The following is a 57,671-nucleotide window of genomic DNA, read 5'->3' as shown; positions in this document are numbered from 1 at the left end:
TCACCCCGCCCGCGGCCCGTCACCCCGCCCCGGCTCGCTCAGTACGCGAGCCGGCTGCCGCCGTCCGGTGCTCCGTTGCTCGCCGCCACCAGCGCGTCCACGACCGCCTCGACATCCGGCAGCCAGGGCGCGGCCGAACCGTTGAGCGGCGCGCGCTCCCACCGCACCTGCCCGGTCCCCGTCTCGGAGGGCGGCAGCACCAGATAGCCGCCCTCACCGTGGAACCGCAGCGAGCTGGGCACCCAGTCCTTGGCGTACAGCAGCTCCCCGAGCCGCTCCAGGGAGTACGGAGCGACCAGCAGCGACCACCGTGTCGGAGACGCGACGACCGGGCCCAGGCGCATCCCCATGCCGTCGAGCGCCGTCAGCGCCACGGCGCCGGCGAGTGCGGGGAGGCTGAGCGCGCACGGTGCGGCGCCGCCGGTGGCGAGCATGACGGGAGCCGTCGGACGGTTGGTCCACCACCAGCGGATCATGCGTTCGTCGGTGGTGGCCGCCAGGATGCCCGGGTCGAAGGGGTGCGCGCCGGGAACCACGCATTCGGGATCGGGACAGGCACACGCCTGTCCGGGGCCGCCGCGGCCGCCCGACGGGGCGAGCCCCACACCGGGGAGGACGGGCCACTGCCACTCGGTGGCGCAGGTCAGCGCCGCGCCGAGTTGGGCAGACCCCTCACCTCGCCGGAACCGGAGCCTGCGTCGCCTTCCGGGGATCTCGCGCATGAGCGCTCGTTCCTTTCCGTTGAACGCCGAGGTCCATATCACACGATGTGTGCATATCTTCACTGAGCGTGCACGTCACGTACTGGCTGCGTACTGGTGGTGCGTCGCCGCATATTCAGCCTGCGGCACGGGCAGCCCGTCGGAGCCGGGCGTGAAACGTAGCGGAGGGTGGCGCACACGTGGCGCTGTACTGATCCGTAGGAGATCGGTAGTAGTCCGTAGTCGCTGTGCCGCTACTCGGGGATGGGACGCGGCCCACGGCGATTGAGACGCCCAGGTCCGCCGTCAGGTTCCGGGGCGGTCCCAACTGCCCCTGGCCATCACCGATTAGGTACCCATCACGGTTGATATGACGCGCTGTCGAACGCCCTCAGTCGACCGCAAATTATTGCTGTGTGTGGCAATTTTAGGCCAAGTTGGCTACCCCACAGACACCAAGAGTCCCACGTTGACAATGCTGGACATCCCCTTACTTGTGCGTGTACATGTGGATGCATTGATAGCGGCGCAGAATGACATGGGGGTTTGCGATGCTATTGAGCAAAACGCACCAGCTGAAAAGCCCGCGATCATGAGCGCCCCGCACGTGCCGAAAGTGGCTGGAATCGATCCAGTCGTTCCGCCACCCACGCACACTGTCGCGCCTCATCCGTCGACCCCTGCCCCACCCGCCGCCGCCGGAGCGGTCCTTCAGGACCGGCTCGCCGGATGGGTGTCCGACCTCACGACCCTCCACGAACTCACCGAACGCCTGGTCCGCACCCGTTCGGTCGACGGCGCCCTGCACGAACTGCTGCGCGCCGGCGCCGCTCTCGTAGGTGCCCGCCGGGGCCTCGTCGTCCTCGAACCCGCGTCCGGCCTCGGCCAGGCCACCACCGTCGGCCTCGGTCTCGCCCACGCCGACCTCGGCCACATCGAGACCGTGCCGCGCGGTTCCACGTCGTACGGACGGCTCCTCGACGGCCTCCCGGGCAGCCCTCGCCCCAGCGAGATCGCCCACCCCGACCTCCTCGGCGAGGCGGAACTCGACCCGCGCCACCGCGAAGTCGCGGCCCGCCTCGGATACGCCGCCAGTTACGCCCTGCCTCTGGCCACCGAAGCGGCCGGGCGTCTCGGGGCCGCCGTCTGGCTGTACGACGAACCGGCCGAACCCTCGGAGCGCCGGCGCCACCTCGCGGGCCTCTACACGCGCTACGCCGCCGAACACCTCGCCCGCCTGCTGGAACTGGAGCACGCCCGCGCACAAGTGGCCGCCGTCGCCGAGGAACTGCTGCCCAGCAGGCTGCCCCGCGTCCCCGGCGTACGCCTCGCCGCCCGCCACCGCACAGGACCGCACGGCGGCGGCGACTGGTACGACGCCCTGCCGCTGCCCGAGGGCGCCCTCGGACTCGCCGTCGGATCGGTCTCCGGATCGGGGCCCGGCGCGGTCGCCGCGATGGGCCGGCTGCGGGCCAGCCTGCGGGCGTACGCCGTGATGGAGGGCGAGGACCCCGTCGCCGTACTGTCCGACCTGGAGCTCCTCCTGCGGCTCACCGAACCGGCCAGGTCCGCCACCGCCCTCTTCGCGTACTGCGAACCCGACCGGCGCAAGATCGTGCTGGCCGGCGCCGGACACAGCCCGCCGCTGATCGTCGGCGACCGGCGCACCGAGTACGTGGAGACCTCCCTCTCCGCGCCGCTCGGCATGCTGTCCTGCTGGGAGGCGCCCAGCGTGGAGCTCACGCCCGCACCCGGCGAAACGGTGCTTCTCTACACGGACGGTCTTCTCCAGCGCACCGGCGACCCCATGGACCGTGCCTTCGCGCGCCTGCACGCCGCCGCCGCGAGCGCGCCCAGAGCCATCAGGGACGACCCCGCGGCGATCGCCGACCACGTCCTGCGCGCCCTGCTGCCGGACGGCGCCGACACGGCGGACTCGGCGGACGACATCGTGCTGCTCGCCGCACGTTTCGACTGATTCCTCACAGTTGTCCGCAGCGCCCCTGGCCGTGTCGCCGTCGCACATACGATGGAGGACGGTCCAGTGTCGTATCGAGGAGACAGCGTGTCGGAAGAGCTCATGCCGGAGACCCCGGAAGAGACCGAAGAGCCGATCAAGCAGCGGAAGAACGGCCTGTACCCGGGCGTTTCCGACGAGCTCGCCGAGAACATGAAGACCGGCTGGGCCGACACCGAACTGCGCGGCCTGGAGCCCATCGCCCAGGCGGGCCACACCGCAGAGCGCCGCGCCGCGCTCTCCGCCCGCTTCCCTGGCGAGCGGCTCGTCGTCCCCGCGGGCAACCTCAAGACCCGCTCCAACGACACCGAGTACGCGTTCCGCGCCTCCACCGAGTACGCGTACCTCACGGGTGACCAGACGCAGGACGGCGTCCTCGTACTGGAGCCCCGTCCGGAAGCCGACGGCGGCCACGACGCGACGGTCTACCTGCTGCCCCGCTCCGACCGCGAGAACGGCGAGTTCTGGCTCGACGGCCAGGGCGAGCTGTGGGTCGGCCGCCGCCACTCCCTCACCGAGGCCGAGCAGCTCCTCGGCATCCCCGCGAAGGACGTCCGCGAGCTGACCGCCGCGCTCGGGGAAGCCACCGGGCCCGTCCGCTGCGTCCGGTGGCACGACGCCGCCGTCGAGGCGGCGCTGACCGACAAGGTCACCGCCGAACGCGACGAGGAACTGCGCGTCTACCTCTCCGAGGCCCGCGCCGTGAAGGACGACTTCGAGATCGGCGAGCTCCAGAAGGCCGTCGACTCGACCGTCCGCGGCTTCGAGGACGTCGTCAAGATCCTCGACAAGGCCGAGGCCACCAGCGAGCGCTACATCGAGGGCACCTTCTTCCTGCGCGCCCGCGTCGAGGGCAACGACATCGGCTACGGCTCCATCTGCGCCGCCGGCCCGCACGCCACCACCCTGCACTGGGTGCGCAACGACGGCGACGTACGCTCCGGCGACCTGCTGCTGCTCGACGCCGGCGTGGAGACCCACACCCTCTACACCGCCGACATCACCCGCACCCTGCCGATCAACGGCGCCTTCACCGACCTCCAGCGCAAGATCTACGACGCGGTGTACGAGGCCCAGGAGGCCGGCATCGCCGCCGTGCGGCCCGGCGCGAAGTACCGCGACTTCCACGACGCCTCGCAGCGCGTGCTCGCCGAGAAGCTCGTCGAGTGGGGTCTCGTCGAAGGCCCGGTCGAAAAGGTCCTGGAGCTCGGCCTCCAGCGCCGCTGGACCCTGCACGGCACCGGCCACATGCTCGGCATGGACGTCCACGACTGCGCCGCCGCCCGGCGCGAGGCGTACGCCGACGGAACACTGGAGCCCGGCATGTGCCTGACCGTCGAGCCCGGTCTGTACTTCCAGGCCGACGACCTGACCGTGCCCGAGGAGTACCGCGGCATCGGCGTACGCATCGAGGACGACATCCTCGTCACCGAGGACGGCAACCTGAACCTGTCGGCGGCGCTCCCGCGCCGCTCCGACGAGGTCGAGGACTGGATGGCGCGGGTCAAGCAGGACTGACAGTGATGATTGCTGTGGCTCCGCCCGGGGGTCTGACTCCAGGACTGACTGACGCTTCGGCTGTCCTTGGTTGGATTTGTCGGCCGTTCGGGCGGAGCCACGGCGCGCGTGGCCGGTCGGGCATCTGTGACTTCATAGGAGTCAGCCGTTCACCTGCGGATGACGCCTCGCGGGCGTGAAAATCGGTACGGGGGCTGTCCGCCGACGCCGATCGATGTCTGGGCTGTGAGCCCGCATAGGAGTCAGCCGTTCACCTGCGGATGACGCCTCGCGGGCGTGAAAATCGGTACGGGGGCTGTCCGCCGACGCCGATCGATGTCTGGGCTGTGAGCCCGCATAGGAGTCTGGTGAGGGAGCCGTCCGAGGGGCCGCACACTGTCGTCTCGAGCACGCCGTTCAGCTTCTCCGTCTCCCCTCAGGCTCCCCGGGCAGCCCCCGCCCGCACCAATGCCCAAGGGGAGGAAGACGATGGAGGAGTCCAAAGACGACCACGACGACGGAAGTGTTGCCCGGGTCGCGGCGATCGACATCGCCAAGGCAACCGGGATGGTGTGCCTGCGCATCCCGCACGACACCATCGAAGGCCGGCGCGTCCAGCAGGTCTGGACGGTCGCGTCCACCACGAACGCGATCCTCGAACTCGGCGACCGGCTGGTCTGCCAGGGGGTCCAGCGGGTGGTGATGGAGGCGACGGGCAGCTACTGGCGGCCCTTCTTCTACCTCCTGGAGGCCCGCGGCCTGGAATGCTGGCTGGTCAACGCACGTGATGTGAAGAACGTCCCCGGCCGGCCGAAGACCGACAAGCTCGACGCGGTCTGGCTGGCCAAGCTCGCCGAACGCGGCATGGTCCGCGCTTCGTTCGTACCGCCCAAGCCAGTCCGGCAGCTACGAGACCTCACCCGCACCCGCACAGTGTTCATCCAGGAACGCACCCGGCACAAGCACCGGGTGGACAAGGCCCTGCAGGACGCGCAGATCAAGCTGTCCGACGTTGTCTCCGACCTCTTCGGTCTGTCCGGCAGGGCCATGCTCGATGCCCTGGCCGCCGGTGAACGCAACCCCGAGCTTTGGCGGATCTCGCCAGAGGGAGCCTGGTGAAGAAGAAGCCGGCCCTGGCCGAGGCACTCACCGGGCAGTTCGAAGAACATCACGGCCGCCTGCTGGGCGTGCTGCTGGGCACCGTCGACCACCTCACCACGCAGGTCCAGGAACTCGACCGGCTGATCGCCGACCTCATGAAACAGACCACGGCTCCATACGACACCGGCGGGCCGTCGGACGGGGACGACACCGGCGGGCCGTCTGTCCGCGACGGTGTGACCGCGCAGGAACTGGCCGAGCGTCTCGATGCGGTCCCCGGCATCGGTCCCGCCACCGCCCAGATCGTCCTCGCCGAGATCGGCCTGGACATGAGCCGCTTCCCCACCCCCGAACACCTCGTCTCGTGGGCGAAGCTGTGCCCCCGCACGATTCAGTCCGGAGCGAAGAACACCGCCGGCCCGGCGGGCAAGGGCAACCCATGGCTCAAGGGCGCCCTCGGCGAAGCCGCCAACGCCGCTGCCCGCACCGACACCTTCCTCGGCGCTCGCTACCGCAGAATCGTCAAACGCCGCGGCCACGCCAAAGCCCTCGTCGCCGTCGCCCGCTCCATCCTCGTCATCACCTGGCACCTGATCAACGACCCCGACGCCCGATACCAGGAACTCGGCACCGACTGGCACCAGCGCCATCTCAATCCCGCCCGCAAGACCCGCGACCTCGTCCGCCAGCTCCAGGCCCTCGGCCACCACGTCACCCTCGCACCCACTATCGTGGCCTGACCTCAGTCACCCCCACCCACAGAGAAACCGTCCGGCTCCGCCGTACGGCGCTCCCGCCTGCCCGGAGAAACGGGGATTTTCCGTTCAGCTTCCCACCACGCCGGCCCCACGCGAGGGCGTGCCGCTCAGGACACCTTGAGCAGCGCGCCCTCGCGCCATTTGAGGATCTTGTCGAAACTGACCACGGCGCCGTGCCCCGGCCTGTTCCTGAAATGGACGTGATCGGCGAGCTGCTCGATCAGACACATACCTCTGCCGCTCTCCGCCGAAGTGGGCGCGGGAGACGGTGCGGCGCGATGTCCACGCCGCGAAGGGGGAAAGCCCGGCCCGGAGTCGGCGACCTCGATACGGCATTTCTCGCCGTCAAGATAAGCGGTCACCCGGTATTCCGCGGAAGGCGTTCCGGAATGCTCGTCCCCACCGTGCTCGACCGCGTTCGCACACGCCTCGCTGAGCGCGACCGACAGGTCGTAGGAGATGTCCGGATCCACCCCCGCCGTCTCCATGGTGCCGAGCAGAAGGCGGCGGGCGAGCGGGACGCTCGCGGCTTCGCGCCGCAAGTGGAGAGACCACCAGATGCTCATGCTCCAGCCTCCTGGCTGCGGCTCGACATACGGATACGTATTGCCGCAAGCAACCCTTCATAAGCGTGGAGTGAACGTGATTGCCCTCATTCGGCCGACGCGCACACTCCTAGTGCCGGTGTATACGCTCCTGGACCTGCCGTAGGAATGCCGTGGGCGCAGTGCGATGATGTCGAGGCCATGTCTACGTCCGTCGCACGCACCGCAGTCCGAATGCGGCTGCTGAGGACCGCGGTGTTCACCGCGGTCTGCGTCGTGCTGGCCGCGACCGGACACGTCATGGCCTCCTGCGCCGCCGTTCCCTGGTGGACGCTGGCCCTCGGCGCCGCCGCCGTGTCCGGCCTGGTCGCACCGCTCGCCGGGCGCGCGCGCTCGATGCCCGCCATCGCCGCCGCGCTCACCTGCGGACAACTCGCCCTGCACACCCTCTTCGGCCTGGGCCAGCACAGCCCCGCCCTGGAGAGCGCCGCCACCGACACCTCGCTGCGCACCTTCGCGGCGAAACTCGTGTGCGGCGCCGGAGCGCTGCCGCTCAGCACCGCCGAAGCGCGCCGCATCATCACCGAAGCGGGCATCGACCCCGCGTCCGTACAAGCGGCGCAGCAGCACCTCGCGCACACCGCACACGCGGCGCACCGGACGGGCGCGGCGGAACCGGCCGCCGGGCTGCTGCCCAGCCTCCCCATGTTCCTCGGCCACCTGCTCGCCGCCGTCGCGACCGGATGGCTGCTGCGGCGCGGGGACATCGCGCTGTCCCGGCTGCTCCTGCTGTCGGCCCACGGCGTCGCCGAAGGCGCGCTCGTACGGTCGCTGCGCGCCGCCCTGGCACTCGTACGGTCGCTGAACGCCGGCCCGCTCCCGGGAACGCCCGTACGCGGGCCAGGCACCCCCCGTACGCCCTTCGTCACCTCGCTGCGACCGGCAGGGGAAGCCCTCCAGCACACGGTGATCAGGCGCGGACCGCCCGGCGCGGTGCTCGTACTCGCAGCCTGACGCGGCGCACTCTCCGGCGTAACACACACACGACCACGGGAGCGGCGCCGCGATGCCGGTGCGCACCCGCGCCCCGGAACACCGTCACCTCTGCCCAGTGGAGTGTTCCCGCATGAACGTCACCCGTCTGTCCGCTGCCTCCGTCGCCGCCGTCGCCGCTTCCACCGTCCTGCTGCTCTCGGGAACGGCCTTCGCGCACGTCGGCGTACAGCCCGTCGGGCCCGCCGAAAAGGGCGGCTACGCCACCGTCAACGTCAAGGTCCCCAACGAGCGGGACAACGCCTCCACCATCAAGCTCGAAGTCTCCTTCCCCACCGACCACCCGCTGTCGTCCGTCATGCCCCAGCCCGTGCCCGGCTGGACGACCAAGGTGACCAAGACCGAGCTCGACAAGCCGCTCAAGGTCCACGGCAAGGAGATCAACGAGGCCGTCTCCAAGGTCACCTGGACCGGCGGGAAGATCGGCCCCGGCGAGTTCCAGCAGTTCCCGCTCTCCCTCGGGCAGCTGCCCGAGGACGCCGACCGGCTCGTCCTCAAGGCCGTCCAGACGTACGACAACAAGGAGGTCGTCCGCTGGATCGAGGAGCCCAAGGAGGGCGAGGAGGAGCCGCAGTCGCCCGCTCCCGTCCTTCAGCTGTCCGAGCCCGCGGGTGACGACCACCACGGCGCGTCCGGCGACGAAGCCAAGAGCGACGGCAAGGAAGCCGCCAAGGTGGACGACGCCGCTCACGAGAGCGGCGAGACCGCGTCCGCCAGCGACGCCGGCAGCAGTGACACGACCGCCCGCGTCCTGGCCGTCGTCGGCATCCTCGTCGGTGCCGCGGGTGTGGCCTTCGGCGTGCTCGCCGGCCGCCGCCGCACCTCCTGACGCCTCATCCCCCACCGAAACACCGGGACCCCACTCCATGCGCAAGAAGAACGCGACGGCCGTCGCGGCGCTCGTCGCCACGGCCGCACTCACCCTGTCCGCGTGCGGCGGCGACAAGGCGGACAGCGGCTCCAAGCCCGTCGCCGACGTCTCCGTCGGCGTGAACGACAAGGCCGCGACCGTGCTCGACCGGCCGTTCAAGAAGCCGGACCTCGTCCTCACGGACACCCACGGCAAGAAGTACGACCTGCGTGAGCGGACCAAGGGCAAGCCGACTCTCATCTACTTCGGCTACACCAAGTGCCCCGACGTGTGCCCGCTGACGATGAGCAACATCGCCATCGCGTACAAGAAGCTCCCCCAGGCGGACCGGGACAAGCTCCAGGTCGTCTTCGTCACCACCGACCCCGAACGCGACACCCCCGAAGTGCTCGGCAAGTGGCTCAAGGGCGCGGGCGACCCCACGTTCACCGGCCTCACCGGCGACTTCCCGACCATTCAGGCCGGGGCCCGCCAGATGGGCATCGGAATCGACCCGCCGAAGAAGGAGAAGGACGGCACGGTCGTCTCCATGCACGGCGCGCAGGTCATCGCGTTCTCCCCGAAGACCGACGCCGGATACGTCCTCTACAGCGAGGGCACCTCGGCCGACGACTACATCGAGGACCTTCCCGAGCTCGTCAAGGGGGAGAACCCGTGACCCGCCGCCGCACCGCCCTCGTGACGGCCGTGGCCGTGGCAGCCGGCCTCGCGCTGGCGGGCTGCTCGTCCTCCACGGGCTCCACCGGCTCCACCGGCTCCACGGTCGACGGCAAGCCTGATCTGAAGGTCAGCGGGGCGTTCATGCCGGAGCCCGTCATGGACGACATGGCCGCCGGCTTCCTCACCATCACGAACGACAGCGACGTCGCGGACAGACTCACCTCCGTCACCAGCGACATCGCCGGCGAGGTGCAGATCCACGAGACCAAGAACCAGAAGATGCGGGAAGTCACGTCCTTCGACATCCCCGCGGACGGCGCTCTGGATCTGGAGCGCGGCGGGAACCACATGATGTTCCTGAAGCTCAAGAAGAAGCCCCACAGGGGCGAGAACGTGTCCGTGGAGCTGCACTTCGAGAAGGCCGGCCCGATCAAGGCCGAGCTTCCCGTGAAGGAGCCCACCCACAACCCCGAGAAGCATTGAGGGACTGACACACCATGCCGGCAACCGCCCCGCGCTTCGGAGCAGCCGTAGTGATCAGACTGCTGCTCATCACCACGGCCCTCCTCGGCACACTGCTCGCAGGAGCCACTCCCGCGTCCGCCCACGCGGCGCTCACGGGAAGCGACCCGAAGGACGGGGCGGTCGTCGCCACCGCGCCCAAGCACGTCACCCTCACGTTCTCCGAAAAGATCGCTCTCGGGAACGACTCGATCCGCGTCCTGGAACCGAGCGGAAAACGCTCCGACACCGGTGACGTACGCGACATGAGCAGCGGCGGCGTCGTCAAGTACGGCGTCCCTCTGCACCCCGGACTGCCCGACGGCACGTACACCGTCGCCTGGCAGGCCGTGTCCGCCGACAGCCACCCCATCTCCGGAGCCTTCACCTTCTCCATCGGCGCCCCCTCCAAGACCACCGTCGCCCTGCCCGACCAGACCGCCGGCGGCGGCCTGGTCGGCGCGCTCTACGGCATCGCCCGTTACACCGCGTACGCCGGCTACATCCTGCTCGTCGGCGGCGGCGCCTTCGTGCTGGCCTGCTGGCAGCGCGGCGCGGGCGAGCGGCCACTGCAACGCCTCGTCGTACAGGGCTGGATCACCCTCACTGCGTCGACCCTGGTGATGCTGCTGCTGCGCGCCCCGTACACCGGGTCGGGCAAGCTCGCCGACGCCTTCGACCTGAGCGGGCTCAAGGCCGTACTGGAGACCAAGACCGGCGCCTCGCTCGTCTCACGGCTGCTCCTGCTCGGCGCGGCCGCGCTCTTCGTCGCCGTACTGTTCGGCGCGTACGCGAAGAAGGACGCGCCCCTCGACGAGGAGCAGGCGAACGAGAAGAAGGACCTCACCTTCGGGCTCGCCCTCGGCGGCGGCGTGCTGGCCGCCGGGATCGCCGCGACCTGGGCGCTCTCCGAGCACGCGTCGACCGGGCTCCAGCCCGGCATCGCGATGCCCGTCGACGTCCTGCACATGCTGGCCGTCGCCACCTGGCTCGGCGGCCTCGCCGCGCTGCTGGTCGCGCTCTACCGGGTGCCGGGAATCGAACGCAGCGTCGTACGGAGCTTCTCCCGCGTGGCCTTCGCGAGCGTCGCCGTGGTGGCCGCCACCGGGATCTACCAGTCCTGGCGGCAGGTCGGTTCCTGGTCGGCGCTGACCGGGACGGCGTACGGACAGCTCCTCCTCGTCAAAATCGGGCTGGTCGCCGTCCTCGTCGGCATCGCGTGGATATCGCGGCGCTGGACCGGGCGGCTGGCCGAGACGGCGACCGGGCGGGCGCAGGAGACACCGGACGAAGCCCGGGCGCAGGAAGAAGAAGAAAGGGAAGCCGGGACGGCCACGACCGCCGACACCGCCGCGACTCCCGCCGCGAGCGCCGCGACCACCGACGCCGACACCACTGTGGCCGAGGAGCCCCGACCCGTCACCGTCCCGGCGGACCCCGCGCGGGCCGCGCAGCTCGCCCGGCAGAAGGCCGCCGTCGCCACCGCTCGCGTGAAGCGGGTACGGGACGCCGACCCCCAGCGGCTGGGCCTGCGGCGGTCCGTGCTGACCGAGGCCGCCGTCGCCGTGGTGCTGCTGGCCGTCACGACCGTACTCACCAGCACCGAACCCGGGCGCACCGAGGAGAAGGAAGCCGGGCGGGGCGGGGCGGCCGCCGCGCCCGCCGGGCCGGTCGACGTCCGCATCCCCTTCGACACCGGCGGCGAGGACGGCAAGGGCACCGCCAGGGTCGAACTCGACCCGGGACGCTCCGGCGGCAACACCCTTCACCTGTGGCTGGAGCGGCCGAACGGGCGCGCCATGGACGCCCCCGAGGTGAAGGTCGCCTTCACCGACAACGCCAACGAGATCGGCCCGCTGCCCGCCGTCCCCGACCGCATCGCCACCGGCCACTGGACCGCGAACGGGGTGCAGATCCCCATGCCGGGGACATGGGAGGTCGAAGTGACCGTCCGCACCTCCGACATCGACCAAGTGACCGTCAAGAAGAACGTGAAGATCGGCTGACCGGCGTGAGCGACAACGACGTGAGCGACAACGACATCTCCAGGCGGCGGCTCCTCGGCACCGCGGGCGCGGCCGGCGCCGCGGGCCTCGTGCTCGGCGCCGGCGCCGGCGCCGGCGTGTACGCCGCCGCCGGCTCCGAGTCGTCCTCCGGCGCCGGGGCGCTGACATCCGTCGGCTCGACCGCCGTCCCCTTCCACGGCACGCACCAGGCCGGCATCACCACCCCCCTCCAGGCCCGCGGCCACCTCGTCGCCTTCGACCTCGCGCCCGGCGCCGGACGCAAGGAGGCGGCGGCCCTGCTGAGGCGCTGGTCGGCCGCCGCCCGGACGATGACGGCGGGCAAGCCCTCCGGTGACGGCGACACCGGCGTCGCGCTGGACGCCGGGCCGTCCTCGCTGACCGTCACGTTCGGCTTCGGCCGCACGTTCTTCGGCCGTACGGGACTGAACGCGCGGCGCCCGGCCGCCCTCGACCCGCTGCCCGACTTCTCCTCCGACCACCTCGACCCCCGGCGCAGCAACGGCGACCTGTGGGTGCAGATCGGCTCCGACGACGCCCTGGTCGCCTTTCACGCCCTGCGCGCGATCCAGCGGGAAGCCGGCGAAGCCGCCGGGGTGCGGTGGCAGATGAACGGTTTCAACCGTTCCCCGGGTGCGACCGTGCGGCCCATGACCGCCCGCAACCTGATGGGACAGATCGACGGCACGGGCAACCCGAAACCGTCCGAGCCCGACTTCGACCGGCGGATCTTCGTACCGGCGGACGGCGGCGAGGGACCCGAATGGATGGCGGGCGGCTCGTACGCGGTCGTACGCCGCATCCGGATGCTCCTCGACGACTGGGAGAAGCTGGCGCGCGGCGAGCAGGAGAAGGTCATCGGCCGGAGGAAGAGCGACGGAGCGCCGCTGACGGGCGGCACCGAGACCACCGAGCCCGACCTGGACAGGACGGGGCCCGACGGCAAGCTCGTCATCCCGTCCAACGCCCACGCCCGCATCTCGGCCCCGGAACAGAACGGTGGAGCGGCGATGCTGCGCCGGCCCTTCTCGTACCACGACGGGATCGGCGCGGACGGCACCCCGGACGCCGGACTGCTGTTCATCTGCTGGCAGGCGGATCCGCTGCGCGGCTTCGTGCCGGTGCAGCGCAAGCTCGACCGGGGGGACGCGCTGTCGCCGTTCGTGCGGCACGAGGCGAGCGGGCTGTTCGCGGTGCCGGGCGGGGCACGGGACGGCGAGTACGTCGGACAGCGGCTGCTGGAGTCCTGAGGCCGGTTCCCGCGTGCCGTACGGCCCTCCCGTACGGCGCATTAAACGGCCCTCCCGTACGGCGCATTAAGGTGACCGTATGTCGGCAACGCGCTATGCCTATCTCGGTCCCGAGGGCACCTTCACCGAGGTCGCCCTCCGCACGCTCCCGGAGGCCGCAACGCGGGAACTCGTCCCGATGGTGTCCGTACCGGCCGCTCTCGACGCCGTACGCGGCGGTGAGGCGGCGGCGGCGCTCGTACCGATCGAGAACTCCGTCGAGGGCGGTATCACGGCGACCATCGACGAGCTGGCGTCCGGCGAACCGCTGATGATCTACCGCGAGGTGCTGCTGTCGATCAGCTTCGCGCTGCTGGTGCGCCCCGGCACGAAGCTCTCCGACATCAAGACGGTCACCGCGCACCCCGCCGCCCAGCCGCAGGTGCGCAACTGGATGGCGACGCACCTGACCGACGCGCTGTGGGAGTCGGCGGCGTCGAACGCGGACGGCGCGCGACTGGTGCAGGAGGGCCGGTACGACGCGGCCTTCGCGGGGGGGTTCGCCGCGGCGAAGTACGGTCTGGAGCCGCTCGTCACCGAGATCCACGACGCGGTGAACGCGCAGACGCGCTTCGTGCTGGTGGGGCGGCCCGCCCGGCCGGCGGCGCCGACCGGGGCGGACAAGACGTCGGTGGTCCTGTGGCTGGGCGACGACCACCCGGGCGCGCTGCTCGAACTGCTCCAGGAATTCGCGGTGCGCGGCGTCAACCTGATGCTGATCCAGTCGCGGCCGACGGGCGCGGGAATCGGCAATTACTGCTTCGCCGTGGACGCCGAGGGACACATCTCGGACCGGCGGGTGGGCGAAGCGCTGATGGGGCTGAAGCGGATCTGTCCGAACGTGCGGTTCCTCGGTTCGTACCCGCGGGCCGGTGTGGCGGCCGAGGACGTGCGGGCGCTGCGGCCGGGGACCTCGGACGCGGAGTTCGTGGCGGCCGCCGACTGGCTGGCGCGGAGCCAGGACGGGCGGGCCTGACGGTCCCCGTCCACCGGAGGTGGCTGCTGCCGGTGCTGGCGCTACCTGCACATTTGCGTTATCCACAGAAGTTGTCCACAGGTGCGGTTCTCGACCTGGGGACAAGTCGACAACGTATGCCGACATCGTCGACAAATCTGCTCAGAGGGCTCCCTTCCGTCCACAGGTCGGCAGGTCGGTCACTGTCACCTCAATTCCATTGATCAACTCTTTAGAGCGAGCAATTCCCACCCGAATGAGTGTGTGGCAAGGGTTTGAACCGGGAATCCTTCGCCCTTCACGCACCTTCCGGAACGACCCCTTCCGGCATCCACAGATCTTTCGCACAGCCTGTGGATAAGTTTCGGAACCCACCCATTCCTGTGGACAACCCGGTCGCCAACTCCCGCCCCGGGCAAGGAAAAAGCGTCAAGGAAAGGCCCGACACATGCCCTGTTTCGGGGAATAGCGCCTGTTTTATTGACGCGCTCCACAGGCGGTCCGGTGCCCGCTCTCCACCTTTCCCATTTTGGGCAATACGGGCAAAGCGCCACGCAATGCGATATCAAGTCGATCGCCGCAAGCGGTCGCGGGTAGCCTGGTGGGGTGATTGACCTTCGCCTGCTCCGTGAGGACCCCGACCGTGTTCGCGCCTCCCAGCGCGCCCGTGGAGAGGACGTCGCCCTCGTCGACGCCCTGCTCTCCGCCGACGAGCGGCGCAGGTCGTCCAGCGTCCGCTTCGACGAACTGCGCTCCGAGCAGAAAGCGCTCGGCAAGCTCATCCCCAAGGCCGCCGGTGACGAGAAGGCCGAGCTGCTGAGGAAGGCCGGCGAGCTCTCCGCCGCCGTCAAGGCGGCCGACGCCGAACAGGACGAGGCGGCCGAGGAGTCCAAGCGGCTGCTGCTCCAGCTCGGCAACATCGTGCACCCCGACGTCCCCGTCGGCGGCGAGGAGGACTTCGTCGTACGGGAGACGGTCGGCGCCCCGCGCGACTTCGCGGCCGAGGGCTTCGAGCCCAAGGACCACCTCGAACTCGGCGAGTCGCTCGGAGCGATCGACGTCGAGCGCGGCGCGAAGGTGTCCGGCTCGCGCTTCTACTACCTGACCGGCATCGGCGCGCTCCTGGAACTCGCCCTCGTCAACGCGGCGATCGCGCAGGCCACCGAGGCCGGACTGATTCCCATGCTGACCCCCGCGCTGGTCCGCCCGCGCGCCATGGAGGGCACGGGCTTCCTCGGCCAGGCCGCGGAGAACGTGTACCACCTGGAGAAGGACGACTACTACCTGGTCGGCACCTCCGAGGTCCCCCTCGCCGCGTACCACATGGACGAGATCATCGACGCGGACAAGCTGCCGCTGCGGTACGCCGGATTCTCGCCCTGCTTCCGGCGCGAGGCCGGCACGTACGGGAAGGACACCCGGGGCATCTTCCGGGTGCACCAGTTCGACAAGGTCGAGATGTTCTCGTACGTCGACCCGGCGGACGCCGAGGCGGAGCTGGACCGGCTGCTGGCGTGGGAGAAGCAGTGGCTGTCGTCGCTGGAGCTGCCGTTCCAGGTGATCGACGTGGCGAGCGGCGACCTCGGTGCCTCGGCCTCGCGCAAGTACGACTGCGAGGCGTGGATTCCGACGCAGGGCAAGTACCGCGAGCTGACGTCCGCGTCCAACTGCCTGGACTTCCAGTCGCGCCGGCTGTCGATCCGCATGCGTGACGGCAAGAAGGTGCAGCCGCTGGCGACGCTGAACGGCACGCTGTGCGCCGTTCCGCGCACGATCGTGGCGATCCTGGAGAACCACCAGCAGGCCGACGGTTCGGTGCGCGTGCCCGAAATCCTGCGTCCGTACCTCGGAGGACGAGAGATCTTGGAGCCCATCTCCAAGTGAGCACCGCCTCCCGTCCGTTCCCGTACAAGCTCGTCGCGACCGACCTCGACGGGACGCTGCTGCGCTCCGACGACACGGTCTCGGTCCGTACGCGCGACGCGCTCGCCGCGGCCACCGCGGCGGGCGCGGCCCACATCGTCGTCACCGGGCGCTCGGTGCCGTGGACCCGGCACATCCTGGACGATCTCGGCTACGAGGGCCTCGCGGTCTGCGGCCAGGGCGCGCAGGTCTACCACGCGGGCGAACACCGGCTGCTGACCTCGGTGACGCTGGACCGGCAGCTGGCCGGCCTCGCCCTCTCCAAGATCGAGGCGGAGACCGGCCCGCTGGCGCTCGCCGCGAGCCGCGACGGGCTGGACGGCGAGGTGCTGGTCGGGGCGGGCTACCGGGTGCAGGAAGGCCCGCTGCCGTACGTGCACTTCGAGGACCCGTCCGATCTGTGGTCGGCGCCGCTGAACAAGGTCTACATCCAGCATCCCGAGCTGGACGACGACGAGCTGGCGCGGGTCGCCCGGCAGACGGTGGGCAGCCTGGTCGACGTGGTCATGGCGGGCGCGGGCGTGGTGGAGCTGCTGCCGCTGGGCTTGAGCAAGGCGACGGGCCTGTCACTGGCGGCGCGGCGACTGGGGCTCAAGGCCGCGGACACGATCGCCTTCGGCGACATGCCGAACGACATCCCGATGTTCGGCTGGGCGGCGCACGGCGTGGCCATGGCCAACGCGCACGACGAGCTGAAGGCCGTGGCGCACGAGATCACGGCGTCCAACGACCACGACGGCATCGCGGTGGTGCTGGAACAGCTGCTGAGCGGCTGACCGGCTGACCGGCTGCGGCTCTGTGGGCCGTGGCTGTGGGGCTGTGGCTGTGGGTCTGTGGCCGTGCCTGTGGGGTTGCGGCCGTGGGGCTGTCGCCGGTTTCCGGCGGCCCTGGGCGGCGTCGGGGCAGTGGCGAGTGTTGGCCGGGTCGGGTACGTCACCGGCCAACACCCCTCCCCCGTGAGTGGTGCGTCACCCAGTGTGCCGACCCTCGCCGACCACGTCACCTTATTTTTTTCCTGCGGCCGGTCCGGCCCTGACGCCGGGCGTGCTGCGCCCGGCGACGGGGTGACGGCGTCCCTGGTCGTGGGCCCGTTCGCGGCGCGTCACCGGAAGGTGTAGCAGGCTGGTGCCGTGACCAGACCCGATGTGAGAGTGCGCAGGGTGTACGAGCCGCCGTCCCCGGACGACGGTACGCGCGTCCTGGTCGACCGCCTGTGGCCGCGCGGCCTGAGCAAGGAGACGGCGGAGGTCGACGAATGGCCCAAGGCTCTCACCCCGTCGGCCGAACTGCGCCGCTGGTACCACGGGCCTTCCGGCGACTTCGACGAGTTCGCCCGCCGTTACGAGTCCGAACTCGCCGCACCGGAGGCGGCCGCCGCCCTGGACGGCGTACGTACGCTCGCGAGGGCCGGCCGGATCACGCTGCTCACCGCCGCCAAGGAACCCGAACACAGCCACACCGCCGTACTGCTGCGCCTGCTGCTGGGCTGAGGTCCTCGGCGGCGGCGGGGCATCAGCGGCGCTTGCGCCGCTTTCCGCCCTGACCGCGCTCCAGGGCGGTCAGCCGGTGGGAGACGTCGTCGAGCCGGCGGTCGATCCGGTCCTACATGTGGCGCATGTGGTCGGAGAGATCACAGAGCCGGTTGCTCATGGCACCGATCACCTGGTTGGTGGTGTCGAGCCGCCGGTCGAGCCGGTCGAGCCGTACCGAGATCCCGTTGATGACCGGGCCCAGCTCCTGGAGCGCGCGCCCCACGGTGTCGAGATGGGACTCGGCCGCGGTGACGCGCTGGTCGAGCGAGGCGTACCCCGCGCGCCAGCCGTTCTCCTCGGCGTCGAGGAGGTGCGTACGGACGCATCGGGCGATGTCGCTGTCGCGAAGAAGCATCGCCACGTTGAGGACGGTGCGGCGGGTGTAGAGGGTGAGTTGAGTGGCTGCTTGTGGATAACTTGTCCCCAGGTCGTCGTTCCATAGGGACAAGATGTCCCTATGGAAGACCCGCAGGTCATCGCCTCGCAGTACTTGCAACCCGTTCTCGTCCAGTTCGGCGCGGTGGCGCTGGACGACCTTCTTGAGGACCTCTGTGGATACCTCGAAGTACCGGGCCACGTCCTCTGTGCGAACGTGAATTCCGCCCGGGAGCATGACAAGCGCCTTGACCTTGTCGAGGACATCGACGCGCACCAGATGCTCGTCGCGCATGGTGCGCGATTCGAGCAGGGTGACTTCTGACGGCATGAGCATGCCTTCCGTTCGTTGCAGCCGGTGATGGACAGCCCTGTCCCCGGGCTTCTGGGGGCGGAGGACGCTCAAGGTGGCTACTCGCTCTGGTGACCGGCCCGGATCCGTTCCGGCACCGGCAATCCCCGACTTCACGAACGCTCGACGTATCAGATTCCGGTTGCCTCCACGCAGAGGGAACAACGAGCCGATAAACGTACAGTTACGCGGAAACGCGTCAACCCCCGTCCACAGGACGGGGGTTGACGGAGCTGAGCGTTCCGGTTACTCGGTCACTCCTCGCCCGCGAGCTTCAGCGTGCGGAGCTTCTGGCCCGCGTACCAGGTCGCCGCCACCGTCACCGCCGCCAGCAGGACCACCGCCGTCGGCAGGGCGACGTCCGAGGTGATCGTGCCGTTCGCGCCGATGCGTTCCGCCAGGGACAGCGCCCACTGCTGGACGCTGAGCGTGCGCGCGCCGGGGACCAGACTGCCGAAGAGCGTCTCCCAGACCAGGGCGTAGACGAGGCCGAAGACCACCGCGTGGCGGCTGACCGTACCGAGCAGCAGGAAGATCGCGCTGTACGCGATCGACGCGACCAGTGCGGCGACCGTGTACGCGATGGCGATCTGCCCGCCGTTGCCGTTCAGGATCAGCCCCGCGACGAAGGTCGGGATCGCGGAGAAGGCCATCGTCACGGCGATGGCGACGATCAGCTTGGTGAAGATGATCGTGGGCCGCTTCACCGGCTTGGCGAGCAGATACACGATCGAGCCGTCGTCGATCTCCGGTCCGATCGCGCCGGTGCCCGCGATCACGCCGATCAGCGGGATCATCGTGGCGATCGCGAAGCCGCCCAGGACGTCGGACGCGATCTGATCGTCCGCGCCCGCGAGCAGCCGTACCGAGACCGCGATGACGATCAGCAGCGCCGGCAGGACGAAGAGGATGGCGGCCCGGCGGCGGCCGAGGAGGGCCCGGTAGGTGAGCCGGGCGACTGTGGGTTCGTAGATCATCGCTGCAAGCTCCTTTCAGGCCGCTACGAGGTAGGAGAAGACCGATTCGAGCGACTCGTCGGAGGGCGAGACCGTCATCAGCCGGATGCCGTGCGCACGGGCCACCCGCGGAAGCAGGGCCGTGAACCGGCCGAAGTCGACGGCCTGGATGCGCAGCGCGCCTTCCGCCAGGTCCACTTCGATGCCGGCCGTCGACGGGTCCGCGATCAGGGCGGCGGCGAGCGCGCGGTCGTCGCTGGACCGTACGAGATAGCGGTGCGGACGGTCCGTCATCAGGCGGCGGATCTTGCGGAAGTCGCCGGAGGCGGCGTGCCGTCCGGCCACGATGACCTCGATGTGCGAGGCGAGCTGTTCGACCTCCTCCAGGATGTGGGAGGAGAACAGGACCGTACGGCCTTCGGCGCCCATCCGCCGCAGCAGGTCCATGAGCTGCATGCGCTGGCGCGGGTCCATGCCGTTGAACGGTTCGTCCAGGAGCAGCACCGACGGGTTGTGCACGAGCGCCGACGCCATCTTCACGCGCTGGCGCATGCCCTTGCTGTACGTCGCGATCTTGCGGTCCTGCGCGTACTCCATCTCGACGGTCGCGAGCGCCTGCTGCGCCGCCCCGGCGGTCAGGCCGTGCAGTTCGGCGTTGGCGACGACGAATTCGCGTCCGGTGAGGAAGTCGTACATCGCCTCCCGCTCGGGGACGATTCCGATCTCCTTGTAGACGGACTCGTTGCGCCAGATCGGCTTGCCGTCGAGGGTGACGGTGCCGGTCGAGGGTGCGAGGAAGCCGCCCATCATGTTGATGAGGGTGGACTTCCCGGCGCCGTTGGGGCCGAGCAGTCCGGTCACGCCCGGCCCGACGCGCATGGTGATGTCGTTGACGGCCACCACGTTGCCGAACCAGCGGGAGGTGTGGTCGATGTCGATGGTGGTCACAGGCCGGCCTTCCGGTAGCGGCGCATCAAGGCGGCGTACGAGCCGAGGACGAGCGCGAGGACGGCGAGCAGGTAGACCACGCCACTGCCGGCCGAGGGACCTTCCCCGCCGGGGAAGGCCGAGGTGGCGCCGAGGAAGGCGGTCTGTACGCCGTCGATGAGTGTGACGGGCGAGAAGAGCCCGAGCCACTCGACCGCCCCGGTGGAGCCCTGCTCCCAGGCGATCGCCTGGACGGTGGACACCGCGCCGTACGAGATCGTCAGTACGGCGATGACGGCGGCCACGCCGAAGCCGCGGCGCGGCGTGAGGGCGGCCATGACGAGGCCGAGCCCGGCAAACAGGACGGACAGCAGTGCCACGGAGACCAGCCCCTGTGCGAACGCCTTTGTCTGGTCGGCGAAGTCGAACTCGGCGAGCAGCGCGCCGGCGTAGAGGATCACCAGCGGCGTCGCCGTGAGGATGAAGAGGGCGGACGCCATCGCGGCGTACTTGGCGAGGACGTAGTCGACGCGCTCGATGGGGCGCGAGAAGTACAGCGGAACGGTTTTGAAGCGCAGGTCGCGGGACACGGACTGCGGGGCCTGGGAGGCCAGGTAGAGGCCGATGACGGCCTGCATGACGATGGCGTACCGGGTGTACTTCAGCGGCAGGTCGGTCATGCCGGGGGTGGCCACGGCGACCGCGACGATGATGGCCGCGACGAGGCACATCACCGCGAAGAGGATCATCGGCAGGACTTTGGACTTGGCGCTGCGGCCGAGTCCGTACGCGCCGCGCAGGGACTGCGAGAAGAGCGAACGGCGTGCGTACGCGCGGCCCAGGCGGGGTCCGTCGTACGACCGGTAGCCGATGTTGTGGATACGGGTCGGGTCGGTGCCCGGCGGTGGTGTCGTGAGATCAGCTGGCATCGCGGCCGTCTCCCTTCTGCTGTGCGGCGGCGACGGGCTCACGGGCGGCCTCGGCGTCCGCTGCCGTGTGCTCGTTCGTGCGGAAGACCTCCGCGATGTGGTGCCGGCGCTGTTCCATCCGTACGAGTCCGATCCCGAGGTCGGCCACGGCGTCCCGCACCAGGTCGTACGTCTCCTCGCCGGTCGCTTCGACGAGCAGGATGTGCCCGGCGCCCGGCAGACCGTCCTCCACGCGCGCGTGGAGCGTCGCTCCGGCGGCGGTCAGGGCCTCGCGCAGGGCGCGCGTGCCGTCCGGGTGCGCGTCGCTGTCGGTGACTTCGACGGCGAGGGTGGCCGTGGTCTGGGTGAAGTCGCTGGTGGAACTGGAGCGCAGCAGCTTGCCGCCGTCGACGACGACGACGTGGTCGCAGGTGCGCTCCAGCTCGCCGAGGAGGTGTGAGGTGACCAGGACCGAAATGCCGAAGTCGGTGTAGATGCGGCGGATGAGGCCGAGCATCTCGTCGCGGCCGACCGGGTCGAGGCCGTTGGTCGGCTCGTCCAGGAGGACCAGCTTCGGGTCGTGCACCAGGGCCTGGGCCAGCTTCACCCGCTGCTTCATGCCGGTCGAGTAGCCGCCGATGGGACGGTAGCGCTCCTCGTACAGCCCGACATGGCGGAGGGTGTCGGCGGTGCGTTCGCGGGCGGCGGTCGGCGGGAGTCCCGACATACGCGCCATGTGGACGACGAACTCGGTGGCCGAGACGTCCGGTGGCAGCGTGTCGTGCTCGGGCATGTAGCCGACCTGCTCGCGGATGGCACCGCCACTGGTGGCGACGTCCAGGCCGAGTACGGCGGCCGTGCCCTCCGTGGCCGGGGACAGACCCAGCAGGATCTTGATCAACGTGGACTTGCCGGCTCCGTTGGCGCCCACCAGCCCGGTCACACCGGGTCCGATGTCCAACGAGAGCCGGTCAAGAGCGGTCACCCTCGGGAACCGCTTGCTCAGGCTTTCGGTCGCGATCACAGTCACGTTTTCGAAGGTAGTGGCGCAGACCACAGCCCGCGTCAGACCAGGCGGCTGGATCCGTGTCCGACTCAAGGCGTACGGGCCCGTAGGGGCCGCCGGCTCCGGGCCGGCTTCCGGCTCGGCTTCCGCATCGGGTTTCCACAGGTAACACCCGGGCCCTTGACGTCGACGCCGGGCATTGTCACATTCATCAGTGTCAAGTTACGACCGCGTACCGCAACACGGGACGGACAGGTGGCATGGCTTCAGCAGCAGTCTCAGCACTCTCCGCGTCAGGATCCGCGTCAGGATCCGCGTCAGGATCCGCGTCAGGATCCGCGCCGCACGGCGAACTCACCGCCGAGTTGCGGGGGTTCCGGGAGGTGCAGCGCCTCGCGTACGCCTGCGCGGAAGCCGTCGCGGCCCAGCTCAAGCCGGGGGTGACCGAGCGCGAGGCGGCCCGGATGCAGCGGGCCTGGCTGCGCGAGCGCGGGGTGAACGACTGGTTCCACCTGCCCTTCGCCTGGTTCGGGGACCGTACGGCCTTCGTGAACTTCCGGGTGCCGCTTCAGTTCTTCCCCACGAACCGGCGGCTGGAGGCGGGGATGCCGTTCATCCTCGACATGGCCCCGGTCTACAAGGGCTTCACGGCCGACATCGGCTACTCGGGCTGCCTCGGCCTCAACCCCGTGCACGACAAACTCCTCGCCGACCTCGAAGCGCACCGTGAGCTGATCCTGCGCGAAGTGCGCGAGCGCCGCTCCCTGCGGGAGATCTACGAGGACGTCGAGCGGCTCATGACCCGCCAGGGGTACGCCAACCGGCATCGCGCCTATCCGTTCGGCGTGATCGCGCACAAGGTCGACCGGGTGAAGGAGCGGCGCTGGTCGCCGCACCTCCTCGGGTTCGGCACGCAGTCGCTGAAGGGGCTGGCGAGCGACGCCCTGCACGGCCACCGCGACGGCTGGTCGCCGCTGTGGAGCCCGTACACCTTCTCGGACCATCCGCCCCGGCCGGGCCTGTGGGCGGTCGAACCGCATCTCGGATTCCGCGGTACGGGCGTCAAGTTCGAGGAGATCCTGGTGGTGACGGACTCCAGGGACCCGGAGCAGAGCGCGTTCTGGCTCGACGACGATGTGCCGCACGTGCGGCGCTGGGCAGAGGAGAAGTCGGCGTGAGGATCGAAGAGGCCACCGAGCGGTGGGTGCGTACGGGCGGAGTCGAGCTGTGTGTCGCGGAGATGGGCGACACGGCGCGGCCGACCGTACTGCTGGTGCACGGCTATCCGGACAGCAAGGAGGTGTGGGCGGAGGTCGCGTCCCGGCTCGCCGAGCACTTCCACGTGGTGCTGTACGACGTGCGCGGACACGGCAGGTCCACCGCGCCCCAGCCGCTGCGCGGCGGCTTCACCCTGGAGAAGCTGACGGACGACTTCCTGGCGGTCGCGGACGCGGTCAGCCCGGACAGGCCGGTGCACCTGGTCGGGCACGACTGGGGCTCCGTACAGTCCTGGGAGTTCGTGACGGTCAGGCGCACCGAGGGCAGGATCGCCTCCTTCACCTCGATGTCCGGTCCCTCCCTGGACCACTTCGGACACTGGATCAAGAAGCGGATGGTCCGGCCGACCCCGCGCGCGGCCGCCCAGCTGCTCGGCCAGGGCGCCAAGTCCTGGTACGTGTACATGATGCACACACCCGTGCTCCCGGAGCTGGCCTGGCGCGGCCCGCTCGGCAGGCAGTGGCCCCGGATCCTCCAGCGGGTGGAGAAGATGCCGGCCGGTGACTACCCGACGGCCTCACTGCCCCGGGACGCGGCGCACGGCGCCTGGCTCTACCGGGACAACATCCGCGCCCGGCTGCGCAGGCCGCGCGCCGACGCGTACGCCCACGCACCCGTGCAGCTCATCACGCCCACCGGCGACGCCTTCCTCTCCGAGCGGCTGTACGACGAGCTGGAGCAGTGGGCACCGCAGCTGGTGCGGCGCTCGCTGCCCGCCAAGCACTGGGTACCGCGCACCAGGCCCGACCAGCTCGCGTCGTGGATCACCGACTTCGTCACGGCGAACGAGGACACGGCGGCCGGGGTGGCGCCCCGCGACACGGTCGCCGGCGGTCCGTACGCCGACCGGTTCGCCGGGCAGCTCGTCCTGGTGACGGGCGCGGCCGGCGGCATCGGACGGGCCACCGCGTACGCGTTCGCCGAGGCGGGGGCACGGATCGTGGCCGTCGACCGGGACGCGGAGGGCGCGGCCCGTACGGCGGAGATGGCCCGGCTGATCGGGGCCCAGAAGTCCTGGGCGGAGACGGTCGACGTCAGTGACGAGCAGGCGATGGAGAAACTCGCCGAGAAGGTCGCCACCGAGTACGGAATCGTCGACGTCCTGGTCAACAACGCCGGAATAGGGCTGTCCGGCTCCTTCCTCGACACCACCTCCGAGGACTGGAAAAAGGTCCTGGACGTGAACCTGTGGGGCGTCATCCACGGCTGCCGCCTCTTCGGCAGGCAGATGGCCGACCGCGGCCAGGGCGGCCACATCGTCAACACCGCGTCCGCGGCGGCGTACCAGCCGTCGAGGGCGCTGCCCGCCTACAGCACGTCGAAGGCCGCGGTGCTGATGCTGAGCGAGTGCCTGCGGGCGGAATTCGCCGGCCGGGGCATCGGAGTGAGCGCCATCTGCCCCGGACTGGTGAACACCGGCATCACCTCGACCGCACGGTTCGCCGGGGTCTCGGCGGACGAGGAGAAGCTCAAACAGCGGAAGACCGCGCGCCTGTACGGGATGCGCAACTACCCGCCGGAGAAGGTCGCCGACGCGGTGCTGAAGGCCGTCGTGCGCAACCAGGCCGTCGTCCCGGTGACTCCCGAGGCGCGCGGCGCCCACTTCCTGTCGCGCTTCGCGCCGAAGGCCCTGCGCGCGATCGCCCGGCTGGAGCCGCCGCTGTGAGCACCGGGGAGCAGTACGCCATCACCCCGCGCCGGGTCTCCTTCGACTGGCGCCGGACGCCGCTGCACTGGATACCGGACGAGCCGACCGCCACGCACGTGATCAACGTGCTGCACCTGCTGCTTCCGGCGGGGGAGCGGTGGTTCGTCAGGGTCTTCAAGGAGGCGCTGCCGCTGGTCCGCGATCCGGACCTGCTGCGGGACGTCAAGGGGTTCATGGGTCAGGAGGCGACGCACAGCGTGCAGCACGCGTACGTGCTGGACCACCTGGCCGGGCAGAACCTGGACACCGCCGCGTACACCCGGCATGTCGACTTCCTCTTCGAGAAGCTCCTCGGTGAGAGCCCTCCCTTCGGGGTGCCGGTACCCGCGCGGGAGTGGCTGCGCTTTCGGCTGTCGCTGGTCGCCGCGATCGAGCAGTTCACCGCCGTACTGGGCAACTGGGTGCTGCACGCCGAGGGCCTCGACCACGCCGACCCGGACACCGTGATGCTCGACCTGCTGCGCTGGCACGGCGCCGAGGAGGTCGAGCACCGCGCCGTCGCCTTCGACATGTACCAGCACTGCGGGGGCGCGGGCCTGCCGCGGTACGCCCGCCGTGTCGAGGGCATGGTGGTGGTCGCACCCGTGCTGCTGTGGCTGTGGGCGTGGGGAGCCGCGTACCTGATACGTCACGATCCGCAGCTCGCGGGCCGGCTGCGGTATTCGCTGCGCGAGCACAACCGCGCGGTGGCCAAGGGGCTGCTGCCGACCTGGCGCGAGCTGGGTTCCGCGATACCGCGCTACTTCCGGCGGTCGTACCATCCCTCGCAGGAGGGCTCGCTGCGCAAGGCCGTCGAGTACCTCGCGACCTCGCCCGCGGCCCGGGCCGCGGCGGGGGCGGTGGGACGGGCGGCACTGTCCTAGGGAAGACCGGGAGCGGTGAGCGGCACGTGGTGAGCGGTGAGGGAGTGAAGGCGTGAGCGGGTCCGGGCAGCCGGCTGCGGAGTACCGGATCGAGGACCTCGCGCACCTCAGTGGCGCCACGGTCCGGACGATCCGCGCCTACCAGGACCGCGGGCTCCTGCCGAGACCGGAGCGCCGCGGCCGCTCCAATGTGTACGGGGACACCCATCTGGCCCGGCTCCATCAGATCGCCGGGCTCCTCGACCGCGGTTACACCCTGGCGAGCATCAAGGAACTGCTGGAGGCGTGGGACGCGGGGAAGGGGCTCGGCGGGGTGCTCGGGCTCGTCACCGAGGTCAGCGGTCCGTGGACGGACGAGGAGGCGGACCGAATCTCGCGGGCCGAGCTGGACGAGCGGTTCGGCGGTGAACCCGACGACGCGGCGGTCGACGAGGCGGTGGAGCTCGGGGTGCTGGAGCGCGTTCCGGGACGGGACGACGAGTTCCTCGTTCCGTCGCCCCAAGAGCTGGCGGTGGCGGTCGAGTTGCACGCGGCGGGCGTTCCGCTGCCCGCGATCTCCGGCCATCTGCGGGAACTTCGCGGTCAGGTGGAACACATCGCCGCGCGTTTCCTGGAGTTCACCACCGAGCACGTCTTCGCCCGCTACCTCGGCCACTCCCCGCCGACGGACGCGGACGCAGCGGAGGCGGCGACACTGGTGAGGCGGCTCCGGCCGCTCGCCCAGCAGACGGTCGACGCCGAACTGGCCCGTGCCATGAGGCTGTTCGCCACCCGGCACCTCCAGCAGCACCTCGGCGCGGGAGCGCCGCCCGTATCGCAGCCCGAGCCGGTCGCGGTGGCGATTCCGGCGAGCACAATGCGCGCTGTGTGCACGCTTGTTGGGGAAGAGCAAGCGGCGGCCTTCGTCGCAGCGGCGGCCGAACGAGAAGTACAGACGAGAACATTGGACTCATTGGCCGCAAATCGCGACATATGCGGCGAAGTTACTCAAACAGACTGAAATGCGAGGCGACTTGTCCACAGAGTCGTCAAATCCCTTGTGGAAAAGTCGAGTTGGCTGTGGAACAAACCTGATCGCCCAAATGAGTGGCGTGACGCTCGTCTCGCCGGGCACGCTGGCGCGATGGACGAAAGACGCACCACGAAGGTGTCGAAGTACCTCTCGAAGCACCTGCGGCATCAGCCCGAACGCATCGGAATCACGCTCGACGAGAACGGCTGGGTGGAGATCGACACCCTTCTCCGGGCCGCGGCCGCGCACGGCTTCCCGGTCACCCGCGCCGAACTGGACCATGTCGTCGCCGCCAACGACAAACAGCGCTTCGCGGTCGACGGCCCCCGGATCCGCGCCAGCCAGGGGCACACGGTCGAGGTCGACCTCGGCCTCCCGGAGGCCGAGCCGCCCGCGTACCTCTATCACGGCACCGTCGCCCGCAGCCTCGAAGCGATCCGGGCCGAAGGTCTGCGCCCCATGGCCCGTCACGACGTGCACCTCTCACCCGACCGCGAGACCGCCACCCGCGTCGGCGCCCGGCGCGGCCGTCCCGTGGTCATCGGCGTGGACGCCGGGGCCATGCACCGCGCCGGCCACGTCTTCCGGGTCAGCGCGAACGGCGTCTGGCTCACCGCGTCCGTACCCCCGGAGTTCCTGCGCTTCCCGGAGTGAGGCGGGCCGCCACGCCTCGGCCGGCCTCAGCCCAGGGTCAGCCGACGCATCCCGTGGCGCTCGGCCGCGGTGCGTTCGCTCTCGGACATCGGCAGCCGCCCGGTGGCCTTGAGCAGGAACGTCGTACGGTCCCAGCCGGCTCCCGCCACCACGACCGGCTTGTCGTACGGCCGCCCGTCCAGCAGCAGCCGCGCCACCACGTCCGCCGCCGCGCCGGTCGGCCACGGCCGGTGGCCGAGGCCCGCGGCCACGTCGAAACCGTGCACGCACACCTCGACGACACGGGTGACGAGGAAGTCGGACAGCAGCATGGGGTCACCGTGCCGGGTACGGACCTGGCGCTCCGGCGGCTCCTCGGCACATGCCTCGGCGACAGCCCGCCAGAGGGCGTCGAAATGCTCGGCGAGGGCCCGGCCGTCGGCGTACGCGCCCACGGACTCCTGGGCCGTTGTGACCCGCATGTCGTTGGCCCCGGGCGAGAAACGCTCGTCCGGGGCGTAGTAACCGGCGGCCGTCACCAGCACACCCGACGGCTGCGGCTCGGGCTCCGCCAGCATGGTGATGATCCGGCCGACGGCGGTCGTCAGGTGTACGAACACCTCCCGCACGGTCCACGGGTCGCACGGGCTCGGCCGGTCCCACTCCGCTTCCGGGAGCCCGCAGACCTTCTCGTACAGGCGCTGCGACTCGGCCCGGAAGGCCGCCAGAACCGTTTCCCCGTCCATACGCACCAGCCTAGGCACCGCCGACGGTCTCCGGGCCGGGACACCGGCGTTTCCGGGCCGCGACCTCAGGCCGCGAGCTGAGCCAGCCCCTCCGTCGCGATCTGCTCGAAGACCTTCTCGTCGGCGGCGAAGTCGGAGTCGGCGATCGGGGCGTGCAGCACGATCTCGGTGAAACCGAGGGCGAAGTGCCGGCCCGCGAAGTCGACGAAGGCGTCGAGGGACTCCAGCGGACCGCTCCGCTCCGGCGTGAACCCGGTGAGCAGGATCTTGTCGAGCTCACCGACGTCCCGGCCGGTCTCGGCGCAGGCGGCGCCCAGCCCGGTGATCTGACCGCGGAGGGCCTCCAGCGACTCGGCGGGCGTACCGGACTCGAAGAGCTTGGGGTCGCCCGTGGTCACCCAGGCCTGGCCGTAGCGGGCGGCGAGCTTCAGCCCGCGCGGGCCGGTCGCGGCGACGGCGAAGGGGAGCCGGGGCCCCTGGACGCAGCCGGGGATGTTCCGGGCCTCGTCGGCGGAGTAGTGCGTGCCCGCGTGGGTGACGGCGGGCTCGGTGAGCAGCCGGTCCAGGAGCGGTACGAACTCCCCGAACCGGTCGGCACGCTCGCGCGGCGTCCAGGGCTCCTGCCCGAGCGCGGTGGCGTCCCACCCGTTGCCGCCGGCGCCGATGCCGAGCGTGACGCGCCCGCCGGACACGTCGTCCAGGGTGATCAGGTCCTTGGCGAGGGTCACGGGATGCCGGAAGTTCGGCGACGTGACGAGCGTTCCCAGCCGCATGCGCGAGGTCGCACCGGCGGCGGCGGTCAGGGTCGGTACGGCACCGAACCAGGGGCCGTCACGGAAGCTCCGCCAGGACAGGTGGTCGTACGTGTACGCGGTGTGGAAGCCGAGCTGCTCGGCCCGCTGCCAGGCGTCACGGCCACCCTCGGACCAACGGCGGACGGGAAGTATCACGGTACTCAGGCGCATCCCCCGACCCTACGCGGCACGCGACGCGGGCGGGGCCGTGACGGCGGTGGCCGGGAGACCCCACGGCACGGCACCGCCCCCGAAGCCCCGCCGGGTCTCATCCGGCATCGCCAGGTCTCAGATGTGCACCCTTTCCCACGCGCGTGCATTTCATACGGGAAGATGGATCTGTGACCTCAGCAACCGACCCTCAGCAGACCCGGCCGGCCCCGGCCGGCACCATCACCCCCCGGCTGATCGCCACCGACCTGGACGGCACGCTGCTGCGTGACGACAAGTCCGTGTCGGACCGTACGGTCGCCGCGCTCGCCGCCGCAGAGCGGGCCGGCATCGAGGTCTTCTTCGTCACCGGCCGCCCGGCCCGCTGGATGGACGTCGTCAGCGACCACGTCCACGGCCACGGCCTGGCGATCTGCGCCAACGGCGCCGCCGTCGTCGACCTGCACGCGGGCGGCAAGCTGATCCAGGTCCGCCCGCTGGCCCGCGAGGACGCCCTCGCCGTCGTCGTCGCGCTGCGCGCCGCCGCCCCCGGCACCTCCTTCGCGGTCGAGCTCTCCACCGGAATCCACTACGAGCCGCAGTACCCGCCCTTCTTCCTCGACCCGGGCGCGACCGTGGCCACCGCCGAGAAGCTCCTCGAGGAAACCGCTCCCGGCTCCGGCGCCCCGGTCGTCAAGCTGCTCGCCCACCACACCGAGCTGTCCCCCGACGACTTCCTCACCCTGGCCCGCGCGACCACCGACGACCGGGCGTCCGTCACCCGCTCCAGCCCGTCCGCGCTGCTGGAGATCAGCGGCTACGGCGTCTCCAAGGCCAGCACTCTGGCGCAGTGCTGCGCGGAGCGCGGCATCTCGCCCGCCGAGGTCGTTGCCTTCGGTGACATGCCGAACGACGTGGAGATGCTGTCCTGGGCGGGCACGTCGTACGCGATGGGCAACGCGCACCCGGACGTGGTGGCCGCGGCGTCCGGCCGTACGGTCGCCAACAACGACGACGGCGTCGCGGTGGTCATCGAGCGGATCCTGGCCGCCCTGTAGCCCGCGACGAGCCCTGGGCCCGCATTCGAGCCCAGGGCGGCCCGTCACGATGCCAGGGTGGCCCGTCACGATCCCAGGGCGCTCAGAAGCTCGCCCCCCGCTCGCGCATCCACGGCGCCGGGTCGATCCCCGACCCGAGGTGAGGGGTGAGCCGTACCTCGAAATGCAGGTGCGGACCGGAGGAGTTGCCGGTGGTGCCGGCCTGCCCGATCCACTGTCCGGTACGCACCCGCTCCCCCTGGTCGACCATGACACCCGCCAGGTGCGCGTACTGCGAGTAGTAGCCGTCCGGATGGCCGACCACGACCTCGATCCCGAAACCGCCGCCGCAGGCCACCGAGACGACCCGGCCCGCGCCGACGGCCCGTACGGGCGTGCCGATGTCCACGGCGAAGTCCTGCCCCGTGTGCCGGCTCTTCCAGCGCGCGCCCTCGCCGCCGAATCCGGCGGACAGCTCGTAGTCCTCGACGGGCGTGACCCACGGGCGGGTGCTGGGCGCTGCCTGCTCGTCCGGGCGTACGGCGCCGGCGCAGCGGCCGGCCGCGACGCTGCGGTCCGCCGTGCCCTGGAGCTTCCACCGGGCGTCCTCGAGTTTCGCCGTGACGGTGCGCTTGATCGTGGCGAGCTGTTGCGTACGGGCTTCGAGGTCGAGCCAGGCCGCGGTCGCGAGTTGCTCGTCCTCGATGAGCCTGCGTTCGGCGCGCTGCGCCCGGTCCAGCATCCGGGAGACGGCCAGCTCGGCCTGCCAGGCGAGGCGGTGACCGTCCATCAGCTCCTGCGGGTCGTCGGCCAGCAGCAGTTTCGCGGTGTACGCGATGCCTCCGCCGCCGGCGCGGTACTGGGCCCGCGCCACCCGGCCCACGTTCGCGCGCAGCATCTGGATCTCGTCCCGCTCCCGCGCGATGAGCCGCTCCAGGCGCAGCGCCCTCGCCCGCTGCTTCTTCGCCTCGCGCCTGCCCTGTTCGTACGTCGCGGAGGCCCGAGCGGCCTGTTCGTACAGCCGGGCCACCTCGGCGCCGATGGCGGGCCCGTCGGAGGACGTGTCACCGGCAACAGCGGAGGCAGCGGAAGCGGGGTGAGCAGCGGCGGGCACGGCTGCGGCGGATGCTGCGGCGGCAGGCGCGGGGAGGCACAGCAGCACGCACAGCACCGGCACGATCAGCCGTTGGCAGGGTCCGAGGTGCATCCACGGATCGTGTCCCGGTCACCGCCCGATCGCGTGCACCGAGGTCACGTCGACGGGGTGTCGTCCCGCCATCCGGCCTACCCGGGCACCGCGGCGGCCTCACACCGGCTCCCGCACACGTCCTCCCGCACACGTCCTCGCGCACCGTCCTCGCGCGGCTTCCTCGCGTACCTTCCTCGCGCGGCTTCCTCGCGCGGCTTCCTCGCGCGGCTTACGGAGGCTGCTCCATCGCACAGCAGAGCGGCGCCGCCCCGCAGCGGCGCTCCCGCAGCGCCGACCCCGCCCCGCCGCCCTACAGCGGCGCCTCCCACACCACCGTCGTGCCCCCGCCGTCCTCGCCCAGCCCCGGCTCGATCCGGCTCGTCCCCCCGAGCGACTCGGCCCGCCGCTTCAGATTGCGCAGGCCGCTGCGCCGGCCGCCCGCCGGGATGCCGACCCCGTCGTCCGCCACCGACAGCCGCACCCCCCGGCTCCCGTCGCCCAGTTCGGCGGTGGCGTCGACGACGACTTCGATACGGGAGGCGCGGGCGTGCCGGAAGGCGTTGGACAGCGCCTCGCGCAGCGCCGCGACCAGGTTCTTCCCGGTGAGCTCGCCGACCAGCGAGTCGACCGGGCCGACGAAGCGGTGCTCCGGCTTGAAGCCCAGCGGCACGGCCGCCATGTTGATCTCCCGCAGCACGCGCGTACGCAGCCCGGAGGGCGCCTCGGCCGGGCCCTGCTGGAGCGCGAAGATGGCCGTACGGATCTCCTGGATCGTCACGTCCAGTTCGTCGACCGCCCGGCTCACCCCGGTCCGCACCTCGGGCACCACCGACCCGCGCTGCGCGCTCTCCAGCATCAGCCCGGTGGCGAACAGCCGCTGAATGACCAGGTCGTGCAGGTCACGGGCGATCCGGTCGCGGTCCTCGTACACGGCGAGCCGCTCCCGGTCGCGCTGGGTCTCCGCCATCATGAGCGCGAGCGCGGCCTGCGAGGCGAACTGCGAGGCCAGCGTCCGCTCCGCCTCCGTGAACGGCTTCGCGTCCCGGACGCGGGGCGTGGCGAGCGCGCCGAGCACCCGCCCGCCGCTGTGCAGCGGCAGGAGCATGCTGGGCCCGTACCGCCGCGCCAGTCGCGTGACCATGTGCGGGTCGCTCGCCGAGTCGCCGATGAACACCGGCTTGCCGGCGAGGAGCCGGGCGACGATCGGGCTCTCCGGCGGGATGACGACGCCGAGCGAGTCCGACGGGTCGTCGGCCGACACCGCGACGATCTCCAGGCCGCCCTCCTCGGCGGGCAGGAGCACTATTCCGGCGGCCGAGTCGGCCAGCCGACGGGCCTGTTCGGCGACGACGGTGAGCGCCTCGTCGGCGTCGCCGCCCGACAGGAGCGCGGTCGTGACGGCGACCGACCCGTCGATCCAGCGCTCGCGCTGCCGCGCGGCCTCGTACAGCCGGGCGTTGCCGATGGCGATCCCGGCCTCGGTGGCAAGCACCCGCACCATGTGCAGGTCGTAGTCGCTGAACCCGGCCCCGCCGTGCTTCTCGGCGAGGTAGAGGTTGCCGAAGATCTCGCCCTGTACGCGCACGGGTACGCCGAGGAAGGACCGCATCGTGGGGTGGTCGGCGGGAAATCCGGCGAAGCGCGGGTCGGAGGTCAGATCGCCGAGCAGCACCGGTCCGGGGTCCGTGACGAGCGCGCCCAGCAGCCCGTGGTGGCCGTCGGGCAGCCGTCCGATGCGCGCGACCTGCTCCTCGGTCATTCCGTACGTCACGAAGTCCGCGAGGCCGTCGCGTTCCTGGTCGACGACGCCGAGCGCCGCGTACCTGGCGCCGGCGAGCTCGGCCGCCGTCTCGCAGATCCGGTCGAGGGTGGAGTGCAGTTCGAGGCCCGTGCCGACGGACCGCATGGCCTCCAGCAGCTGGGGGACACGCGCGGTGAGCTCGGTGGACAGGCCCCGCAGGCTGCGGGCGGCCTGGGTGGCGGCTTCGAGGTGGTCACTGGGGTTAGGCACGTCCGGCACGCCTTGCGCTGACATGCCCCCGAGCCTAATAAGTCCTATTTCAAGGCGAAAGTCGGACTTCGAACGCTCAGGGCGCCTCCACGGCCACGCCCGCTCCGAACGGCTCGGCCGACAGCTCGCGCTCGCGCATCCGCCGCAGCGGCCCCCGAGCTTCCACCAGCCGCCCGTACGGGCCGCGCTGCACGGCGCGCCCGCCGTCCAGCACGATCACCTCGTCCACGGCGTCGAGTCCCTGGAGCCGGTGCGTGATGATCAGCGTCGTACGCCCCTCCGTGGCTTTCAGCAGGTCGGTGGTCAGGGCGTCCGCCGTCGCCAGGTCGAGGTGTTCGGCGGGTTCGTCGAGTACGAGGACCGGGAAGTCGGCCAGCAGGGCGCGCGCCAGCGCGAGACGCTGGCGCTGGCCGCCGGACAGGCGGGCGCCGTGTTCGCCGACCATCGTGTCGAGCCCGTCGGGCAGCCCGTCGACCCAGGTCAGCAGCCGGGCGGCGGCGAGCGCGTCCCTGAGCTCGCCCTCGGTGGCGTCGGGCCTGGCCAGCCTCAGGTTCTCCCGTACGGAGCTGTCGAAGAGGTGGGCGTCCTGGGCGCACAGGCCGACGAGCCTGCGCACGTCGTCGCCGTCGAGAGCGGCGGCGTCCGTTCCGCCGAGCGTGAACGTGCCTTCCCGCGCGTCCAGGAAGCGCAGCAGCACCTGGGCGAGCGTGGTCTTCCCGGCCCCGGAGGCGCCGACGACGGCGACCCGGCGGCCGGCCTCCAGCGTCAGGTCGAAGCCGGCCAGCGCGTCCCGCTCCTGCCCGGCGTACCGGGCGCCGATCCCCCGCATCTCCAGCGGGAACGGCGAGGCGGGGCGGGCGGCGGGCGTCTGCGGCTCGCGCACCGGCACCGGAGCGTCCAGCACCTCGTACACGCGCTCGGCGCTGTGCCTCACGCGCCTGCGGTACTGCACGGCGAGGGGAAGCCCGGTGACGGCCTCGAAGGCGGCCAGCGGGGTCAGTACGACCACGGCCAGCGTCACCCCCGACAGCCGCCCGTCGTGCACAGCCTGGACGCCGGCGAGCGCGGCGGCCACGACGGTCAGCCCGCAGGCCAGCGAGGAGAGCCCGCCGCCGAGGGCGGTGGCGGTCGCGCCGCGCGAGGCGATCCGCGTCAGCACCCCGTCCGCTTCCCTTGCGCCGGCCGTACGCCGCTTCAGCGCACCGGCGACGGTCAGCTCGGCCGTGCCGCCCAGCAGATCGGCGATGCGCGTCGCCAGCGCTCCGCGCGCGGGCGCCAGCTGCCGCTCGGCCCGCCGGGCACACGCCCCGCTCAGCCACGGCACACCGACGCCGGCCACCAGCAGCCCGACGGCCAGTACCGCCCCTGCCTCGGGCAGCAGCCAGGCGGTGAAACCGACGGAGCCCGCACCCACGAGAACGGCGCTGCCGACGGGCAGCAGCCACCGCAGCCAGTAGTCCTGCAACGCGTCGACATCCGCGACGAGCCGGGACAGCAGGTCACCGCGCCGGGTCTCCCGCAGTCCGGCGGGCGCGATCCGCTCCAGCCGCCGGTACACGGCGACGCGCATCTCGGCGAGCATCCGCAGCACGGCGTCGTGCGCCACGAGCCGCTCGGCGTACCGGAAGACGGCCCGCCCGATACCGAAGGCACGGGTCGCGGTGACGGCGACCATCAGGTAGAGCACCGGCGGCTGCTCGGAGGCACGCGAGATCAGCCAGCCGGACACGGCCATGAGCCCCACGGCCGACCCGAGCGCGAGACTGCCGAGCACCAGCGCGAGGCCCAGCCGCCCCCGCAACTCCCCGGCGGATTCCCGCACCCGCCGCAGCACTCCACGGCCGCCACCACGGGCCGCCGGACCGGCAACGCCCGTGGAACGCCCGTCGGCCGGCTCCCCGGCACCGGGCAGGCCGGCGGGCTCGGCCGCGCCAACAGGGCGAACCGCACCCGCACCCGCGCCCGATGACGACACCTCGGAACTCGCCGGCCCACCGCCCGGCACCGGCCCGCCGTGCGCACCGGTCCCACCGCTCAGCACCAGCTCGGGCCCACCGGGCCCGCCGGGCGTACGCCCCAGTTCCACCACGCGGTCCGCCACGGCCAGCAGCGCCGGCCGGTGCACGACCAGCACCACGGTGCGCCCCGCCGCAAGCCTCCGGACCGCCTCGACGATTCCCGCTTCGGTCTCGCCGTCCAGGTTCGCCGTCGGCTCGTCCAGCAGCAGCAGCGGCCGGTCCGCGAGGAACGCCCGTGCCAGGGCGAGCCGTTGCCGCTGCCCGGCCGAGATCCCCGCACCGTCCTCCCCGAGCCGCGTCTCCACGCCCCGGGGCAGCGCGGCCACGAAGTCGTACGCGCCGGCGTCCCGCAGCGCCGCCTCCACCGCCGCCGCGTCCGCGTCCGGCCGCGCCAGCCGTACGTTCTCCGCGACCGTTCCCGCGAACAGGTACGGCCGCTGTGGAACCCACGCGATCCGCTCCCGCCACCGCTCCATCGAAACGGCCGCGAGGTCCACCGCGTCCGCCCCGTCGCCGACGAGGACCCTGCCGTCGTCCACCGGGGCGAACCCCAGCAGAACATTCAGCAGCGTGCTCTTGCCGACCCCGCTCGGGCCGACAACGGCGACCGTCTCGCCCTCGGCGACGACCAGCGACGCCGAGTCCAGCGACGCCTCGGCGCGCCCCGCGTGCCGGACCGTCACCCCCTCCACCCGAAGCGCCCCGGAAGCAGGCGCGTCCGCTCCGCCCGCCGCGCCGAGCGGCTCCGTTTCCAGTACGTCGAAGATCTCCTCGGCGGCGGCCAGCCCTTCCGCCGCCGCGTGGTACTGCGCCCCGACCTGCCGCAGCGGCAGATACGCCTCGGGTGCGAGGACCAGAATCACCAGGCCCGTGTACAGATCCAGGTCTCCGTGCACCAGCCGCATGCCGATGCCCACCGCGACCAGCGCCACCGACAGCGTCGCCAGCAGCTCCAGTGCGAACGATGACAGGAACGCGATGCGCAGCGTGCGCATCGTCGCCTGCCGGTACTCCGCCGTGATCGACCGGATCGACTCGGCCTGCGCCTTCGCCCGCCCGAACACCTTCAGCGTGGGAAGCCCGGCGACCACGTCCAGGAAGTGCCCGGACAGCCGTGACAGCAGCTTCCACTGCCGGTCCATCCGTGCCTGGGTGGCCCACCCGATCAGGATCATGAAGAGCGGGATCAGCGGCAGCGTCCCCACGATCACCGCCGCCGAGACCCAGTCCTCGGTCACGATCCGCGCGAGCACCGCCACCGGCACGACGATGGCGAGCCCGAGCTGCGGCAGGTACCGGGAGAAGTAGTCGTCGAGCGCGTCAACGCCCCGCGTAGCCAGCGCCACCAGCGACCCCACTCGCTGCCCGGTCAACCAACCGGGCCCGAGCGCGACCGCCCGCTCCAGCAGCCGCCCCCGCAGCTCCGACTTGACCGCCGCGCTCGCCCGGTGCGCGGCCAGTTCCGTGAGCCACGCGATCAGGCCGCGTCCCAGCGCGACCCCCGCGAGCAGCAACAGCGGCGTACGCAGCTCCGTACCGTCCAGCCCTCGCTGGAACGAGCCGACCACCACCTCGGCGATGAGCATCGCCTGCGCGACGACCAGGCCCGCCCCGGCCAGCCCGAGGAGCACCACCGCCCCGAGGAAGAGGCGGGTGGCGCGGGCGTACCGGAGCAGGCGCGGATCGATCGGTTTCACGTGAAACATTCCCTACTGGTGCGCGTCGGCGATGTGCTGCGTGCCGATCCGCTTGCGGAACACCCAGTACGTCCAGCCCTGGTAGAGGAGCACCACCGGCATCGCGATCCCCGCGCACCAGGTCATGATCTTCAAGGTGTACGGCGTGGACGAGGCGTTGGTGACCGTGAGGCTCCACGCGTCGTTCAGCGAGGACGGCATGACATTCGGGAACAGTGTCAGGAAGAGCATCGCGATCGCGGCCACGATGGTCACCCCCGACAGCCCGAAGGCCCATCCCTCACGCCCGGCCGCCGTGAACCCGATCGCGGCGACCAGCGCGAGTACCGCCACCGCCATCGCGACCAGGCTCGCCGTGCCGCCGTTGTCCCGCTGCGTCCAGCCCAGGAAGGCGACGGCCAGCATCCCGGTGACGACCCCGAGCTTGAGCGCGAGCCGGCGCGCCCGCTCCCGGATGTCGCCGAGCGTCTTGAGCCCGGCGAAGACCGCGCCGTGGAAGGTGAAGAGCGTCAGCGTGACGAGCCCGCCGAGCAGCGCGTACGGGTTGAGCAGGTCGCCCAGGGTGCCGACGTACTCCATGTCCGCGTCGATCTTCACACCGCGCACGATGTTGCCGAAGGCGACGCCCCACAGGAACGCGGGCAGCAGCGAGGTCCAGAAGATCGCGTGCTCCCAGTTGGTCTGCCAGCGCTCCCCGGTCCGCTTGACCCGGTACTCGAACGCCACCCCGCGCACGATCAGGCAGACCAGGATCAGCAGCAGCGGCAGGTAGAACCCGGAGAAGAGCGTGGCGTACCAGTCGGGGAAGGCGGCGAACGTCGCGCCGCCGGCGCTCAGCAGCCACACCTCGTTGCCGTCCCAGACGGGTCCGATGGTGTTGATCAGGACCCGCTTCTCCTTGCGGTCACGGGCGAGCAGCTTCGTCAGGACACCGATCCCGAAGTCGAAGCCCTCCAGGAAGAAGTAGCCGGTCCACAGGACGGCGATGAGCACGAACCAGACGTCGTGGAGTTCCATACCTCAGCTCCTCAGTCCTCAGTACGAGAAGGCCATCGGCCGGTCGGCGTCCGCGTGGTCGCCGCCGATCTTGGTGGGCGGGTTGAGGTCGGACTCCGTGAGTTCGGGCGGTCCGGCCTTGACGTACTTCACGAGGAGCTTGACCTCGATGACGGCGAGGATCGCGTAGAGGAGCGTGAAGACGGTCATCGAGGCGATCACCTCGCCCTGCGAGACGCCGGGGGAGACCGCGTCGCTGGTGCGCAGCACGCCGTACACGACCCAGGGCTGACGGCCCATCTCGGTGAAGATCCAGCCCCACGAGCTGGCGATCAGCGGGAAGCCCATCGTCCACAGCGCGACGATCCAGTACCACCGGGCGAACTTGGGGCTGAGCGTCTTGTTCTTGAAGAGCACCAGATTCGGCACTTCGTCGTCACCGGTCCGCAGCGCCGCCGGCAGCATGAACTTCTTGCGCGTCAGCCACAGTCCGAGCATGCCGAGCGAGAAGGACGCCATGCCGAAGCCGATCATCCAGCGGAAGCCCCAGTACGCGACGGGGATGTTGGGCCGGTAGTCGCCGGGCCCGAACTTCTCCTGCTCGGCCTTGTTGACGTCGTTGATGCCGGGGACGTACGAGGAGAAGTCGTCGTTGGCGAGGAAGGACAGCAGTCCGGGGATCTCGACGGCGACCTTGTTGTGCCCCGCGTCGACGTCTCCGTACGCGAAGATCGAGAACGGCGCCGGCGCCTCGCCGTCCCACAGCGCTTCCGCGGCGGCCATCTTCATCGGCTGCTGCTTGAACATGACCTTGCCGAGCAGGTCGCCGCTAACGGCGGTGAGCATTCCGGCGATCACGACGGTGATCAGCCCGAGCCGCAGCGAGGTGCGCATTACCGGGACGTGCTTCTTGCGCGCCAGGTGGAAGGCGGCGATGCCGACCATGAACGCGCCGCCCACGAGGAACGCCGCCGTGATGGTGTGGAAGAACTGGGTGAGCGCGGTGTCCTGGGTGAGCACGCGCCAGAAGTCAGTGAGCTCGGCGCGCCCGCGCTCCTCGTTGATGCGGTAGCCGACCGGGTGCTGCATCCAGGAGTTGGCCGCCAGGATGAAGTACGCGGACAGGACCGTGCCGATCGAGACCATCCATATGCAGGCCAGGTGGATCTTCTTCGGCAGCTTGTCCCAGCCGAAGATCCACAGCCCGATGAAGGTGGATTCGAAGAAGAAGGCGATCAGCGCCTCGAAGGCCAGCGGCGCCCCGAAGACGTCACCCACGAACCGCGAGTAGTCGGACCAGTTCATGCCGAACTGGAACTCCTGGACGATGCCGGTGACGACACCCATCGCGATGTTGATCAGGAAGAGCTTGCCCCAGAACTTGGTGGCCCTGAGGTACTTCTCCTTCTGCGTACGCACCCAGGCGGTCTCCAGTCCCGCGGTGAGCGCGGCGAGCGAGATCGTCAGGGGAACAAAAAGGAAGTGGTAGACGGTGGTGATGCCGAACTGCCATCGCGCGAGAGTCTCCGGCGCCAGAGCTAGGTCCACGTCGCCTTCTCCTTCGTATCGCCTCGGAGCTTTGTGGAGCTTGTGAAACGTGAGCTTGTGAACGCGTTCACATTCACAAGCAACAGTATGTCGCACGTGTGTTTCGGTACATCCAGCCGGGGGGTACAACTGCGCCCTCGAACGTCTCCGAAAAGACGCACGAGGGCACAGGAAAGCAAGGGTGAAGCGGCGATCCGTCCCGCACAACCAAGGTGGACCGCCCAGGCGGCGCGGACTGTGTGATGTACAGCTCGTGCCGCGTGTGACCTACAGCTCCTTGAAGAACGCCTCCGCCGTGTGCAGGAAGATGTCGTTCGCCTCGTCCTCCCCGATCGTCACGCGCAGCCCCTCGCCGGCGAACGGCCTGACGACGACGCCGGCCTTCTCACAGGCCGCCGCGAAGTCGGCCGTACGCTCGCCCAGCCGCATCCAGACGAAGTTCGCCTGGGTGTCCGGTACGTTCCAGCCCTGCTCGACCAGCGCCTCGTACACCCGCTTGCGCTCGCAGACCAGCGAACCGACCCGGCCGAGCAGCTCGTCCTCGGCCCGCAGCGAGGCGACCGCCGCGTCCTGCGCCAGCTGGCTCACACCGAACGGCACCGCCGTCTTGCGCAGCGCGGCCGCCACCGGCTCGTGCGCGACGGCGAAGCCGACCCGCAGCCCGGCCAGTCCGTACGCCTTGGAGAAGGTACGCAGCACCGCCACGTTGGGGCGGTCGCGGTAGAGCTCGATGCCGTCCGGCACGTCCTCGTCGCGCACGAACTCCCGGTACGCCTCGTCCAGCACCACCAGCACGTCCGAGGGCACCCGGTCCAGGAACCGCTCCAGCTCGGCCCTGCGCACCGCCGTGCCGGTCGGGTTGTTGGGGTTGCAGACGAAGATCAGCCGGGTCCGCTCGGTGATGGCGGCGGCCATCGCGTCCAGGTCGTGCACGTCGCCGTCGGTCAGCGGCACCTCCACCGCCGTGGCGCCGCTGATCCGCGTGATGATCGGGTACGCCTCGAACGACCGCCAGGCGTAGATCACCTCGTCGCCCGGCCCCGAGGTCGCCTGGAGCAGCGACTGCGCCACCCCGACGGACCCGGTACCGGTCGCGATGTGCGACACGGGCACGCCGAACCGGTTCGCCAGTTCGTTCATCAGGCCGGTACAGGCCATGTCCGGGTAACGGTTGAAATTACCGGCGGCGGCGATCACGTCTTCCAGCACGCCGGGCAGCGGCGGATACGGGTTCTCGTTGGAGGACAGCTTGTACGCCACCGGTCCCCCGGCAGCGGCAGGCTTCCCCGGCTTGTAGGTGGGGATGCCTTCCAGCACCGCGCGCAGCTTGGGACTCGTCTCGCTCACTCTGGGTCCTCCTAGACCGTACCTGCCACCAATACTTCTCACCTTATGAGGATTGGGCTCTCCTGCGAACAGCCGGGCGCACGGAATGGGGGGAGCGCTCCCCGTGGTGGCGCGCGCCGGTGGCTCACTCCGTGGCGCGCGTCCCCCGTGAAGGTGAGTTGAGACCTCTTCGAGACATGGACCACTGGGCAGGACCGTGCCGGTCGACAGGCGTGACTGACCGGCCGAGTTTACCAACTGCCTTGTTTTCAAAGGCTGTTGGGCCGCTATAGCCTTGCAGAAACGTGCCTGTCAACGGCTGCATATGCATCCGCCCTAACCAGCCGTCCGAGCCCTACTATCGGCTCGCCATGACAGCAGCAGGGAAGCATCAGGTGAGCCGGACGGAAACCCCCCGGCGGAGCACCAGGCCAGGACGAGCAGGCATTCGGGACGTCGCCGCCGCAGCCGGTGTCTCCATCACGACGGTCTCCGACGCGCTCAACGGCAAGGGCCGGCTCCCGGACGCCACCCGCAGCCATGTTCGCGAGGTCGCCGAGAGACTGGGCTACCGCCCGTCCGCGGCCGCCAGAACCCTCCGTACCGGCAAGTCGGGCCTCATCGGCCTGACCGTGACCACCTACGGGGATGAACCTTTCACCTTCACCGAATTCGCGTACTTCGCCGAGATGGCGCGAGCGGCGACCTCCGCCGCACTCGCCCGCGGGTACGCCCTAGTCATCCTCCCCGCCACCTCCCGGCACGACGTCTGGTCGAACGTCGCCCTCGACGGCACCGTCGTCATCGACCCGTCCGACCAGGACGCGGTCGTCACCGAGCTCGTACGCCAGGGCCTTCCCGTCGTCTCCGACGGCCGGCCTGCCGGCACCCTGCCCGTGACCGCCTGGGTCGACAACGACCACGAAGCAGCCGTCCTCGACCTGCTCGACCACCTCGCCGACGCCGGAGCCCGCCGCATCGGACTGCTCACCGGCAACACCACCGACACCTACACCCGCCTGTCCACCGACGCGTACCTGCGCTGGTGCGAGCGCGTCGGGCAGGACCCCGTCTACGAGTCCTACCCGGCCCACGACCCCTGCGCGGGCGCCGTGGCCGCCGACCGGCTGCTCGCCCGTCCCGACCGGCCCGACGCCGTGTACGGGCTCTTCGACCCCAACGGCACCGACCTCCTCGCGGCGGCCCGCCGCTACGGACTGCGCGTACCGGAGGACCTGCTGCTCGTCTGTTGCAGCGAATCCACCGTGTACGCCGCCACCGACCCGCCCATCACCACGCTGTCCCTCAAACCGCGCCGCATCGGCACGGCGGTGGTCCAGCTCCTCATCGACGCCATCGAAGGCATCAATACTGACAGTCCCGTCGAACAGGTGATACCTACCGAACTCATCGTCCGGACGTCCTCACAGCGCCGGCCGCCACGCACCACGGTGAGCCCGCCGCGCTCACCTGCCGGGGACTGACCTCCCCAATTGGGACGAAACAACCGCCGAACGTCCAGCGCACACGGATTCACCACCCCTGGTGCGTCACAGAGCACGAGCCTCATTCCTATGATGGGCGCACGACACCGCGGACCAACCACGACCAGGTGGGACCCAAAGGTGTACGGCGGCGCGCGACGGTGGTGGAGGGGTCGATGACTCAGGGGGCCGGTCAGGGACCCGCGGTGCGGACGGCGACATTGCGGGACTTCCGCGTACCTCCGTACGCCCAGGCCCCCGATCCCGCGCACACGAACGCATACGGCAACAACTACGCGAGCCCCTACGGGAGCGCCTACGCCGTCGACGAGGAGCCGGAGGGGTACACGCCCACACAGCGCGACCTCCCGGTGATCAGCCGCGGCGGTCCGGGCGACACGCTCCAGGTCGCCGTGGAGCCGGCGCCCGAGCCGAAGCCCGCCGCCGGCGAGGGCCTCGGCCCGCTGTTCGTCGTCGGTGACGTGCACGGCTACCTCGACGAGCTGTACGCCGCCCTCGCCGCCCAGGGGCTCATCGACGCCGAGGGCCACTGGGCGGCGGGCAACGCCCGGCTCTGGTTCCTCGGCGACTTCACCGACCGCGGCCCGGACGGCATCGGCGTCATCGACCTCGTGATGCGGCTGTCCGCCGAGGCCGCGGCCGCCGGCGGCTACTGCAAGGCCCTGATGGGCAACCACGAGCTGCTGCTCATCGGCGCCAAGCGGTTCGGCGACACACCCGTCAACTCCGGTGCGGGCACCGCCACTTTCCAGGCCGCCTGGCTGCTCAACGGCGGCCAGAAGGCCGACATGGACCGGCTCCAGGACGTACACCTCCAGTGGATGTCCCGGCTCGACGCGGTGGCTCTGGAGGACGCGCATCTGCTGACGCACTCCGACACGACGGCCTACCTCGACTACGGCAGCACCATCGAGGACGTGAACGACACAGTCCACGCCATTCTCACGCGCAATGACGCCGACGAGTGCTGGGACGTCTTCCGCAAGCTCACCAAGCGTTTCGCCTTCCGCGACGAGGGCGGGGCCCAAGCGGTGCGCGAGCTCCTCGAAGCGTACGGCGGCGAACGCATCGTCCATGGTCACAGCCCCATTCCCTATTTGCTGGGCGAAGTGGGCAATGAGAGCGCGGACGACGGTGACGACAATTCCGGGCCGGTCGTGGAAGGCCCGCACGTGTACGCCGACGGCCTCGCCATCGCCATGGACGGCGGCGTGACCATGGCCGGAAAGCTGCTGGTGGTCCAACTCCCCCTGCATGGCTGAACCCTGCGGGGGAAGGCGCGGCCATATACACGCCGCACTTACCACTGGGCCTATTTCCGGAAACCCCCTGTCACCCCGTGCCGTAGGCGCTCTACCATCGGCTTATCCGTAGCAGGCTCTCCTCCGTTTCCGCCCATTGCCCGCCCGTCGCGGGTATTCCGGCCCTACGGAGCATCGGGGGATGCACATGAACAGCAGCGCTCCGCACCTGCTGGCCGAGGACCGCCCGGAATTCGAACGCGTCCTCGACGAGGCACTGGACACCGCTCATCACCGCCCGGAACTGACCGGCGTGGGGCAACGGCTGAACGCGACCCAGCTGCGCACCATGGCGATGAACGCCAGCGCGCTCATCACGGCCGCCGCGGCCACCGAGTACGCCCATTACGTGAAGGTCCGCGAGGAAGCACGCACGCCCGCCGCGGCAGCGTCCGGCACCGACGCCGTCACAGCCGTCTCAGCCGTCACCGGCACCGACGCCACCGGGACGACGGGCGCGGGCGCCGTCGCCGTCGTCGCCGTGCTGACTCCCGTCCTGGCGGGCACCGCGGCGGTGATCTTCCTGGTCGTGGGCTACCTCCTCACCATGCTCACGCCCGAACCGGCCTTCGCCCGCACGCTCCTGACGGCAGCCTGGATCTTCGGCGCGCTCGCCGCGGCCGGCATGATCGTCGCCGCCGTCGGCCTGTTGACGACAGCTCTGCGCAACGGGTCGGCGCAGTCGTCCGACGGACGGGGAGGCGAACGGACGAAAGAGGTGGAGCAGGCAGGGGAAGCCTGGCGCAACGCCCTGCTGGAGCGCGGCGTCGTACCGTTCCTGCGCGACGCCCTGGCCGATCCGGGTACGGCTCCGGCCGCTCCGGCGCCCCGCCGGCCCGCCGGCCGCATCCCCGACCTGGGTTACTCGCGGCCGGACTTCAGCAGCCCGGGCCCCGACGGAGGCACCACACCGGGGCCGCGCCCGAGCTTCTCCAGCCCGGACTTCTCCAGCCCGGACTTCGGCGGCCCGGACCACAAGCCCGAGTAACCGGCGGCCCGGTACGCGGCACCCGACTTACCCGGAAGCCGACGCACCCGGCACCCGACGTACCCGAACCCGCCTGCCCACCTGTCCTCTGTCCGTCTGCCCTGCGCCCCCTACAGCCGCCGTACGACCTGCGCCTGGGCGCGTTCCACCGCCGTGCGGCCGTGGACGTGCACCAGCGCCAGGTGGAACAGCGCGGGAGCCAGCGGTGCCCACCGGTGGATCCGGTCCGCACTCAGGACGTACCGGGTGACGTCCGCCGGGCGGAAGGGAACGAACTCCGTCGCCTGGTGCTCCCACCGGTCGGCGACGCCCCGGCTCATGCGGGCCTGGACGCCTTCGCGGGTCAGCGTCCTGAGCCGCGCGTAGAAGTGCGCGCTCCAGTGGCGCTTGTCGACGTCGAGCACGAAGGCCAGGAGGACGAGGGAGTACTCGTTCGGCTCCAGGGACAGTTCCTCGCGCATCCCGCGCCGGGCGACGGCGTACAGGTCGGGCGCGTTGCGGCCGGCGGAGTCGATGTGGCGGGACAGGCCCTCGTTCACCGAGGAGTTCCACACACCCGGCGCCATGCGCACCCGGTCACTGCGGCGGCTGACCACCAGCATGTCGTCGGCGGTGACGACGGCGACGTTCGCGGCGAAGCTGCACTGGAGGAAGGCCGGGGCCCGGAGCGGATGGTCCGGGTCGAGGTAGCGCGAGCGGGGAGTGCCGCCGCCGGGCAGCCGGCGGTCGAGCTGCTGGGCCGCGAGAAACGTGTAGTAGTCCGTGGGGCGCAGCCGCAGGTGGACCTCCGGGCGCTCGTCGAGAGCGGTACGGGAGATGTCGAACGCCTCGACGGCGTACCGCGGACCGTTCCACACGGGCGTGAGCCCCTCGGCCCCCGACAGCTCGCTCTCGGCCTCGATCTCCTCGCGCCAGCCCGCCATGTCCGGGGGAAGGGATATCTCCTCGTCGAGGACCTGGATGTGTACGGCCTCGCTGGTGATCACCGCCTGGCCGTCGCCCTCCACGATCAGGGCGGAGGTGCGCAGCGGCCCCAGGGCGAACGTCGTCCAGGCACGGCTGGGCTCCCCCCGCGCGCGCATGCTGCGGACCGCGCTCGCCGAGCGCCTGCGGATCCGGAACCAGGCGTCCTGCAAAGGCTGCTGAAACAGCGTGGCGAACACCATGCCCAGCACGGCGCCCACCACTCCATTGGCCACGTCGATTCCGCCCATGAGAGGGAGCGTAGACGCCAACGATCAAGGAAAGGGCGGCTCATGGCCCTTCCGTTATCGCGCACCCGGCGTCCGCCGTGGGCCCCCGCCGTCCGGTCGGCAGGGGCCCCTCGGTACCTCAGTCGGCGATCGGCAGGTAGACGCGGTTTCCGGCGGCGGCGAACTCCTTCGACTTCTCCGCCATGCCCGCCTCGATCTCGTCCTGCGTACCACCGTGCTCACGCCGGATGTCCTGGCTGATCTTCATCGAGCAGAACTTCGGACCGCACATGGAGCAGAAGTGGGCCGTCTTCGCCGGCTCGGCGGGGAGCGTCTCGTCGTGGAACGAGCGCGCCGTGTCCGGGTCCAGGGCCAGGTTGAACTGGTCCTCCCAGCGGAACTCGAAGCGGGCGTCCGACAGCGCGTCGTCCCACTCCTGCGCCCCCGGGTGGCCCTTCGCCAGGTCCGCCGCGTGGGCCGCGATCTTGTACGTGATGACGCCGGTCTTCACGTCGTCCCGGTTGGGCAGGCCCAGGTGCTCCTTGGGCGTGACGTAGCAGAGCATCGCCGTGCCCCACCACGCGATCATCGCCGCGCCGATGCCGGACGTGATGTGGTCGTACGCCGGGGCCACGTCCGTGGTGAGCGGGCCGAGCGTGTAGAACGGCGCCTCCTCGCAGATCTCCTGCTGGAGGTCGATGTTCTCCTTGATCTTGTGCATCGGGACGTGCCCCGGGCCCTCGATCATGGTCTGTACGTTGTGACGCTTGGCGATCGTGTTGAGTTCCCCGAGGGTCCTCAGCTCGGCGAACTGCGCCTCGTCGTTGGCGTCCGCGATCGATCCGGGCCGCAGGCCGTCACCGAGCGAGTACGTCACGTCGTACGCGGCGAGGATGTCGCAGAGCTCCTCGAAGTTCTCGTACAGGAACGACTCCTTGTGGTGCGCCAGGCACCACGCCGCCATGATCGAGCCACCGCGCGAGACGATGCCGGTCTTGCGGCGGGCGGTCAGCGGCACGTACGGCAGGCGCACGCCGGCGTGGACCGTCATGTAGTCGACGCCCTGCTCGGCCTGCTCGATGACCGTGTCCTTGTAGATCTCCCAGGTCAGCTCCTCCGCCCGGCCGTCGACCTTTTCGAGGGCCTGGTAGAGCGGGACGGTGCCGATCGGGACGGGGGAGTTGCGCAGCACCCACTCGCGCGTGGTGTGGATGTTGCGGCCGGTCGACAGGTCCATGACCGTGTCGGCGCCCCACTTGGTCGCCCAAGTCATCTTGTCCACCTCCTCCTCGATGGAGGAAGTGACCGCCGAGTTGCCGATGTTGGCGTTGACCTTCACCAGGAACCGCTTACCGATGATCATCGGCTCGATCTCCGGGTGGTTGACGTTCGCCGGCAGCACCGCGCGGCCCGCCGCGATCTCCTCGCGCACGACCTCGGGCGCCACGTTCTCGCGGATCGCCACGAACTCCATCTCGGGCGTGATGTCCCCGCGACGGGCGTACGCGAGCTGCGTGACCGCCTGTCCGTCGCGGCCCCGGCGGGGCTGGCGCGGGCGGCCCGGGAAGACCGCGTCGAGGTTCTTGAGGCCGCCGCGCGGCGACGTGTGCTTGATCCCGTCGTCCTCGGGACGGACCGGGCGGCCCGCGTACTCCTCGGTGTCGCCGCGCCCGATGATCCAGTTCTCGCGCAGGGGCGCGAGTCCGCGGCGTACGTCCGTCTCGATGGTGGGGTCGGTGTACGGGCCGGACGTGTCGTACAGCCTCACGTCCTTCCCGTTGGTGAGGTGCACCTGCCGGACCGGCACGCGCAGGTCCGCACGGGTGCCCTCGGGCCCCGTGACGTACCCCTTGTGCCAGCCCGGCTTGCGGCCGTCCTGGCTGGTGGCAGGCGTGTGTGCATCCGCTGTGGTCATGAGACCTACTCCCTACGCCGGCATTACCCGGTAACAGGTTCGGCGGTCGACGCAGCGGCTTTCGTACGGTTTCACGTACGAAGGTCAGCGTCCTCTCAGCCCGGTGCTCCGAGCTCCCGCGTGTGCAAAGGTGCCCCCACGCTAGCGCCCCTTCTGGCGCGCTGAACAGAGGGCCCCCGTCGTTCTTGCGATGATCGGTCGGTGACGTCCCCACAGCCAACGCCCGAATTCCACGGCCACACCCACAGCCACGGGCCCGCCGCGCCCGTCTCCAAGCACCTGCGCAAGGTCATCGCGGCGGTGCTGATCCCCTTCGCCACCGCCGTCCTCGTCGGCCTCGTCGTGCTCTGGCCCGGCGGCGCCCCCGAACACGAGCGCACCGGTGTCGGATTCGACCGGCAGACCGTGTCCGGCAAGGTCACGGACGTACAGCAGGTCGACTGCAAGGATGTGAACGCCGCCCAGGTCCCACCGACCGGCGACACCTCCACGCCGTCCGGCCGCGAGGCCCAGCAGGGCACCTGCGAGAAGGCGACGATCGAGGTGACGTCCGGCAAGGACAAGGGCCGCGAGTTCACCGAGATCGTCCAGCCCGACGCCCCGAGACAGCTCAACGAGGGACAGGGCGTGGTCGTGGCGTACGCACCCGACGCGCCCCGCGACCTCCAGTACTCGGTGACGGACGTGGACCGGGGCGTCCCGATGGCGCTGCTCGCCGGGATCTTCGCGCTCGCCGTGGTCGCGGTCGGACGGATGAAGGGCGTGATGGCGCTGATCGCGCTCGCCGCGTCCTTCGCGGTCCTGACGCTGTTCATCCTCCCCGCGATCCTCCAGGGCTCGAATCCGCTGGTCGTCGCGGTCGTCGGGGCGAGCGCCATCATGCTCATCGCGCTCTACGCCTGCCACGGCCTGACCGCCCGCACGTCCGTCGCCGTCGTCGGCACGCTCATCTCGCTGCTGCTGATCGGGCTGCTCGGCTCGCTGTTCATCGACTGGGCCTATCTGAGCGGCAACACGGACGACAACACCGGGCTCATCCACGGCCTCTACCCGGACATCGACATGAGCGGCCTGCTGCTCGCCGGCATCATCATCGGCTCGCTCGGTGTGCTCGACGACGTGACGGTCACCCAGACGTCGGCGGTCTGGGAACTCCACCAGGCGGACCCGGAGATGGGCCCGCGCGCCCTCTACCGGGCCGGTATCCGCATCGGCCGCGACCACATCGCGTCCGTCGTCAACACGCTGGTCCTCGCGTACGCGGGCGCCGCGCTGCCGCTGCTGCTGCTCTTCTCGATCGCGCAGAGCAGCGTCGGTACGGTCGCCAACAGCGAGCTGGTGGCGGAGGAGATCGTACGGACCCTGGTCGGCTCGATCGGTCTGGTCGCCTCGGTGCCGGTGACGACCGCGCTCGCGGCGCTGGTCGTTTCGGCCGACCGGCCGGCGCCGGAGGGAGCCGGCACGCCCGCACCCGCCCGCACGGGCGCGCTCGGGGGAGGCGGCAGGGGCCGGCGCCGCAAGCGCTGACTGCCGCCGAGGGGCTCGGCCGACGTACCGAGGGGCTCGGCCGACGTTCCGTGGGGCTCAGCCGGCGTTCCGCTCCTCGGCGAGGATGCGGCCGAGCGCGTCCTCCAGGTTCCCCTCGAAGTCACCGAGGGCGCACTCCTGCCCGAGGGGCACCAGCTTGTCCGTACGGTCGAGAAAGGCCACCAGCGGAGCGGCGCTCGCCCGGAACAGCGCGCGGTCACCGGCGACCTGGAGGCGGATGTGGACGTCCACCAGCTCGTCGGGATCGGTCGGCGCGATGCGCACATCGCCTTCGCCGCACGGCTTGCTGAGACCGTCGAGCAGCAGCTCCCGGCCGAACGCCCAGGTGACGGGATCGTCGCCGGGCAGGTGGAACGTCATGCGGACCGCGTACGGATCCATGGTCACGTACCGGAGCTCCACAGGGATCCGGAAAGAGAGCTCCTCCGAGACCAGGAAGCTCATCATGACCTCTGCCTGAACCGACTCGCGCATCGCTTTTAACCCCGCACATAGTGAAGCTGGCCGCAGTAGTGAATCTGGCCAGGAATGGTCCCCCCTGGCCCCCTTGACGCCATCGTGGTGGAAGCGCTAGCAGATCACAAGGAGTGAGTTTTCAGATACTGATAGAGAACATGAGCGAAGTCGGCAGTCCCCCCACCGCACGGCGTAGTTGATCGACGGCGGGCAGCAGCCGGTGCTCCTCTTCGACGGGGAGAGAAATGGCCATGGTCGCGACGGTCGAGCCGACCCTGAGAGGCAGGGCCGCGCAGACCGAACCGATCGCGTACTCCTCGCGTTCCACGACGGGCCGCTGCCGTTCCGTCGCGGCCAGCCGCTTCAGCAGGAGCCCCCGGTCGCGGACGGAGTTCGGGGTGAGCGGCTCGACCGGATGACGGCTCAGGTGGTCCCGGCGGGACTCCTCGTCGAGCTGGCTCAGCAGGCACTGGCCCAGAGCGTGGGCGTGACCGGTGTCGCGGAAGTCGGCCCACTCCTCGACAGCGGGCGACGACGGCCCCTCGGCGACCGCGACCAGCTCGATCTCGCCGTCGCGGTAGAGCGCGAAGTAGACGGGTACGCCGATCGCGTCCCGCCACTGCTCCAGACAATCGGTGATCATGCCGCGCCGGTGATGGCGCGCGCCCGTGCCCGCCAGCCGCACGGCCGCCTCACCGAGGACGAACACCCCCTGCTCGCGCCGCAGATAGCCCTCGTGCGCCAGCGTGCGCAACAGGTGGTAGGCGGTGGGGAGAGGGAGGCCGGCCTCCCGCGCCAGCTGCTTCGCCGGAGCCCCGTCGACGTGATCGGCCACCGCCTCCAGCAGGCGCAGTGCCCGTTGCACCGAACCGATCAAGGTCGGTGCGGTGGCGCTTTGGGCCGTAACCACAGGACGCACCCCCCAGGCGTACCGACGGGCCGCGTGCCCGCCTGAGGCATTCAGAGAATCGGCACTCTAACCGCCCGGCGCGGTCGCGCAGAGTGCTTCCCGGGCGCGGTCCCCCGGGTGGGCTAACGGCCGTACGGGCTACCAGTCGCCGCGCGACGAGGAGGACGACGCCATGAACTTCCGTACGACGTAGATCAGTCCGCCGACCAGGGCGACGAAGACGAGCACCTTGAAGAGGAGGCCGATCAGCAGGCCGATGGCGCTCAGGATCGCGCCGCCGAACACCACCAGGGCGATGACGGGCACCGCGATCCACTTCACCCACCACGGCATCCCCGCGAATATCTCCCGCACAGCCATCGCTTGCCTCTTCTCGCTCGCAGCTCTTCTCGGCAGCCGCTCTTCGCGGCTCTTCGTCGCAGCTGTTCTTGGCAGCTGTTCTTCCTGAGCTCGATGCTAGGGGTGAGGGGGTGGCCGGCGGGGGGCCCGCAGCCCTTGAAGACCCCTGATCGGACCCCTAGGGAACCCGGAGTCCGCGGCCTCAGCTCTCCGGCGGCGAGAAGACCACCATCACCCGCAGATCCTCGCTGATGTGGTGGAACTTGTGCGGCACCCCGGCCGGTACGTACACCACGCTGCCCCGCCCCACCTGAGTCGTCTCCATGCCGACGGTGATCGACGCGCGCCCGCTGACGACGAAGTACACCTCGTCCTCACGGTGCGGCTGCTGCGGGTCGCTCTCGCCCGCGTCCAGCGCGTACAGACCGACCGACATGTTCCTTTCCCTCAGGAATTGCAGATACGCGCCGTCGTTGGCCGCGCGCTCCGCCTCCAGCTCGTCCAGTCGGAATGCCTTCATCGTCCGTCCGCCCCTCGCCCTGCCGTGCACCGCTGTCCGGCACCGGCCATGTCTGCCACGATCAGACACATGATGAATTTCCTAGTCAAGACACTGGCCAACGCAGGGGCCCTGCTGGTAGCCATCTGGCTCGTCAACGACATCACACTGACCGGCGAGAGCACCGGCAAGAAGGCGCTGACGCTGATCATCGTCGCGCTCCTCTTCGGCCTGGTGAACTTCTTCGTCAAGCCCGTCGTGAAGCTGCTGTCCCTGCCCCTGTTCATCCTCACCCTCGGCCTGATCACCCTGGTGATCAACGCCCTGATGCTGCTGCTGACCTCCTGGCTGGCCGACCAGTTCAACCAGAACTTCCACGTCGAAGGCTTCTGGACCGCCGTACTCGGCGGCCTCATCATCAGCGTCGTCTCGTGGGCGCTCAACGTCATCCTGCCGGAGAAGGACTGACGCATGCACTCCGAGAACCCCACGGTCGGAGACGGCACCCGGGCGGTACGCGCGGGTCTTCCCGAACCCGTCGCGTACGAACCGACCCTTCCCGGACCGGTCTTCGCCGCGCACTACCACCTGCCGGGCGAGCCGACCGGCCCTTATACCTACGGACGCGACGAGAACCCCACCTGGACGCACCTGGAGCGGGCCATCGGGGAGCTGGAGGCGCCGGGGGAGGAGGGCGTCGAGACCGTCGTCTTCGCCTCCGGCATGGCAGCCGTCTCCGCCGTCCTGCTGTCGCAGACGCGGGCCGGCGACACCGTCGTACTGCCCGACGACGGCTACCAGGCCCTCGCGCTCGTACGCGAACAGCTCGCGGCGTACGACGTGAAGGTGCGCACCGCGCCGACCGGCGGCGACGCCCAGCTCGGCGAACTCGACGGGGCGCGGCTGCTGTGGATCGAGACGCCGTCCAACCCGGGGCTCGACGTGTGTGACATCCGCAGACTCGCGGACGCCGCGCACGCCGCCGGAGCGCTGGTCGCGGTCGACAACACCCTCGCCACTCCGCTCGGCCAGCGCCCTCTGGAACTCGGCGCCGACTTCTCCGTCGCCAGCGGCACCAAGGGCCTCACCGGCCACGGCGACGTCCTGCTCGGCTACGTGGCCTGCCGCGACGCCCGTCTCGCGGCTCGGGTACGGCGCTGGCGCAAGGTCGTCGGAGCCATCCCGGGTCCGATGGAGGCGTGGCTGGCGCACCGCTCCCTGGCCACCCTCCAGCTGCGCGCCGACAAGCAGGGCGCCAACGCGCTGGCGCTCGCCGAGGCGCTGCGCGGGCACCCGGCCGTGAGCGGGCTGCGCCACCCGGGGCTGCCCGGCGATCCGTCGCACGCCGTCGCGTCGCGCCAGATGCGCCGCTTCGGCTGCGTCGTCTCGTTCACGCTGCCCGACCGCGCGTACGCCGAGCGGTTCCTGGAAGGGCTGCGGCTCGCCGACGACGCGACCAGCTTCGGGGGCGTACGGTCCACCGCCGAGCGGCGCGGGCGCTGGGGCGGCGACGCCGTACCGGAGGGCTTCGTCCGCTTCTCCGTCGGCGCCGAAGACGCCGAGGACCTGGTGGCGGACGTACTGCGCGCGCTCGACGAGGCCGCGCCGTAACGCGGGCGTCGCGCGTACAGCCGTGACGCGGCTCGCGCGTACGCCGGACCGGGGCTCGCGCACGCCGACCCCGGGCTCGCGCATACAGCCTTGACGGGGCTCGCGCACCCTGGCGCGACGCGGCCCCCGCACGTGACGGACGGTCCGAGCCTCCCCCCTCATGGCTCGGACCGTCCCGGTTCCACGCGCGAAGAACCGCGGAATCAAGGCTAGTTGACTCTGCGTCAGTGTCCAATCACGCTAGCGACAGCGACCTATCGACATATTTATAGTTGTGACCGTCGGCGACCTCGCCGGGACGGGAGACCGCGCCATGGACCTGGCTCTGCTCCGCACGTTCGTCACAGTGCACCGGGCCGGTTCCTTCACGCGCGCAGCCGCCCTCCTGGGTCTCTCCCAGCCCGCCGTGACCAGCCAGATACGCACCCTGGAGCGGCAAGTGGGCCGCCCCCTCTTCCTCCGCCAGGCCCGCGGCGTCACCCCCACCCCCGTCGGCGACGAACTCGCGCACCGCGCCGCTCCGCACCTCGACGCGCTCGTCGAGATCACCGAAGCGGGCCTCGACGAGGATTCCGGCGTACGGACCCTGCACCTCGCGGGGCCGCCGGAATTCACCTCCGTACGCGTCCTGCCCACCCTCTCCCCGCTCATCGCCCAGGGCCTCACGCTGCGCACCTCCTTCGGCAACGCCGAGGAGACCCTGGAGGGCCTCGCCGCCGGCCACCACGACCTGGCCGTCTCCACCGACCGCCCGCGCGGCACCGTCCTGACCGGGACGGCCCTGTGCGACGAGGAGCACGTCCTGGTCGCCGCCCCGCGCTGGGCCGGGCGGATCGGCCCCGGCCTGCTGCGCCGCAAGGGGCCAGGGGTGCTGGAGCACCTGCCGGTGGTGGAGGTCCACGAGTCACTGCCGCTGGTCACCCGCTACTGGACCACCGTCTTCGACACCCGGCCGACCGCCGCGGGCACCGTCGTCGCCCCCGACCTGCGCGCCGTGCTGCACGCCACGGCCGCGGGCGCGGGAATCGCCGTACTGCCCCGGTATCTCTGCGAGGAGGCACTGGAGAGAGGCGAGATCGTGGCCCTCTTCGACCCGCCGGTCCCGCCGCTGCGCACCTATTTCCTCGCCGTACGCACCGGCACGCTCGCCCTTGCGCACATCGCTCGGGCGCACGAGTGGCTGCTGCGCGCCGCGACCGACTGGTCCTGAGGCGACGTACAACAACGGTGCGGGGAGTTTCAGAACCGGTGAGCTGGGCCACTGTATTGCCATGACCGGCACCTCTTTCCCCGAGGGGACCACCCCCGCACCTCCGAGGCCCGTGGTCAAGCGCACCGCCCGCGCCATCCTGCTCGACGGTGACGACCTGATCCTCATCAAGCGCACCAAGCCGGGCGTCGACCCGTACTGGCTCACCCCGGGCGGCGGCGTCGAACCCGAGGACGCCACCGTCGTCGAGGCCCTGCACCGCGAACTCGACGAGGAACTCGGCGCGAAGATCACCGACGTGGTGCCCTGCTTCGTCGACACCGTCGAGCACATCGCGGGCGGCGGGGTGACGGGCGTCAAAGTGCAGCACTTCTTCGTCTGCCGGCTGGAGTCCATGGACCCCGCCCGGCGGCACGGCCCCGAGATCGACGAGCCGTGCGGCGAGTACGAGATCGTACGGGTGCCCTTCAGCCGCGTCGGGATCGCGGCGGTGCACCTCGTGCCGCTGTCGCTGCGGCACTACCTGGACGGCAACATCGAGGGCGTACGGGCCATGCACGCCCACGACCTGGGGTGAGGGCCCCGACGCGGGGCGCCGTGCGCTGCGGCGGGGCGCTCGCGCGAGGTCCCCGGCACAGGACTGCGGGCGCTGCCGCTACTCGCCCGCGGCCACCAGTTCTTCGATGGAGTCGTGGCGGATGCGCTCGCCCGGAATACCCAGGTTCCTGAGGGCGTCGACACCGCTGCGGATCATGCCGGGCGGGCCGGACAGGTAGGCGTCGTGGGAGTTCCACGGTCCGTACTCCAGGACGGCGTCCGGGAAGTGCGTCCTGCCGTCGACCACCGGGTGCACCGAGAGCCACGAGTGGGACTGCTGGAGACGCAGCATGGTGTCGATGTCGTACAGGTCGTAGTCCGTGCGGGCGCCGTAGAAGACGTCGACGGGACGGCGCTCGCCGTGCTCGGCCACGTCCTCGACGAGCGCCTTGATCGGCGCGATGCCGGTTCCGCCGCCCAGGCACAGCAGACCGCTGTCGGTGGTGTGGTCGACGGTCATCGAACCGGCCGGCGGGCCCAGGCGCACGGTGTCGCCGGGGCGGGCACGGTGGACCAGGGCGTTGGAGACCCAGCCCGCCGGGACCGCCTTGACGTGGAAGGACAGCAGCCCGTCGGGGCGGGGGGCCGCGGCGAAGGAGTAGTGCCGCCAGACCCGGGGCCACCACGGCGTCTCCAGGCTCGTGTACTGGCCGGCGAGGAAGGGGTACGGCTGGTCGGGGCGCAGGGTGATGACCGCTATGTCGGGAGTGCGCAGGTCGTGCGAGACCACTTCGGCGTGCCACCAGGCGGGCGCGCGCAGCTCGTTCTCGGCGGCCGCGTCGATCATGATCTGGGAGATAGCGGTGTACGTACGGATCCACGCGGCTTCGGCCTCGTCGTCCCAGGTGTTCGTCGCGTACCGGGCCAGCGCCCCGAGGAGCGCCTCGCCGACCGCCGGGTAGTGGGACGCCTGGGTGCCGTACTTGCGGTGGCCGCGGCCGAGATTGCGCAGGTACTCGGTGAGGACCGGCTTGTTGTCGATGTGCTCGGCGGCGGTCAGCAGGGCCTTGAGGAGCCGGTCGCGCTGGGTGTCCATGGCGGCGGGGAAGAGCGAGCGCAGCTCGGGGTGACGGGTGAAGAGCAGCGCGTAGAAGTACGACGTGACCTTGCCGGCGTCTTCGCCGACGTCGGCCAGGGTGCGCCGGACGAGGGCCGCGTCAGGGGACGCGGGGGCTGCGGGGGCCGTGGCGGGGGGCGCGGGAGCCGCGGCGGGGGCGTGGGCCGCGGCGGCGGGTCCGGAGGCCGCGGCGGGGGCCCGGGGGTCGTGGCGGGGGCCGCCGACGCTTCAGCCTCGGGTGCGGGCCGGGCCTCAGGTGCGGGACGGGCCTCGGGTGCGGGACGGGTCTCAGGTGCGGGACGGGCCTCGGGTGCGGGACGGGTCTCAGGTGCGGGACGGGCCTCGGGCCGGACCTCGGGACGGGCCTCGGGGGCCGCGTCGTGCGCGGGGGCGGCCGGGCGCTGCGGGGAGCGGGTGGGCTGCGCGGCGGGCTGGGGGCGGGAGGCGCCGGTGCCCACCGGTCGTATCGCGGACACCGGGCGGCTGGGACGGCCCGCACCCTGCCCCGGTATCCGGCCCTGCCCCGCGTCGGCGCCCTGGCCGGGCGGCGACTCGGGCCCGGCGCCCGGCTTTCTGCGCGGCTTGAACCAGCCGCCGCCGCTCTCGTCGGAAGTGCCGTTGTCGGCCGACGTGGTGGTCGGAGCGTCCATTGATGTGCCTCGCCTCGAACAGCTTTCGGTCGGTCTCTCCGCACTTCCGGTACCGGAACGTGCTCGCGCTTTCCCCGCTCTGCTTCAGATCTGTGCCCGCTGGGGCTGTCTGTACTACCTGGCGTCGACTGCCGTCAGGTCTGTCGGCAGCCCACACTAAGCACTCCACTGCCCCCAATTGGGGTGAGGCGGACAGAAATGTGACATTGCCCGCAGTTCCCGTCGTCGCAGCATGCCAGGCACCACTTCCGGTTCGGACAAAGACCAGGAAGTCCGGGCATCCGAACCCGCTTTCTGGTTAGGCTCTTTTGCCCCATGCCTTGGGCGGTAATGGCCCGGGAGCAAACCGGAGTCGACACTACCGGCGGTAGCCCGGCGCACAAGCCCCCTGCCGAAGCCGCCCACCCCCGTCGGCCCGCGCCCACTTCGCGGCCAAACCCGGATTACTGGCGGGACCGCACCATTTCGTACGCCTCACGCAAATCACCACCCCGATAAGCCAGCACGGCAAGGTCCGACAGGTGGTGATCAGCATTGACGGCCACAGAAACAGGCACCGCCGCGAAGATCTCCGCGTCCGACATCGAATCCCCGTAAGCCACGCAGTCACTCCTAACCAGCCCGAATTCTTCACAGAGCCGATCTGCGATCTTCACTTTCGCGGCCGCGTTCAAGATCCCCGCCCGCTCCACCGGCTCCAGAAACGGCACCGCCGGCCAGCGCGAACCATGCGCCGCGTGCGCGCCCCACGCCAACAATCGCTCCACGAAGAAGTCCGGTGACAGAGAGATGACGGCGCAGTACTCACCGCGCGAGCGGATGTCCGCCCACACCTCCTCGATGCCCGACAACCAGGGCGCCCCCTCGAAAGCCGCCGCCACCTGAGCCTCGGTGAGCTCCCCCCACAGCTCCCTGGCCCGTACGGCGAACTCGTC

General features: G+C 70.7%; 50 protein-coding genes and 1 pseudogene (1 of these 51 only partly in view). 28 read left to right on the top strand and 23 right to left on the bottom strand.

The annotated features are described in order from the left end of the window. Positions 1–38: 38 nt before the first annotated feature. Positions 39–722 carry a bifunctional DNA primase/polymerase gene (locus tag AS594_RS17925; protein WP_069932624.1) on the bottom strand — a complete coding sequence of 228 codons (684 nt, stop codon included), beginning with the start codon at positions 720–722 and terminating at the stop codon, positions 39–41. 454 nt (positions 723–1,176) lie between these two features. On the opposite strand from AS594_RS17925, the gene AS594_RS17920 reads away from it, so the two are divergent. From AS594_RS17920 to AS594_RS46200, 4 genes are all read left to right on the top strand, one after another. Further along, positions 1,177–2,679 carry a PP2C family protein-serine/threonine phosphatase gene (locus tag AS594_RS17920; RefSeq protein ID WP_079144538.1) on the top strand — a complete coding sequence of 501 codons (1,503 nt, stop codon included), beginning with the start codon at positions 1,177–1,179 and terminating at the stop codon, positions 2,677–2,679. A 102-nt stretch (positions 2,680–2,781) separates the two neighbouring features. Continuing rightward, positions 2,782–4,236, top strand: coding sequence for an aminopeptidase P family protein (locus tag AS594_RS17915; RefSeq protein ID WP_107358089.1), 1,455 nt, complete (start codon positions 2,782–2,784; stop codon positions 4,234–4,236). A 468-nt stretch (positions 4,237–4,704) separates the two neighbouring features. Continuing rightward, positions 4,705–5,334 carry an IS110 family transposase gene (locus tag AS594_RS46205; protein WP_240509042.1) on the top strand — a complete coding sequence of 210 codons (630 nt, stop codon included), beginning with the start codon at positions 4,705–4,707 and terminating at the stop codon, positions 5,332–5,334. Continuing rightward, positions 5,331–6,056 (top strand): transposase, encoded by a 726-nt coding sequence (locus AS594_RS46200; RefSeq protein WP_240509041.1) that lies wholly within the window; start codon positions 5,331–5,333, stop codon positions 6,054–6,056. The genes AS594_RS46205 and AS594_RS46200 overlap by 4 nt, the downstream gene beginning before the upstream one ends. A gap of 125 nt (positions 6,057–6,181) precedes the next feature. Here the strand turns inward: AS594_RS46200 and AS594_RS17905 are convergent, their stop codons facing one another. Next, the gene (locus tag AS594_RS17905) at positions 6,182–6,640 is read right to left on the bottom strand and encodes an ATP-binding protein (protein WP_069928011.1); all 459 of its coding nucleotides are present in this window, start codon (positions 6,638–6,640) and stop codon (positions 6,182–6,184) included. Positions 6,641–6,820: 180 nt separating this feature from the next. Here AS594_RS17905 and AS594_RS17900 point away from each other — a divergent pair, with 180 nt between their 5' ends. The 10 genes from AS594_RS17900 to AS594_RS17855 all read left to right on the top strand — a co-directional run bounded on the left by AS594_RS17900 (position 6,821) and on the right by AS594_RS17855 (position 17,385). Next, positions 6,821–7,633 (top strand): hypothetical protein, encoded by an 813-nt coding sequence (locus AS594_RS17900; RefSeq protein ID WP_069928010.1) that lies wholly within the window; start codon positions 6,821–6,823, stop codon positions 7,631–7,633. A gap of 112 nt (positions 7,634–7,745) precedes the next feature. Then, positions 7,746–8,501 (top strand): YcnI family copper-binding membrane protein, encoded by a 756-nt coding sequence (locus tag AS594_RS17895; RefSeq protein ID WP_069928009.1) that lies wholly within the window; start codon positions 7,746–7,748, stop codon positions 8,499–8,501. A 37-nt stretch (positions 8,502–8,538) separates the two neighbouring features. Beyond that, entirely contained in the window at positions 8,539–9,201 is a 663-nt protein-coding gene (locus tag AS594_RS17890; protein WP_069928008.1) for an SCO family protein, read from the top strand. Next, the gene (locus tag AS594_RS17885; RefSeq protein WP_069932626.1) at positions 9,198–9,686 is read left to right on the top strand and encodes a copper chaperone PCu(A)C; all 489 of its coding nucleotides are present in this window, start codon (positions 9,198–9,200) and stop codon (positions 9,684–9,686) included. The genes AS594_RS17890 and AS594_RS17885 overlap by 4 nt, the downstream gene beginning before the upstream one ends. 14 nt (positions 9,687–9,700) lie before the next feature. Further along, positions 9,701–11,710: a copper resistance CopC/CopD family protein gene (locus tag AS594_RS17880; RefSeq protein ID WP_069932627.1), complete on the top strand. Its 2,010-nt coding sequence runs from the start codon at positions 9,701–9,703 to the stop codon at positions 11,708–11,710. Further along, a complete protein-coding gene (gene efeB / locus AS594_RS17875; RefSeq protein WP_079148172.1) occupies positions 11,635–12,978 on the top strand; it encodes an iron uptake transporter deferrochelatase/peroxidase subunit in 1,344 nt (447 codons plus the stop codon). The genes AS594_RS17880 and efeB overlap by 76 nt, the downstream gene beginning before the upstream one ends. Before the next feature lie 79 nt (positions 12,979–13,057). Further along, positions 13,058–13,993 (top strand): prephenate dehydratase, encoded by a 936-nt coding sequence (gene pheA, locus AS594_RS17870; RefSeq protein WP_069935154.1) that lies wholly within the window; start codon positions 13,058–13,060, stop codon positions 13,991–13,993. A 585-nt stretch (positions 13,994–14,578) separates the two neighbouring features. After that, complete coding sequence (gene serS / locus AS594_RS17865) at positions 14,579–15,856, top strand: serine--tRNA ligase (RefSeq protein WP_069932630.1); 1,278 nt, start codon at positions 14,579–14,581, stop codon at positions 15,854–15,856. Then, entirely contained in the window at positions 15,853–16,671 is an 819-nt protein-coding gene (locus AS594_RS17860) for an HAD family hydrolase (RefSeq protein WP_069928002.1), read from the top strand. Before serS ends, AS594_RS17860 begins: the two co-directional genes overlap by 4 nt. Before the next feature lie 354 nt (positions 16,672–17,025). Continuing rightward, a complete protein-coding gene (locus AS594_RS17855; protein ID WP_167368028.1) occupies positions 17,026–17,385 on the top strand; it encodes a DUF488 domain-containing protein in 360 nt (119 codons plus the stop codon). A gap of 22 nt (positions 17,386–17,407) precedes the next feature. Here AS594_RS17855 and AS594_RS17850 read toward each other — a convergent pair. From AS594_RS17850 to AS594_RS17830, 5 genes and pseudogenes are all read right to left on the bottom strand, one after another. After that, a pseudogene (locus AS594_RS17850) lies at positions 17,408–18,133 on the bottom strand (hypothetical protein). A gap of 275 nt (positions 18,134–18,408) precedes the next feature. After that, positions 18,409–19,128, bottom strand: coding sequence for an ABC transporter permease (locus AS594_RS17845; protein WP_069930580.1), 720 nt, complete (start codon positions 19,126–19,128; stop codon positions 18,409–18,411). An 18-nt stretch (positions 19,129–19,146) separates the two neighbouring features. Then, entirely contained in the window at positions 19,147–20,058 is a 912-nt protein-coding gene (locus AS594_RS17840; RefSeq protein ID WP_069928000.1) for an ABC transporter ATP-binding protein, read from the bottom strand. After that, on the bottom strand, positions 20,055–20,966 hold the full coding sequence (locus AS594_RS17835) for an ABC transporter permease (RefSeq protein WP_069932632.1): 912 nt from the start codon (positions 20,964–20,966) through the stop codon (positions 20,055–20,057). Before AS594_RS17835 ends, AS594_RS17840 begins: the two co-directional genes overlap by 4 nt. Beyond that, positions 20,956–21,975, bottom strand: a complete 1,020-nt coding sequence (locus tag AS594_RS17830; RefSeq protein ID WP_420877801.1) for an ABC transporter ATP-binding protein — start codon at positions 21,973–21,975, stop codon at positions 20,956–20,958. The genes AS594_RS17835 and AS594_RS17830 overlap by 11 nt, the downstream gene beginning before the upstream one ends. A 359-nt stretch (positions 21,976–22,334) precedes the next feature. On the opposite strand from AS594_RS17830, the gene AS594_RS17825 reads away from it, so the two are divergent. The 5 genes from AS594_RS17825 to AS594_RS17805 all read left to right on the top strand — a co-directional run bounded on the left by AS594_RS17825 (position 22,335) and on the right by AS594_RS17805 (position 27,466). Next, positions 22,335–23,129 (top strand): M24 family metallopeptidase, encoded by a 795-nt coding sequence (locus AS594_RS17825; protein ID WP_240509039.1) that lies wholly within the window; start codon positions 22,335–22,337, stop codon positions 23,127–23,129. Further along, on the top strand, positions 23,126–24,895 hold the full coding sequence (locus AS594_RS17820) for an SDR family oxidoreductase (protein ID WP_069932634.1): 1,770 nt from the start codon (positions 23,126–23,128) through the stop codon (positions 24,893–24,895). The genes AS594_RS17825 and AS594_RS17820 overlap by 4 nt, the downstream gene beginning before the upstream one ends. Next, positions 24,892–25,800 (top strand): metal-dependent hydrolase, encoded by a 909-nt coding sequence (locus tag AS594_RS17815; RefSeq protein WP_069932635.1) that lies wholly within the window; start codon positions 24,892–24,894, stop codon positions 25,798–25,800. Before AS594_RS17820 ends, AS594_RS17815 begins: the two co-directional genes overlap by 4 nt. Positions 25,801–25,852: 52 nt before the next feature. Beyond that, positions 25,853–26,800 (top strand): MerR family transcriptional regulator, encoded by a 948-nt coding sequence (locus AS594_RS17810; protein WP_069935153.1) that lies wholly within the window; start codon positions 25,853–25,855, stop codon positions 26,798–26,800. 123 nt (positions 26,801–26,923) lie between these two features. Next, positions 26,924–27,466 carry an RNA 2'-phosphotransferase gene (locus AS594_RS17805; protein ID WP_069932637.1) on the top strand — a complete coding sequence of 181 codons (543 nt, stop codon included), beginning with the start codon at positions 26,924–26,926 and terminating at the stop codon, positions 27,464–27,466. A gap of 26 nt (positions 27,467–27,492) precedes the next feature. Here the strand turns inward: AS594_RS17805 and AS594_RS17800 are convergent, their stop codons facing one another. Further along, complete coding sequence (locus tag AS594_RS17800) at positions 27,493–28,191, bottom strand: maleylpyruvate isomerase N-terminal domain-containing protein (protein WP_069932638.1); 699 nt, start codon at positions 28,189–28,191, stop codon at positions 27,493–27,495. A 65-nt stretch (positions 28,192–28,256) separates the two neighbouring features. Next, on the bottom strand, positions 28,257–29,156 hold the full coding sequence (locus tag AS594_RS17795) for an LLM class flavin-dependent oxidoreductase (RefSeq protein WP_069927991.1): 900 nt from the start codon (positions 29,154–29,156) through the stop codon (positions 28,257–28,259). 170 nt (positions 29,157–29,326) lie between these two features. Between AS594_RS17795 and AS594_RS17790 the strand changes: the two genes are divergently transcribed. Then, positions 29,327–30,193, top strand: a complete 867-nt coding sequence (locus AS594_RS17790) for an HAD family hydrolase (RefSeq protein ID WP_069927990.1) — start codon at positions 29,327–29,329, stop codon at positions 30,191–30,193. A gap of 82 nt (positions 30,194–30,275) precedes the next feature. Here AS594_RS17790 and AS594_RS17785 read toward each other — a convergent pair whose 3' ends face one another. From AS594_RS17785 to hisC, 6 genes are all read right to left on the bottom strand, one after another. Further along, entirely contained in the window at positions 30,276–31,379 is a 1,104-nt protein-coding gene (locus AS594_RS17785; RefSeq protein WP_069932639.1) for a M23 family metallopeptidase, read from the bottom strand. Between the two features lie 292 nt (positions 31,380–31,671). Continuing rightward, positions 31,672–33,372, bottom strand: coding sequence for a sensor histidine kinase (locus AS594_RS17780; RefSeq protein ID WP_420877800.1), 1,701 nt, complete (start codon positions 33,370–33,372; stop codon positions 31,672–31,674). Between the two features lie 76 nt (positions 33,373–33,448). After that, complete coding sequence (gene cydD, locus AS594_RS17775; RefSeq protein ID WP_069932641.1) at positions 33,449–37,087, bottom strand: thiol reductant ABC exporter subunit CydD; 3,639 nt, start codon at positions 37,085–37,087, stop codon at positions 33,449–33,451. A gap of 12 nt (positions 37,088–37,099) precedes the next feature. Beyond that, the gene (gene cydB / locus AS594_RS17770; protein WP_069932642.1) at positions 37,100–38,104 is read right to left on the bottom strand and encodes a cytochrome d ubiquinol oxidase subunit II; all 1,005 of its coding nucleotides are present in this window, start codon (positions 38,102–38,104) and stop codon (positions 37,100–37,102) included. Between the two features lie 18 nt (positions 38,105–38,122). Further along, positions 38,123–39,631 (bottom strand): cytochrome ubiquinol oxidase subunit I, encoded by a 1,509-nt coding sequence (locus AS594_RS17765; protein WP_069932643.1) that lies wholly within the window; start codon positions 39,629–39,631, stop codon positions 38,123–38,125. 267 nt (positions 39,632–39,898) lie between these two features. Next, positions 39,899–40,978: a histidinol-phosphate transaminase gene (gene hisC / locus AS594_RS17760; RefSeq protein WP_069932644.1), complete on the bottom strand. Its 1,080-nt coding sequence runs from the start codon at positions 40,976–40,978 to the stop codon at positions 39,899–39,901. 350 nt (positions 40,979–41,328) lie between these two features. Here hisC and AS594_RS17755 point away from each other — a divergent pair, with 350 nt between their 5' ends. The 3 genes from AS594_RS17755 to AS594_RS17745 all read left to right on the top strand — a co-directional run bounded on the left by AS594_RS17755 (position 41,329) and on the right by AS594_RS17745 (position 44,751). Beyond that, on the top strand, positions 41,329–42,441 hold the full coding sequence (locus AS594_RS17755; protein ID WP_069927983.1) for a LacI family DNA-binding transcriptional regulator: 1,113 nt from the start codon (positions 41,329–41,331) through the stop codon (positions 42,439–42,441). Positions 42,442–42,602: 161 nt separating this feature from the next. Next, entirely contained in the window at positions 42,603–43,724 is a 1,122-nt protein-coding gene (locus AS594_RS17750; protein WP_244905369.1) for a metallophosphoesterase, read from the top strand. Positions 43,725–43,905: 181 nt separating this feature from the next. Further along, the gene (locus AS594_RS17745) at positions 43,906–44,751 is read left to right on the top strand and encodes a hypothetical protein (RefSeq protein WP_069932646.1); all 846 of its coding nucleotides are present in this window, start codon (positions 43,906–43,908) and stop codon (positions 44,749–44,751) included. A gap of 110 nt (positions 44,752–44,861) precedes the next feature. Here AS594_RS17745 and AS594_RS17740 read toward each other — a convergent pair whose 3' ends face one another. Together AS594_RS17740 and thiC are read right to left on the bottom strand one after the other, a co-directional pair. Continuing rightward, complete coding sequence (locus AS594_RS17740; protein ID WP_069932647.1) at positions 44,862–45,965, bottom strand: NUDIX hydrolase; 1,104 nt, start codon at positions 45,963–45,965, stop codon at positions 44,862–44,864. Positions 45,966–46,083: 118 nt separating this feature from the next. Further along, positions 46,084–47,859, bottom strand: a complete 1,776-nt coding sequence (thiC, locus tag AS594_RS17735; protein WP_069932648.1) for a phosphomethylpyrimidine synthase ThiC — start codon at positions 47,857–47,859, stop codon at positions 46,084–46,086. A 201-nt stretch (positions 47,860–48,060) separates the two neighbouring features. On the opposite strand from thiC, the gene AS594_RS17730 reads away from it, so the two are divergent. After that, the gene (locus AS594_RS17730) at positions 48,061–49,386 is read left to right on the top strand and encodes a YibE/F family protein (RefSeq protein WP_069935152.1); all 1,326 of its coding nucleotides are present in this window, start codon (positions 48,061–48,063) and stop codon (positions 49,384–49,386) included. Positions 49,387–49,443: 57 nt separating this feature from the next. Here the strand turns inward: AS594_RS17730 and AS594_RS17725 are convergent, their stop codons facing one another. The 4 genes from AS594_RS17725 to AS594_RS17710 form a co-directional block, all read right to left on the bottom strand. Beyond that, the gene (locus AS594_RS17725) at positions 49,444–49,881 is read right to left on the bottom strand and encodes an SsgA family sporulation/cell division regulator (protein ID WP_069932649.1); all 438 of its coding nucleotides are present in this window, start codon (positions 49,879–49,881) and stop codon (positions 49,444–49,446) included. A gap of 121 nt (positions 49,882–50,002) precedes the next feature. Then, positions 50,003–50,773 (bottom strand): IclR family transcriptional regulator, encoded by a 771-nt coding sequence (locus tag AS594_RS17720; RefSeq protein WP_420877798.1) that lies wholly within the window; start codon positions 50,771–50,773, stop codon positions 50,003–50,005. Positions 50,774–50,911: 138 nt separating this feature from the next. Beyond that, positions 50,912–51,127 (bottom strand): DUF5326 family protein, encoded by a 216-nt coding sequence (locus AS594_RS17715; RefSeq protein WP_069930579.1) that lies wholly within the window; start codon positions 51,125–51,127, stop codon positions 50,912–50,914. Positions 51,128–51,314: 187 nt separating this feature from the next. Then, on the bottom strand, positions 51,315–51,632 hold the full coding sequence (locus tag AS594_RS17710; protein WP_069927976.1) for a cupin domain-containing protein: 318 nt from the start codon (positions 51,630–51,632) through the stop codon (positions 51,315–51,317). A gap of 69 nt (positions 51,633–51,701) precedes the next feature. Here AS594_RS17710 and AS594_RS17705 point away from each other — a divergent pair, with 69 nt between their 5' ends. The 4 genes from AS594_RS17705 (at position 51,702) to AS594_RS17690 (ending at position 55,009) form a co-directional block, all read left to right on the top strand. Then, complete coding sequence (locus tag AS594_RS17705; RefSeq protein ID WP_069927975.1) at positions 51,702–52,079, top strand: phage holin family protein; 378 nt, start codon at positions 51,702–51,704, stop codon at positions 52,077–52,079. A gap of 3 nt (positions 52,080–52,082) precedes the next feature. Next, positions 52,083–53,222, top strand: coding sequence for a cystathionine gamma-lyase (locus tag AS594_RS17700; RefSeq protein ID WP_069927974.1), 1,140 nt, complete (start codon positions 52,083–52,085; stop codon positions 53,220–53,222). Between the two features lie 313 nt (positions 53,223–53,535). Further along, positions 53,536–54,432, top strand: coding sequence for a LysR family transcriptional regulator (locus tag AS594_RS17695; RefSeq protein ID WP_069930578.1), 897 nt, complete (start codon positions 53,536–53,538; stop codon positions 54,430–54,432). Positions 54,433–54,493: 61 nt separating this feature from the next. Further along, on the top strand, positions 54,494–55,009 hold the full coding sequence (locus AS594_RS17690) for an NUDIX domain-containing protein (protein ID WP_079144542.1): 516 nt from the start codon (positions 54,494–54,496) through the stop codon (positions 55,007–55,009). Positions 55,010–55,087: 78 nt separating this feature from the next. Here the strand turns inward: AS594_RS17690 and AS594_RS17685 are convergent, their stop codons facing one another. Beyond that, positions 55,088–56,065 carry a globin domain-containing protein gene (locus AS594_RS17685; RefSeq protein ID WP_338120168.1) on the bottom strand — a complete coding sequence of 326 codons (978 nt, stop codon included), beginning with the start codon at positions 56,063–56,065 and terminating at the stop codon, positions 55,088–55,090. A 1,114-nt stretch (positions 56,066–57,179) separates the two neighbouring features. After that, positions 57,180–57,671, bottom strand: partial view of an HAD family hydrolase gene (locus tag AS594_RS17680; RefSeq protein WP_069927972.1) — the 3' portion only. It continues 141 nt past the right edge of the window; 492 of the gene's 633 nt are visible here — the last part of the coding sequence; its start codon lies beyond the right edge, outside the window; the stop codon is at positions 57,180–57,182.

Origin of the sequence: Streptomyces agglomeratus, assembly GCF_001746415.1 — a bacterium.
Lineage (GTDB): Bacteria > Actinomycetota > Actinomycetes > Streptomycetales > Streptomycetaceae > Streptomyces > Streptomyces agglomeratus.
Note: the sequence above shows the minus strand (reverse complement) of the source record. Positions and strands in the feature narration are given on the sequence as shown.

Bases quoted from the DNA above. Each gene is read 5' to 3' on its own strand.
- AS594_RS17925 (WP_069932624.1), bottom strand. From the start codon at position 722: ATGCGCGAGATCCCCGGAAGGCGACGCAGGCTCCGGTTCCGGCGAGGT.
- AS594_RS17920 (WP_079144538.1), top strand. From the start codon at position 1,177: ATGCTGGACATCCCCTTACTTGTGCGTGTACATGTGGATGCATTGATA.
- AS594_RS17915 (WP_107358089.1), top strand. From the start codon at position 2,782: ATGCCGGAGACCCCGGAAGAGACCGAAGAGCCGATCAAGCAGCGGAAG.
- AS594_RS46205 (WP_240509042.1), top strand. From the start codon at position 4,705: ATGGAGGAGTCCAAAGACGACCACGACGACGGAAGTGTTGCCCGGGTC.
- AS594_RS17905 (WP_069928011.1), bottom strand. From the start codon at position 6,640: ATGAGCATCTGGTGGTCTCTCCACTTGCGGCGCGAAGCCGCGAGCGTC.
- AS594_RS17900 (WP_069928010.1), top strand. From the start codon at position 6,821: ATGTCTACGTCCGTCGCACGCACCGCAGTCCGAATGCGGCTGCTGAGG.
- AS594_RS17895 (WP_069928009.1), top strand. From the start codon at position 7,746: ATGAACGTCACCCGTCTGTCCGCTGCCTCCGTCGCCGCCGTCGCCGCT.
- AS594_RS17890 (WP_069928008.1), top strand. From the start codon at position 8,539: ATGCGCAAGAAGAACGCGACGGCCGTCGCGGCGCTCGTCGCCACGGCC.
- AS594_RS17880 (WP_069932627.1), top strand. From the start codon at position 9,701: ATGCCGGCAACCGCCCCGCGCTTCGGAGCAGCCGTAGTGATCAGACTG.
- efeB (WP_079148172.1), top strand. From the start codon at position 11,635: ATGGGAGGTCGAAGTGACCGTCCGCACCTCCGACATCGACCAAGTGAC.
- pheA (WP_069935154.1), top strand. From the start codon at position 13,058: ATGTCGGCAACGCGCTATGCCTATCTCGGTCCCGAGGGCACCTTCACC.
- AS594_RS17835 (WP_069932632.1), bottom strand. From the start codon at position 20,966: ATGCCAGCTGATCTCACGACACCACCGCCGGGCACCGACCCGACCCGT.
- AS594_RS17805 (WP_069932637.1), top strand. From the start codon at position 26,924: ATGGACGAAAGACGCACCACGAAGGTGTCGAAGTACCTCTCGAAGCAC.
- AS594_RS17800 (WP_069932638.1), bottom strand. From the start codon at position 28,191: ATGGACGGGGAAACGGTTCTGGCGGCCTTCCGGGCCGAGTCGCAGCGC.
- AS594_RS17795 (WP_069927991.1), bottom strand. From the start codon at position 29,156: ATGCGCCTGAGTACCGTGATACTTCCCGTCCGCCGTTGGTCCGAGGGT.
- AS594_RS17785 (WP_069932639.1), bottom strand. From the start codon at position 31,379: ATGCACCTCGGACCCTGCCAACGGCTGATCGTGCCGGTGCTGTGCGTG.
- cydB (WP_069932642.1), bottom strand. From the start codon at position 38,104: ATGGAACTCCACGACGTCTGGTTCGTGCTCATCGCCGTCCTGTGGACC.
- AS594_RS17755 (WP_069927983.1), top strand. From the start codon at position 41,329: ATGACAGCAGCAGGGAAGCATCAGGTGAGCCGGACGGAAACCCCCCGG.
- AS594_RS17745 (WP_069932646.1), top strand. From the start codon at position 43,906: ATGCACATGAACAGCAGCGCTCCGCACCTGCTGGCCGAGGACCGCCCG.
- AS594_RS17740 (WP_069932647.1), bottom strand. From the start codon at position 45,965: ATGGGCGGAATCGACGTGGCCAATGGAGTGGTGGGCGCCGTGCTGGGC.
- thiC (WP_069932648.1), bottom strand. From the start codon at position 47,859: ATGACCACAGCGGATGCACACACGCCTGCCACCAGCCAGGACGGCCGC.
- AS594_RS17725 (WP_069932649.1), bottom strand. From the start codon at position 49,881: ATGCGCGAGTCGGTTCAGGCAGAGGTCATGATGAGCTTCCTGGTCTCG.
- AS594_RS17710 (WP_069927976.1), bottom strand. From the start codon at position 51,632: ATGAAGGCATTCCGACTGGACGAGCTGGAGGCGGAGCGCGCGGCCAAC.
- AS594_RS17705 (WP_069927975.1), top strand. From the start codon at position 51,702: ATGATGAATTTCCTAGTCAAGACACTGGCCAACGCAGGGGCCCTGCTG.
- AS594_RS17700 (WP_069927974.1), top strand. From the start codon at position 52,083: ATGCACTCCGAGAACCCCACGGTCGGAGACGGCACCCGGGCGGTACGC.
- AS594_RS17695 (WP_069930578.1), top strand. From the start codon at position 53,536: ATGGACCTGGCTCTGCTCCGCACGTTCGTCACAGTGCACCGGGCCGGT.
- AS594_RS17690 (WP_079144542.1), top strand. From the start codon at position 54,494: ATGACCGGCACCTCTTTCCCCGAGGGGACCACCCCCGCACCTCCGAGG.
- AS594_RS17685 (WP_338120168.1), bottom strand. From the start codon at position 56,065: ATGGACACCCAGCGCGACCGGCTCCTCAAGGCCCTGCTGACCGCCGCC.